47 protein-coding genes and 3 tRNA genes (2 of these 50 only partly in view) are annotated in these 57,671 nt (G+C 72.2%); 6 read left to right on the forward strand and 44 right to left on the reverse strand.

What is annotated here, in order from left to right:
- The 7 genes from ACFYXU_RS10630 to ACFYXU_RS10660 form a co-directional block, all read right to left on the reverse strand.
- Positions 1-747: the start of a ComEC/Rec2 family competence protein gene (locus ACFYXU_RS10630; protein WP_389457327.1), read on the reverse strand. The gene continues 1,785 nt to the left of window position 1, outside the view; the window shows 747 of its 2,532 coding nt (coding positions 1-747); it begins with the start codon at positions 745-747; its stop codon lies beyond the left edge, outside the window.
- Entirely contained in the window at positions 744-1,796 is a 1,053-nt protein-coding gene (locus ACFYXU_RS10635; protein ID WP_389457329.1) for a helix-hairpin-helix domain-containing protein, read from the reverse strand. Before ACFYXU_RS10635 ends, ACFYXU_RS10630 begins: the two co-directional genes overlap by 4 nt.
- 199 nt (positions 1,797-1,995) lie before the next feature.
- Complete coding sequence (locus tag ACFYXU_RS10640) at positions 1,996-2,841, reverse strand: DegV family protein (protein ID WP_329855190.1); 846 nt, start codon at positions 2,839-2,841, stop codon at positions 1,996-1,998.
- 97 nt (positions 2,842-2,938) lie between these two features.
- Positions 2,939-3,691, reverse strand: a complete 753-nt coding sequence (locus ACFYXU_RS10645) for a hypothetical protein (RefSeq protein ID WP_389407217.1) — start codon at positions 3,689-3,691, stop codon at positions 2,939-2,941.
- Positions 3,692-3,822: 131 nt separating this feature from the next.
- The gene (leuS, locus tag ACFYXU_RS10650) at positions 3,823-6,696 is read right to left on the reverse strand and encodes a leucine--tRNA ligase (RefSeq protein WP_389407216.1); all 2,874 of its coding nucleotides are present in this window, start codon (positions 6,694-6,696) and stop codon (positions 3,823-3,825) included.
- 308 nt (positions 6,697-7,004) lie between these two features.
- A tRNA-Ala gene (locus tag ACFYXU_RS10655) sits at positions 7,005-7,077 on the reverse strand.
- Positions 7,078-7,149: 72 nt separating this feature from the next.
- A tRNA-Ala gene (locus ACFYXU_RS10660) sits at positions 7,150-7,222 on the reverse strand.
- Between the two features lie 121 nt (positions 7,223-7,343).
- Here ACFYXU_RS10660 and ACFYXU_RS10665 point away from each other — a divergent pair.
- On the forward strand, positions 7,344-8,759 hold the full coding sequence (locus ACFYXU_RS10665; RefSeq protein ID WP_389457331.1) for a glycosyltransferase 87 family protein: 1,416 nt from the start codon (positions 7,344-7,346) through the stop codon (positions 8,757-8,759).
- Here ACFYXU_RS10665 and ACFYXU_RS10670 read toward each other — a convergent pair.
- A complete protein-coding gene (locus tag ACFYXU_RS10670) occupies positions 8,738-8,971 on the reverse strand; it encodes a hypothetical protein (protein WP_015033559.1) in 234 nt (77 codons plus the stop codon). The genes ACFYXU_RS10665 and ACFYXU_RS10670 overlap by 22 nt on opposite strands.
- A gap of 136 nt (positions 8,972-9,107) precedes the next feature.
- Positions 9,108-10,541, reverse strand: coding sequence for an MFS transporter (locus ACFYXU_RS10675; protein ID WP_389457333.1), 1,434 nt, complete (start codon positions 10,539-10,541; stop codon positions 9,108-9,110).
- Between the two features lie 93 nt (positions 10,542-10,634).
- Between ACFYXU_RS10675 and ACFYXU_RS10680 the strand changes: the two genes are divergently transcribed.
- Positions 10,635-11,537 carry a helix-turn-helix transcriptional regulator gene (locus tag ACFYXU_RS10680; protein WP_389407213.1) on the forward strand — a complete coding sequence of 301 codons (903 nt, stop codon included), beginning with the start codon at positions 10,635-10,637 and terminating at the stop codon, positions 11,535-11,537.
- Between the two features lie 78 nt (positions 11,538-11,615).
- On the opposite strand, the gene ACFYXU_RS10685 is transcribed toward ACFYXU_RS10680, so the two are convergent.
- The 7 genes from ACFYXU_RS10685 to ACFYXU_RS10715 form a co-directional block, all read right to left on the reverse strand.
- Positions 11,616-11,688: transfer RNA gene (locus ACFYXU_RS10685), tRNA-Ala, on the reverse strand.
- A gap of 94 nt (positions 11,689-11,782) precedes the next feature.
- Positions 11,783-12,436, reverse strand: coding sequence for a histidine phosphatase family protein (locus ACFYXU_RS10690; protein WP_389457582.1), 654 nt, complete (start codon positions 12,434-12,436; stop codon positions 11,783-11,785).
- Complete coding sequence (rsfS, locus tag ACFYXU_RS10695) at positions 12,433-12,897, reverse strand: ribosome silencing factor (RefSeq protein ID WP_329855184.1); 465 nt, start codon at positions 12,895-12,897, stop codon at positions 12,433-12,435. Before rsfS ends, ACFYXU_RS10690 begins: the two co-directional genes overlap by 4 nt.
- A gap of 84 nt (positions 12,898-12,981) precedes the next feature.
- Positions 12,982-14,736, reverse strand: coding sequence for an LCP family protein (locus ACFYXU_RS10700; RefSeq protein WP_389457335.1), 1,755 nt, complete (start codon positions 14,734-14,736; stop codon positions 12,982-12,984).
- A 19-nt stretch (positions 14,737-14,755) separates the two neighbouring features.
- Positions 14,756-15,376, reverse strand: a complete 621-nt coding sequence (gene nadD, locus ACFYXU_RS10705) for a nicotinate-nucleotide adenylyltransferase (protein ID WP_376510506.1) — start codon at positions 15,374-15,376, stop codon at positions 14,756-14,758.
- 52 nt (positions 15,377-15,428) lie between these two features.
- Complete coding sequence (locus ACFYXU_RS10710; RefSeq protein WP_329855181.1) at positions 15,429-15,590, reverse strand: hypothetical protein; 162 nt, start codon at positions 15,588-15,590, stop codon at positions 15,429-15,431.
- A gap of 83 nt (positions 15,591-15,673) precedes the next feature.
- A complete protein-coding gene (locus ACFYXU_RS10715; RefSeq protein ID WP_329855180.1) occupies positions 15,674-15,865 on the reverse strand; it encodes a hypothetical protein in 192 nt (63 codons plus the stop codon).
- A 128-nt stretch (positions 15,866-15,993) separates the two neighbouring features.
- Here ACFYXU_RS10715 and ACFYXU_RS10720 point away from each other — a divergent pair, with 128 nt between their 5' ends.
- Positions 15,994-17,160, forward strand: coding sequence for a M48 family metallopeptidase (locus tag ACFYXU_RS10720; protein ID WP_389457337.1), 1,167 nt, complete (start codon positions 15,994-15,996; stop codon positions 17,158-17,160).
- Here ACFYXU_RS10720 and ACFYXU_RS10725 read toward each other — a convergent pair.
- The 7 genes from ACFYXU_RS10725 to ACFYXU_RS10755 form a co-directional block, all read right to left on the reverse strand.
- Positions 17,145-18,230, reverse strand: coding sequence for a hypothetical protein (locus ACFYXU_RS10725; RefSeq protein WP_376510511.1), 1,086 nt, complete (start codon positions 18,228-18,230; stop codon positions 17,145-17,147). The two genes, ACFYXU_RS10720 and ACFYXU_RS10725, sit on opposite strands and share 16 nt — an antisense overlap.
- A 123-nt stretch (positions 18,231-18,353) precedes the next feature.
- Positions 18,354-18,944 carry a hypothetical protein gene (locus ACFYXU_RS10730; RefSeq protein WP_376510513.1) on the reverse strand — a complete coding sequence of 197 codons (591 nt, stop codon included), beginning with the start codon at positions 18,942-18,944 and terminating at the stop codon, positions 18,354-18,356.
- An 86-nt stretch (positions 18,945-19,030) separates the two neighbouring features.
- Positions 19,031-20,314, reverse strand: a complete 1,284-nt coding sequence (locus tag ACFYXU_RS10735; protein ID WP_329855176.1) for a glutamate-5-semialdehyde dehydrogenase — start codon at positions 20,312-20,314, stop codon at positions 19,031-19,033.
- Between the two features lie 85 nt (positions 20,315-20,399).
- Positions 20,400-20,891 (reverse strand): hypothetical protein, encoded by a 492-nt coding sequence (locus ACFYXU_RS10740; protein WP_225799839.1) that lies wholly within the window; start codon positions 20,889-20,891, stop codon positions 20,400-20,402.
- A gap of 151 nt (positions 20,892-21,042) precedes the next feature.
- Positions 21,043-22,146, reverse strand: coding sequence for a glutamate 5-kinase (proB, locus tag ACFYXU_RS10745; RefSeq protein WP_389457584.1), 1,104 nt, complete (start codon positions 22,144-22,146; stop codon positions 21,043-21,045).
- A gap of 109 nt (positions 22,147-22,255) precedes the next feature.
- Entirely contained in the window at positions 22,256-22,732 is a 477-nt protein-coding gene (locus ACFYXU_RS10750) for a GtrA family protein (protein ID WP_389457339.1), read from the reverse strand.
- Entirely contained in the window at positions 22,732-23,727 is a 996-nt protein-coding gene (locus tag ACFYXU_RS10755; protein ID WP_329855174.1) for a glycosyltransferase family 2 protein, read from the reverse strand. Before ACFYXU_RS10755 ends, ACFYXU_RS10750 begins: the two co-directional genes overlap by 1 nt.
- A gap of 299 nt (positions 23,728-24,026) precedes the next feature.
- Between ACFYXU_RS10755 and ACFYXU_RS10760 the strand changes: the two genes are divergently transcribed.
- The 3 genes from ACFYXU_RS10760 to ACFYXU_RS10770 all read left to right on the forward strand — a co-directional run bounded on the left by ACFYXU_RS10760 (position 24,027) and on the right by ACFYXU_RS10770 (position 29,718).
- Positions 24,027-25,556, forward strand: coding sequence for a DUF6056 family protein (locus tag ACFYXU_RS10760; RefSeq protein ID WP_389457341.1), 1,530 nt, complete (start codon positions 24,027-24,029; stop codon positions 25,554-25,556).
- A 92-nt stretch (positions 25,557-25,648) separates the two neighbouring features.
- On the forward strand, positions 25,649-28,519 hold the full coding sequence (locus ACFYXU_RS10765; protein WP_389457344.1) for a CDP-glycerol glycerophosphotransferase family protein: 2,871 nt from the start codon (positions 25,649-25,651) through the stop codon (positions 28,517-28,519).
- A gap of 92 nt (positions 28,520-28,611) precedes the next feature.
- Entirely contained in the window at positions 28,612-29,718 is a 1,107-nt protein-coding gene (locus ACFYXU_RS10770; protein WP_361404648.1) for a glycosyltransferase, read from the forward strand.
- 56 nt (positions 29,719-29,774) lie between these two features.
- On the opposite strand, the gene galE is transcribed toward ACFYXU_RS10770, so the two are convergent.
- The 21 genes from galE to ACFYXU_RS10875 all read right to left on the reverse strand — a co-directional run.
- A complete protein-coding gene (galE, locus tag ACFYXU_RS10775; RefSeq protein ID WP_376510522.1) occupies positions 29,775-30,761 on the reverse strand; it encodes a UDP-glucose 4-epimerase GalE in 987 nt (328 codons plus the stop codon).
- A gap of 125 nt (positions 30,762-30,886) precedes the next feature.
- Positions 30,887-32,041, reverse strand: a complete 1,155-nt coding sequence (locus ACFYXU_RS10780; protein WP_376510524.1) for a glycosyltransferase — start codon at positions 32,039-32,041, stop codon at positions 30,887-30,889.
- Entirely contained in the window at positions 32,034-34,820 is a 2,787-nt protein-coding gene (locus ACFYXU_RS10785) for a CDP-glycerol glycerophosphotransferase family protein (RefSeq protein ID WP_361404409.1), read from the reverse strand. Before ACFYXU_RS10785 ends, ACFYXU_RS10780 begins: the two co-directional genes overlap by 8 nt.
- 208 nt (positions 34,821-35,028) lie before the next feature.
- Positions 35,029-36,666 (reverse strand): glycosyltransferase, encoded by a 1,638-nt coding sequence (locus ACFYXU_RS10790; protein ID WP_376510526.1) that lies wholly within the window; start codon positions 36,664-36,666, stop codon positions 35,029-35,031.
- Between the two features lie 163 nt (positions 36,667-36,829).
- Positions 36,830-38,269 (reverse strand): GTPase ObgE, encoded by a 1,440-nt coding sequence (obgE, locus tag ACFYXU_RS10795; RefSeq protein ID WP_329855167.1) that lies wholly within the window; start codon positions 38,267-38,269, stop codon positions 36,830-36,832.
- 107 nt (positions 38,270-38,376) lie between these two features.
- Positions 38,377-38,631 (reverse strand): 50S ribosomal protein L27, encoded by a 255-nt coding sequence (gene rpmA / locus ACFYXU_RS10800; protein WP_003976205.1) that lies wholly within the window; start codon positions 38,629-38,631, stop codon positions 38,377-38,379.
- Between the two features lie 13 nt (positions 38,632-38,644).
- Positions 38,645-38,965, reverse strand: a complete 321-nt coding sequence (gene rplU, locus ACFYXU_RS10805; protein ID WP_018487143.1) for a 50S ribosomal protein L21 — start codon at positions 38,963-38,965, stop codon at positions 38,645-38,647.
- Positions 38,966-39,210: 245 nt separating this feature from the next.
- The gene (locus ACFYXU_RS10810; RefSeq protein WP_389457347.1) at positions 39,211-43,056 is read right to left on the reverse strand and encodes an Rne/Rng family ribonuclease; all 3,846 of its coding nucleotides are present in this window, start codon (positions 43,054-43,056) and stop codon (positions 39,211-39,213) included.
- Between the two features lie 233 nt (positions 43,057-43,289).
- Positions 43,290-44,081, reverse strand: coding sequence for a TIGR03936 family radical SAM-associated protein (locus ACFYXU_RS10815; RefSeq protein WP_361393587.1), 792 nt, complete (start codon positions 44,079-44,081; stop codon positions 43,290-43,292).
- Between the two features lie 230 nt (positions 44,082-44,311).
- Positions 44,312-44,974, reverse strand: coding sequence for a hypothetical protein (locus tag ACFYXU_RS10820; protein ID WP_389457349.1), 663 nt, complete (start codon positions 44,972-44,974; stop codon positions 44,312-44,314).
- 61 nt (positions 44,975-45,035) lie between these two features.
- Positions 45,036-46,967, reverse strand: a complete 1,932-nt coding sequence (locus tag ACFYXU_RS10825) for a TIGR03960 family B12-binding radical SAM protein (protein WP_329855163.1) — start codon at positions 46,965-46,967, stop codon at positions 45,036-45,038.
- Positions 46,968-47,019: 52 nt separating this feature from the next.
- Positions 47,020-48,534 (reverse strand): CHAD domain-containing protein, encoded by a 1,515-nt coding sequence (locus ACFYXU_RS10830; protein ID WP_389457351.1) that lies wholly within the window; start codon positions 48,532-48,534, stop codon positions 47,020-47,022.
- Between the two features lie 19 nt (positions 48,535-48,553).
- Positions 48,554-49,753 (reverse strand): rod shape-determining protein RodA, encoded by a 1,200-nt coding sequence (gene rodA, locus ACFYXU_RS10835; protein WP_361393584.1) that lies wholly within the window; start codon positions 49,751-49,753, stop codon positions 48,554-48,556.
- Between the two features lie 13 nt (positions 49,754-49,766).
- The gene (mrdA, locus tag ACFYXU_RS10840) at positions 49,767-51,998 is read right to left on the reverse strand and encodes a penicillin-binding protein 2 (protein WP_376508080.1); all 2,232 of its coding nucleotides are present in this window, start codon (positions 51,996-51,998) and stop codon (positions 49,767-49,769) included.
- Between the two features lie 19 nt (positions 51,999-52,017).
- Positions 52,018-52,686: a rod shape-determining protein MreD gene (gene mreD / locus ACFYXU_RS10845; RefSeq protein WP_389457354.1), complete on the reverse strand. Its 669-nt coding sequence runs from the start codon at positions 52,684-52,686 to the stop codon at positions 52,018-52,020.
- Positions 52,683-53,690 carry a rod shape-determining protein MreC gene (gene mreC / locus ACFYXU_RS10850; RefSeq protein ID WP_361393581.1) on the reverse strand — a complete coding sequence of 336 codons (1,008 nt, stop codon included), beginning with the start codon at positions 53,688-53,690 and terminating at the stop codon, positions 52,683-52,685. The genes mreD and mreC overlap by 4 nt, the downstream gene beginning before the upstream one ends.
- A gap of 102 nt (positions 53,691-53,792) precedes the next feature.
- The gene (locus ACFYXU_RS10855) at positions 53,793-54,812 is read right to left on the reverse strand and encodes a rod shape-determining protein (RefSeq protein WP_056640532.1); all 1,020 of its coding nucleotides are present in this window, start codon (positions 54,810-54,812) and stop codon (positions 53,793-53,795) included.
- A 211-nt stretch (positions 54,813-55,023) separates the two neighbouring features.
- Positions 55,024-55,437, reverse strand: coding sequence for a nucleoside-diphosphate kinase (gene ndk, locus ACFYXU_RS10860; RefSeq protein WP_352017594.1), 414 nt, complete (start codon positions 55,435-55,437; stop codon positions 55,024-55,026).
- 66 nt (positions 55,438-55,503) lie between these two features.
- Positions 55,504-55,857 carry a DUF4233 domain-containing protein gene (locus tag ACFYXU_RS10865; RefSeq protein ID WP_329855156.1) on the reverse strand — a complete coding sequence of 118 codons (354 nt, stop codon included), beginning with the start codon at positions 55,855-55,857 and terminating at the stop codon, positions 55,504-55,506.
- Between the two features lie 5 nt (positions 55,858-55,862).
- Positions 55,863-57,365 carry a bifunctional folylpolyglutamate synthase/dihydrofolate synthase gene (locus tag ACFYXU_RS10870; protein WP_389457356.1) on the reverse strand — a complete coding sequence of 501 codons (1,503 nt, stop codon included), beginning with the start codon at positions 57,363-57,365 and terminating at the stop codon, positions 55,863-55,865.
- A gap of 120 nt (positions 57,366-57,485) precedes the next feature.
- Positions 57,486-57,671: the 3' end of a sensor histidine kinase gene (locus tag ACFYXU_RS10875; protein ID WP_376508082.1), read on the reverse strand. Its footprint extends 954 nt past the window's final position; the window shows 186 of its 1,140 coding nt (coding positions 955-1,140); the start codon falls outside the window, past its right edge; the stop codon is at positions 57,486-57,488.

Below are 57,671 nucleotides of genomic sequence, written 5' to 3' on the forward strand. Positions count from 1 at the left end.
TTGTGCCGCGCTCGGCTGTCCCACGATCCGCGGCGGTCCGGCTCCGTCGACCTTGAGCACCGCCGCGAAGGGCTCGCCGGGCCGCAGCGGCGGGGCGAGCCTGCCACCCACCCGTAGCCGGGTGGTGGGCAGGAGCCGCAGCCATACGTCCCGTCCCTCCCCCGAGGGCACGATCAGGAGGACCGGCGTCCGGGTCCGGTGCACCGAACCGTCCGACCGCTCGACCAGGGTCACCTCTCCGTCCAGGAGGATCGCAACCGGCGCGGTCGCGTTCCCCCGGACCTTGGGCCGGGTGAGCCGGGGATCGGAGGTGACCGCGACCTCCAGCCGGGCCCGCGCGTACTCCCGCGCCAGCTCCGGCACCGGCCCGCGCCGGAGATCCGCCGCGTGCAGGCCCGCCGAGGCGGCACCGGCCGCCGCGCAGAGCAGGACCCCGGCCCACGCGGTCGCCCGCAACCGCCACCCGGCCGCGCTCCCCGGCACGATGCCGCCGGGGCCGTCGGCCGGGTCGCCCGGGTCTCCTCGTCCCCGGGCCCGTCCCCGCGCCAACAGGATCAGGGCCGTCCCCACGCACCCTCCGACGCCGGCCGCCGTCCACCACCCGGTGGCGCCCACGGCCCAGGCCGCAGCCGCCCAGGCCGCGGCCGCGAGCGGAACGAGCCGGAGATCGGCCGGCCCCTCCCGCCGGTCCCACGCCTTCGCATCGCTCTCCTCTGGCGTCCCGCCGACGGCCTCCTCGCGCTTCACGGCCGGACCAGCGGTTCGAGATCGGCAAACCTGCGCTCTCCGATGCCGTCGACCTCGCGCAGCTCTCCGACCGACCGAAAGCCTCCGTGCTCCGTCCGGTGGTCGACGATGTGCTGCGCCAGGACGGGGCCGACACCCGGGAGTCCGTCTAGCTGCTCCGCCGTGGCCGTGCTGAGGCTCAGGGGCACCCCTGGCGCACCGCCCCCGGCACCGCCGCCCGCGCCGGAGCCGCCCGGCGCCACTCCCGGCGCCCCGAGCATCCCGACCAGGACCTGCTCGCCGTCGAACAGCACGCGGGCCCTGTTGACCCCGGTGAGGTCCGCGCCCGGCTCCGCCCCGCCCGCCGCACGCAGTGCGTCCGCCACGCGCGAGCCCGCCGGCAGGGTCAGTACCCCGGGCCTGCGCACCTTGCCGCCGATGTCCACGACGACCCTCGCCCCGGAGGAAGCGCCCGCACCCTGCCCTCCCGCCACCACCGAACCGGATCCGGAACGGGACCCGCCGGCGGACTCCGGCACGGGCACGGCGGGCTCGGGAGCCACGGGTGCCGCGGCGCGGACGAGTTCGGGGGCACGCACCGGCTCGGGCCTGCCGGTCAAGAAGTACGCACCCGCGAGGACCGCCGCGACGAGCAGGACCACGGTGAGCGCACCCAAAGTCCTCGGCTCCAGACCGCACCTGGTCTGCACCCACACCGGGGTCCGGTCGCGGAACACCGCAGCCAGCCGCTCCCGCACCCCTGGCCGGGAATCCTGATCCGGCACCTCCAGGACCAACGGCACACGCACCGGGGACGGCTCAAGCAGAGCAGACGCCGCAAGCGGCGACTCCGGACTCCCCGACGGAAACAGTGCCTCCGCCCGTCCCCGCACACCCCCTCCCGACGCCATCACGGCCCCGCCGCCCCGGGCCCGCCCGTGAGGCGAGCCGCGTCCCGCGGGCCGACCGCGCCCGTCCGAACCGGGCGCCCGCCCGGGTCCGCTCGTCGGGCCGCCCGCCGTGCGCGAGGTCCTGTGGGTGGTCGATGCGATGCGTGTACGAAGAGTCATGTCCGTGACGTTATGAGTCACGCAAGGCCCGTGCGGAGCTCAGCCGTCATCCGTGGACGGACCCGGCCCTGTGGAAAACTCCCTCACCCCCAAGAGGGACGGCCCACGGCATGCCCGACCCTCAGCCAGGACGGCCCAGGGCCTGCGCCAGGATGTCCGGGACCTCCAGGACCTCCGGGACCTCCAGGACCGCGCGCCCTCAGTGCGGCGACACGACGACCGCGAGCAGCCCCGGCCCCGTATGGGCACCGATGACCGCCCCCACCTCGCTGACCTGGAGCTGCTCGACTCCCGGCAGACGCTCGCGGAGCCGGTCGGCGAGCGCGGCGGCCCGCTCCGGGGCGGAGAGGTGGTGCACGGCGATGTCGACGGAACCGGAGCCGACGCGCTCCACGGCGATCTCCTCCAGGCGCGCGATCGCCTTCGAGGCCGTCCGTACCTTCTCCCGCAGTTCGATCCGCCCGCCGTCGAGTTCGAGGAGCGGCTTGACCGCCAGCGCGGAGCCGAGCAGCGCCTGGGCCGCGCCGATGCGTCCGCCCCTGCGCAGGTAGTCGAGGGTGTCGACGTAGAAGTAGGCGGAGGTGCCCGAGGCCCGCTTCTCGGCCGCGGCGACCGCCTCGTCGAGTGAACCGTCCGCCTCGGCGACCTGGGCCGCGGCGAGCGCGCAGAAGCCCAGCGCCATGCCGACCATGCGGGTGTCCACCACGCGGACCGGCACGGGGGCGTCCTTCGCCGCGAGCACGGCGGCGTCGTAGGTCCCGGAGACCTCGGCGGACAGGTGCAGCGAGACGACGCCCCGCGCTCCGGCGGCGGCGGCCTCGCGGTAGGCCTCGGCGAAGACCTCGGGGCTCGGCCGGGAGGTGGTGACGGGCCGGCGCTTCTGCAGGGCCTCGGCCAGGGCCTTCGCCGAGATCTCGGTGCCCTCTTCGAGGGCGCGGTCGCCGATGACGACGGTCAGCGGGACCGTGGTGATCGCGTGCCGCTCCCTCGTCTGGCGTGGCAGATAGGCCGTGGAATCGGTGACGATCGCGACATGCCGGGACATGAGCGGGAGGTTACCCGTCGAGGCCTTCGCACGGCAGCCCGGCCCCCCACCGGACGCGCCTTCGAGCGGTACCACGCCGACGCGTGGGGCGGCCGGGTCAGGTGGTGGTCTCGGGGCGGGCCGACTTCTCCCAGGGGTACGCGGTGCGGCGCGGGTCGGGCGCGGTGATGGCGGACGGCTCTCCCCCGCCTCCCGGACGGGCCTGGCCAGTGGGCCGGGCGGGCTGTCCCCAGCCCTCGGCGGTCGCCGGGTCCGGCGCCCCGGCACCGGCCGTGCGGGTCGCCGCCCCCGGCGTGCCCTCCGGTTCCGTCCAGTGGCGCAGGGCGCCCGCCTCGACGTCGATCTGGGCGCTGAGCGCGGACAGGTCGTCCTCGGCGAACCTCAGTGCCCGGTCGCGGGCGGCGCGGCGCAGCGCGTCGGCCGAGCCGGTGATCCGCGCGGTCCGCGCGGCGAGTTCGGGCAGCTGTCCGGACACCCACGCCCGGTCGGGCTCGCGCTCCAGGCGCTTGAGGTCCGCGTCGAGCTCGAGGCCATGGGCGCTGAGCCGGTGGAACAGGTCGAGGGACTCCTTGAGTGAGGCGTCCTCGCCGACGCCCGCCTGGAGCGCCTCCTGCGTGGCGCGCATCGAGGTGCGCAGCGAGAGCCGCAGCCGGGCCAGCTCTCCTGCGGCTCCGACCTGGCCGACGCTCTTGGCCCGCAGCGTGGTGTCCTCGACCGTGCGCCGAGCCTGGTCGAGGGTGCGGTCGACCCCGCGCTTGGCGGCCTTCGCGACCTTCACGGTGACGAACACCCCGAGGGCCACGAAGGACAAGAAGAGCAGGGCCATGATCGTGATAATCGTGGCTTCCATGTGTGCCCCTCCGGCCTCGACTGTTGTTCCTCCACGGTAAACGGAAGGGGCAGGCCGACGGTTCCCTTCGAACCCTCAACCTGCCCCCAGCCTTCCCCTAGGGGAAGGCGCGGACCGTCGTCGTCCCGGTGTCAGCCGGCGACGATGTTGACCAGCTTCGGCGCGCGCACGATCACCTTGCGGATCTGCGCGTCGCCCAGCGCCGCGACCACGTGCGGGTCGGCCAGCGCCAGCGTCTCCAGCTCGGCGTCCGTGATCGACGGCGAGACCTCCAGGCGGGCCTTGACCTTGCCCTTGATCTGCACGACGCAGGTCACGGTCTCGTCGACGACGTACGCCGGGTCGGCGACCGGGAAGTCCTGGTGGACGACCGACTCGGTGTGGCCCAGGCGGCGCCACAGCTCCTCGGCGATGTGCGGGGCCAGCGGGGCGACCAGCAGCACCAGCTGCTCGGCGACCGGCCGGGAGATCGCGCCACCGGACTTGGTCAGGTGGTTGTTCAGCTCGGTGATCTTGGCGATGGCGGTGTTGAAGCGCATCGCCGCCATGTCCTGGGAGACGCCGTCGATCGCCTTGTGCAGGGCGCGCAGCGTGTCGTCGTCGGCCGCCGTGTCGACGACCGTGACCTCGCCGGTCGCCTCGTCGACGATGTTGCGCCACAGGCGCTGGAGCAGGCGGTACTGGCCGACCACCGCGCGCGTGTCCCAGGGGCGCGAGACGTCCAGCGGGCCCATCGCCATCTCGTACAGGCGCAGGGTGTCGGCGCCGTACTCGGAGCAGATCTCGTCGGGCGTGACCGCGTTCTTCAGCGACTTGCCCATCTTGCCCAGGACGCGGCTGACCTTCTCGCCCTGGTACCAGAAGCCGCCGTCCCGCTCCTCGACCTCGGCGGCCGGGACGGCGATGCCGCGCGCGTCCCGGTAGACGAAGGCCTGGATCATGCCCTGGTTGTACAGCTTGTGGAACGGCTCGGCCGAGGAGATGTGGCCCAGGTCGAACAGCATCTTCGACCAGAAGCGCGCGTACAGCAGGTGCAGCACGGCGTGCTCGGCGCCGCCGACGTACAGGTCGACACCGCCGGTCGGCATGCCCTCGCGGGGGCCCATCCAGTACTGCTCGACGGCCGGGTCGACCAGCTTCTCGGCGTTGTGCGGGTCCAGGTAGCGCAGCTCGTACCAGCAGGAGCCGGCCCAGTTGGGCATGGTGTTGGTCTCGCGCCGGTAGCGGCGCGGGCCGGAGCCGTCGCCCAGGTCCAGGGTGACGTTGACCCAGTCCTCGTTGCGGGACAGCGGGGTCTCCGGCTGGGTGTCCGCGTCGTCGGGGTCGAAGGTGCGCGGCGAGTAGTCCTCGACCTCCGGCAGCTCCAGGGGCAGCATCGACTCGGGCAGCGAGTGGGCGACGCCGTCCTCGTCGTAGACGATCGGGAAGGGCTCGCCCCAGTACCGCTGGCGGCTGAACAGCCAGTCGCGCAGACGGAAGTTGACGGTGCCCTCGCCGATGCCCCGGTCGGACAGCCAGGCGGTGATCTTCGCCTTGGCTTCGACGACGCCCAGGCCGTCCAGGGAGATCTCGTCGTTCGCCGAGCCGACCAGCTTCGCCTCGTAGGAGGAGAAGGCGTCGTCCCAGGTCGACGGGTCGGTGCCGCGGTCGTCGCTGGGCTGGACGACGCAGCGCATCGGCAGCTCGAAGGCGCGCGCGAAGGCGAAGTCGCGGCTGTCATGCGCCGGGACGGCCATGATCGCGCCGGTGCCGTAGCCCATCAGGACGTAGTCGGCGATGAAGACGGGGACCCGCGCGCCGCTGACCGGGTTGGTCGCGTACGCGCCGGTGAAGACGCCGGTCTTGTCCTTGGCCTCGGCCTGGCGCTCGACGTCGGACTTGGAGGCGGCCTGCTTGCGGTAGGCGTCGACGGCCTCGGAGGGGGTGGCGTGACCGCCGGTCCACACCTCGTGGGTGCCCTCGGGCCAGGCGGCCGGGACGATCTTCTCGACGAGGTCGTGCTCGGGCGCCAGGACCATGTAGGTGGCGCCGAACAGCGTGTCCTGCCGGGTGGTGAAGACGGTGATGGCTCCGGTGTCGCCGACCTGGAAGTCGACGCGGGCGCCCTCGGAGCGGCCGATCCAGTTCCGCTGCTGCAGCTTGATGGCCTCGGGCCAGTCCAGCGCGTCCAGGTCGTCCAGCAGGCGGTCCGCGTAGGCGGTGATGCGCATGTTCCACTGGCGCAGCTTGGCCTTGAAGACGGGGAAGTTGCCGCGCTCGGAGCGGCCGTCGGCGGTGACCTCCTCGTTGGCCAGGACGGTGCCCAGGCCGGGGCACCAGTTGACGGGCGCGTCGGAGGCGTACGCCAGGCGGTACTCGCCCAGGACGTCGGAGCGCTCGGCGGCGCTCAGCTCGCTCCACGCGCGCGTGCCGGGGACCTCACGCGTGCCGTTCTCGAACTGCTCGATCAGCTCGGCGATCGGCTTGGCCTTGGCGGCCTCGTCGTCGTACCAGGAGTTGAAGATCTGCAGGAAGATCCACTGGGTCCACTTGTAGTAGTCCGGGTCGATCGTGGCGAACGACCGGCGCTTGTCGTGGCCCAGGCCCAGCCGGCGCAGCTGGACCTTCATGTTCTCCATGTTGGCCTCGGTGGACACGCGGGGGTGCGTGCCCGTCTGCACGGCGTACTGCTCGGCCGGCAGGCCGAAGGCGTCGAAGCCCAGGGTGTGCAGCACGTTGTGGCCGGTCATGCGCGCGTGGCGGGCGAAGACGTCCGTGGCGATGTAGCCGAGCGGGTGGCCGACGTGCAGGCCCGCACCCGAGGGGTACGGGAACATGTCCATGATGAACTTCTTGGGCAGGGCGGCGACCGCGGGGTCGCCCGCCAGGTCACCGGTGGGGTTCGGCGCCTCGTAGGTGCCCTCGGCGTCCCAGAAGTCCTGCCAGCGTGCCTCGATGTCGGCGGCCATGGCCGACGTGTAGCGATGAGGGGCCGCCGTCTCGGCGGCCGTCGTGATCTCGGTCATGGTCCTTGATGCTCCATCGATCGTCTCTGCCCACTGCCACGAACTGCCCGAAATGAAAAATCCCCTCGCACAGGAGGGGATGCCGCGCCGACTCCGACGGGATGTCTGTCATCCGTCGGGACTGGTCAGCGCGGCTCGGTAAGCAGGAGGCGTACGGCACGCATGGCGCCAGGGTACCGCAGGGCCCGAGCGGGCCGCACCGGCGTTCCACGGAGCGGAAACGGAGCGGAAGCGGTGTCGGAGGTGGCGGGGGCGACCGGTGAAACGACGAATCCCGCCCCCACCAGGGGGACGGGATTCGGTGATTGTGGAGCTAAGGAGAATTGAACTCCTGACCTCCTGCATGCCATGCAGGCGCTCTACCAACTGAGCTATAGCCCCGTACGCGGGAATGTTCTGATTTCCGCAGAACCGGCGCGAGCCATCCGATTCGGATGGCTCAGTTCCGTTCTGTGGAGCTAAGGAGAATTGAACTCCTGACCTCCTGCATGCCATGCAGGCGCTCTACCAACTGAGCTATAGCCCCTCGAGTGTCGTCCCGGCTTCGATCTCGCTCGCGGCGACGGACAGAACAGTAACGGCCCGCGCGCCGGATCGCCAAATCGGTTTCCCCGCCCCGCGCGGGCCCCCGGGTAGGGTCGCCGACTGTGTCCGTCTCCGTGCTCTCCAAAACCCGCGCCCGGCCGTGGCCCCTGGCCACCGCCGCGGCGGTCTGTCTGCTGTCGTTCGCGGCCTTCTGGGTGGCGCAACGCCTCGCCCACGTGAACATGCTCGACGTGATGGTCTACCGGGCCGAGGGCGAGACGGTCCGGGCGGGCGGCGATCTGTACGCGATGCGCGCGACCTCGGCGAACCTCGGGATGACCTACCCGCCGTTCGCGGCCCTGCTGTTCGTCCCGCTGACCCTGGTCGGCGTCCCCCTGATGCGCACCCTCACCACCGCGGGGAACCTGCTCCTGGTGGTCGCGCTGGTGCAGCTGTCGCTCCAGCTGGTCCGCCCCTCGCTGTCCCGTACGGACCTGTGGCGCACGACGCTCTGGGTCGCCGCCGTCGTGGTCTGGTGCGAGCCGGTGTGGACGACCCTGCGGTACGGCCAGATCAACCTGCTCATCGCGGTCGCGGTGCTCTGGGACCTCACCCGGCGCGAGGGGAGCCGCTGGGCCGGTCTCGGCATCGGCCTGGCGACCGCGGTGAAGCTCACACCCGGACTCTTCGTCGTCCTGCTGCTCGCCGCGGGTCTGCTGCTGTGGCGCCGGGACCGGGCGATGAACCAGTGGCTGCGCACGGCGCTGACGGCGACCGGGGTGTTCCTCGCGACGACGCTGGCCGTGGCGGTCGCACTGCCGGCGGACTCGAAGCGGTTCTGGACGGAGACCCTGTTCGAGACCGGCCGGGTCGGCTTCGCCGAGGAGACCGCCAACCAGTCGATCCGCGGGGTGCTGGCCCGGCTGATGCACACGGACGACCCGGGCATGTGGTGGGCGGTGGCGGCCGCCGTCCTGGGCGGCGCCGCGATGGTGCTCGCGATACGGGCGGCGGTGCGCGGCGACAAGGCGGTGGCCGTGATCGTCTGCGCGGTCACGGCCCTGATGATCAGCCCGATCTCGTGGTCTCACCACTGGGTCTGGTGCGTGCCGCTGCTGATCCTTCTCGCGGACCGCTCCACGCGCGCGTGGCCGGTGACGGGAGCCGTGGCACTGGCCTTCGCCTCGTTCGCGCTGTGGTGGGTCCCGCACGACCCGGGCCGCCCCGAACTGGACCAGAACGCGGGGCAGATGCTGCTCTCGGCGATCTACCCGCTGACGGCGACGGCGCTGCTCGTGGGCTACGCGCTGACGCTGCGGAACACCGGCCGCCCGAAGGGCCCCGGCCAGAACGAGGCAAGCGGGTCCACGGCACCGGAGCTCGGACCGGACGAGGCACACGGGTCCACCGCACCCGAGCCCGGACCGGACGAGGCACACGGGGCCACGACCCGGGAGCCCGGACGGGACGAAGCGCGCCCGGTCGTGGCGCGGGGCGCCGGACCGGGCGAGACGCGTCAGGCCGTGGCGAAGGAGTAGAACCGCTTGAGGGTGCAGTGCTCGTCGAGGAGCCGGCCGTAGATCGGCTCCCCCTCGAGCTCGCGGTACGTCTCGATGGGATCGCCTTTTATGATCAGCGCCCGCGCGCACTCCTCGCACCAGTACTGGAACCCGGGGTTGACGGGATCCATGTCGCGCACGATGGGCGTGCCGCTGCCGCACCAGTCGCACTTCCGCCTGTGTGCACCCATCAATCAGCTCCAGCTGTGGCCGCAGGCCGTGCACCCATAGGACACCCTGCCGTGGTCGCCGAGCACTTGGGTCACCCTCCCGTCCGGATCCTGTCCCCCTCCGGCCGTCCGATTCTGCCATGGCCTCGCAAGAGGGTCAGCGCGATCGTCGCGGCAGTCCCGCCGACGCGCCCACGACGGAGGCCGCGGCCAGGGCCAGCATCGTCACCCACAGCGCGTCGGCGGAGCCCTGAGCTCCGGAACCCGCGGCCCTGCCGAGGAAGAGCGTCCCGAACGAGGCGACGCCGACGAGCTGACCGAGCTGGGTGACGGTGGCGAGCAGCCCGCTGGCATCGGCGGCGTCCTCGGGCCGTACGGTCGCCAGCGCGCCGGTCAGGGCCGGGCTGAAGGCCAGTGAGATCCCCGCCCCGAGCACCCCCAGGGCCGGGTAGAGCCATCCTCCGCCGGACCCGCCGTCCGCAAGCGCCGCTCCGACGGCGAGCGCCCCGGCCGCCGCGAGCAGGAAGCCGGCCGGGACCAGGCCGCGGTGCAGCCGGACCGGCAGGCGCCGCCAGGTCAGGCCGACGGCGCCGAAGACGACCGCGGCGGGCCCGAAGGTCAGTCCCGCGCGCAGGGCGCTGTGTCCGAGCCCGCCCTGGAGGTGCAGGGTGAGGGTGAACAGGAATCCGGCGTTGACGCCCATCGCCACGGCGATCGAGAGGACGGCCCGCCCCATCCCGGGCACGCGCAGCACCCGCGGGGCGATCAGCGGGGCGCCGCCGCGCCGGGCGAGCCGGGACTCGTACGCGCCGAAGAGGGCGGCGAGCACCAACGAGCCGCCGAGGGAGAGCCAGGACCACAGCGGCCAGTCCTCCTCCTGGCCGAGCACGAGGGGGACGGTCAGCAGGGACACCGCGGCGGCGAGCAGGAGCAGACCCGGCAGGTCGAGAGCACGCGCACGCGTGGACCCGGCGTGGACGTCACGGGGCAGCACCCGGGCGCCGACGGCGAGCAGGGCGATGCCGAGGGGGACGTTGACCAGGAAGACCGGCCGCCAGCCGGCGCCGAAGAGGTCGGCGCTCACCAGGACGCCGCCCACGACCTGGCCGGCGGCCGCGCCGGTGGCGAGCACCGCGGCGTAGGCGCTGAAGGCGCGCACCCGGCCCTCGCCCGTGAAGTTGCGCTGGATGAGGCTGAGCACCTGGGGGATCATCAGGGCCGAGCCCGCGCCCTGCGCCAGCCGGAAGGCGATCAACTGGGGCGCGTCGGCGGCGAGTCCGCACGCGAGGGAGGCCGCGGTGAACAGCGCGAGCCCGCCGAGGTAGGCCCTGCGGTGGCCGAACAGATCCCCGAGACGGGCTCCGGTGATCAGCAACACGGCGTAGCTGATGGTGTATCCGGCGATGACGAGCTGGAGCGCGCCGCCGGAAGCGCCGAGTTCGGTCCGGATGGTGGGGGCGGCGACGTTGACGATGAAGACGTCGAGGAGTGCCATGAACTGGGCGGCCAGCACGACTCCGAGGAGCAGGCCGGGGCGGTTGTCGGTGGCACGGTCTTTACTGAGGGTGGGACGTGTCGCGGTCGAGGTCATGCGCCGAGCGTGACGCCGATCGGATACGGGTAACGAGAGCCCGCCGATGCTGGTACTGACACCACCTGGCAGCGGCGGCACGGGGACTCGACCATGGGGGGCGTGACGATTGTGGCAGCACCACCGACCCAGCGGCGGCGACGACCGGAGCTGGCCGCCTTCCTGCGCAGCCGCCGCGCGCGGGTGACTCCGGAGGACGTGGGCATGGCACCGGGGCTCCGACGCCGGACCCCGGGGCTGCGGCGCGAGGAGGTCGCCCAGCTCTCGGGCGTCGGGGTCACCTGGTACACCTGGCTGGAGCAGGGACGGCCGATCAACGCCTCCGCGCAGGTCCTCGACGCGGTCGCCCGCACCCTCCGGCTGGACCGGCCGGAGCGCGAGCACCTCTACCACCTCGCCGAGGTGCCGTACGCCCCGGACCGGTCGGCCGCCGACGTCCCCGAGGTCAGCCCGGAGATCCAGGGCGTCCTCGACGCGCTGGACCCGCTCCCGGCGGTGCTCTACAACGCGCGGTACGACGTGCTCGCGACCAACTCCCTGTACGAGCGGCTGCTGATGCAGGACGGACCGGGCCTGGACACCGGCCCGTTCGGCGTGCGCAACGTGCTGTGGGCGCTCTTCAGCGTCCCGGGGCCCAAGTGCCCGATCGTCGACCGGAAGCGGGAGCTGCCGCTGATGGTGGCCCAGCTGCGGGGCTCGTACGGCCATCACGTGGGCGAGCCCGAGTGGGAGGAGTTCGTACGACGTCTCGCGGAGAACAGCGCGGAGTTCGCCCGGCTGTGGCGCAGCGGCGACGTGGTCCCTCCGGGGACGCGGGTGAAGGTCTTCCGGCACGACCTGGTGGGCGAGGTCAGGCTGACCTCGGTCTCCCTCTCGGTCAACGGGATGCCGGAGTGCCGGATCGTGACGTACACGCCGTCCGACGAGGAGAGCCGCGCGGGCATAGAGACCCTGCGCAAAGCACCGTTACCGGCACCGGCACCGGCACCGAGGTGAGGAGTCAAGGGGGTGACGGGACGAGGAGGCGTGAAACGACGAATCCCGCCCCCTGCTGGGGACGGGATTTGGTGACTGTGGAGCTAAGGAGAATTGAACTCCTGACCTCCTGCATGCCATGCAGGCGCTCTACCAACTGAGCTATAGCCCCTCGTGTTCTTCGCGCTCCGCGCTGCGAACAAGAAGAACTTTAGCCTGTGACCTGCCGGAAAGTGAAATCCGGCTCCGGCAGGCCGGTCGGGGGCTCAGTCGTCGTCGCCGAGGACCGGCTCGGGCAGCGTGCCCGCGTTGTGCTCCAGCAGACGCCAGCCGCGGGCGCCCTCGCCGAGCACCGACCAGCAGCAGTTGGAGAGCCCGCCCAGGCTCTCCCAGTGCTGGGCCTCCAGGCCCAGGAGCCGGCCGATCGTGGTGCGGATGGTGCCGCCGTGGCTGACCACGACGAGCGTGCCGTCCTCGGGAAGCTTGTCGGCGTGCTCCAGGACCACCGGGGCGGCCCGGTCGGCCACCTCGGTCTCGAGCTCGCCGCCGCCCCGGCGCACGGGCTCGCCGCGCTTCCAGGCGGCGTACTGCTCGCCGTACCGCGCGACGATCTCCTCGTGGGTCAGCCCCTGCCACTCCCCCGCGTACGTCTCGCGCAGGGCGGAGTCGTGCGCGACGGTGTGCCCGGTGAGGGCGGCGAGCTCGGCGGCGGTGGCCGCCGCCCGCTTCAGGTCGGAGGCCACGATGGCGTCCGGCTGGAGCGCGGCGAGCAGCCGTGCGGCCCGGCGCGCCTGGGTGACGCCGGTCTCCGTCAGCTCGATGTCGGTCGAGCCCTGGAAGCGGCGCTCCAGGTTCCACGAGGTCTGGCCGTGGCGCCAGAGAACGATGCGGCGGCCGCTGCCGCCCTTGGTGGCGCTCAGCTCAGCTCACCGTCCGGTCCCTCGGGAAGGCCGGAGCCGGCCTCGATGTCGGCGCCGGTCAGCTCGGCGTGCTCGGCGGCCTTGCCGCGCGTGTTCACGGCGTCCTCGGGCAGGTCGAGCTCGGGGCAGTCCTTCCACAGCCGCTCCAGGGCGTAGAAGACCCGCTCCTCGCTGTGCTGGACGTGGACGACGATGTCGACGTAGTCCAGGAGGATCCAGCGCGCGTCGCGGTCGCCCTCACGGCGGACCGGCTTGGCGCCGAGCTCCTTCTGAAGCCGCTCCTCGATCTCGTCGACGATCGACTTGACCTGGCGGTCGTTGGGCGCGGAGGCGAGCAGGAAGGCGTCGGTGATCGACAGCACGTCGCTGACGTCGTACGCGATGATGTCGTGCGCGAGCCGGTCGGCGGCCGCCTGGGCGGCGGTCTTGACGAGCTCGATGGAACGGTCCGTGGCGGTCACAAGCAGGCTTTCGTCGGCGGTCCAGTACCCCTCCAGGGTCTCACGGACCGCCGACGGCCCCGTCGGTGTTTTCCGGTGCGCCCCTCACCGGGCTCCCGGCGCCTTGTAGTCCCGGCCCAGGACCACGGTCACGGCGATCGTTCCGGAGGGCTTGCCCTTCGCCACCGAGCCGGCCGGAAGGCCCAGCGTCTTGGCCACCTCGGTCGCCGTCGCCTTCTGGGCGTCGTCGCCGTAGAGGACCTGCGACGCGTCCCTGGAGGGCGCGTCGGCGCCGCCCACGAAGGCGAAGCCGCCGTTGATCAGGGCGATCCGGGCGGCCTCGGCCGCCTTCTTGCCGGATCCGTCCCGGACCGAGACCCGCGGCACCTCGCCCGCGTCGGGAGCGGTGACCTTGCCGCCCAGGATGTCCTTGACCACGCTGTCGCTCGCGTCCTCGGTCAGGGCGCCGTCCTGGCCCACGGGGAGCAGCGCCGTCTTGTAGTCGCCGAGCTTGGCGTGCTCCGCGAGCTTGGCGAGGGAGGCGGCGAGGTCCTTCTCGGGGAGCGAGGGGTCGAGGATCTGCTGGAGGGTCTCGATGGTGAGCGTGGCCGACGCGGGGTCGCTGGAGAACTTGCGCAGCACCCCGTACATGACCTGTCCGAAGCGCTGGAGCTGTGCGGCCTCGGCCTCGCCGGGCGCCCGGTAGGTGGCGTAGGCGACGGCGGCGCGGCCGTTCAGCGTCTGCTTCTCGCCCTTCCGGACGAGCGGGTCCGCGCCCTTCTTGGTGTCGGGGACATCCGTGTCGGTGTCGATCTCGATGCCGCTGACGGACTCGACGAGGTTCTCCAGGTAGGGGCTGTCCAGCCGCCAGGTGCCCGCGATCTTCGTCCCGAGCAGGTTCCCGATCGCCTCCCGGGTGCCGCTGGAGCCGTCCTCGTCGACGGACTTCCCGAGGGGGGTCCCGGAGCCCTCCGCGTCGGCGACGACGACCGCGTTGGGGAGGAGGATCGTGGTGCCCTGGCGGGTGGTCGTGTTGTCCACGAGCAGGGCGGTGGAGGTGGTGCCGTTCTTGAGGTCGTGGAGGTGGACGACGATCGTGTCGCGCTGCTGCGGTCCCGTCGCCGCGGCCCCGCCCTTCGCCTCCGGGTCGGACGAGCCGGGGAGCAGGCCCGCGGACCAGAGGTAGCCGACGCCTCCGGCGACGGCGAGCACGAGGACGACGACGAGCGCGACGATCCGGTTGCGGCCGCGCCGCCTGGCCTCCTCGCGCCGCTCCGAACGGCTCTCGGTGAACGCGAGCCAGTCGATGACGTCCTCGGAGTCCTCGTCGGGCTCCTCGATGAACGAGAACTGCTCGGTGCGGTACGCGCGGTCGTCCTCGTCCTGGCGCGGCGCGGCGGACCGCTCGGGGGCGGGGCGCTGGCCGGGGACTCCGGCGGGAGCCGCGACCGGCGACGCGGGGGCCGGGGCCGGGGCCTCGGCCTGTACGGGAGCCTGCGCGGGCGGCTGGGTGGGCGGCTGGACCGGGGCGGGCGGGGGCTCGGCCTGGGCGGCCCACTGGCCGCCGGGGTCGTAGCCCGGGTAGGTGTAGCCCTGCTGCCCGTAGGGGTCGTACGGCGCCTGCTGTGCGGGGTCCTGGGCGGCCGGCTGCTGGGCGTACGGGTCGTAGCCGTACGCCTGCTGCTGATGCGGCTGGTGTGGCTGCTCCTGCTGCTGGTGCTGCCCGTACGGGTCGTAGTGCTGCGCCGGCGCCTGCTGCTGCGCCTGTGGCTGCTGGTACACCGGCTGCCCGTACGCGTCGTAGCCGATGATCTGCGGCTGCGGGTAGTACGGGTCGTACGGGTGCTGCTGGTCGTTCACGGGTGGCCCTCCCCGAAGCTCACTCGCCGCGGTACAGCTGGCGCTTGTCGATGTAGCGCACGACGCCGTCCGGGACCAGGTACCAGACGGGATCGCCCTGCGCGACCCTCATCCGGCAGTCGGTCGACGAGATGGCGAGCGCGGGGATCTCGACGAGCGAGACGCCGCCCTTGGGCAGCCCGTCGTCGGTGAGGTCGTGGCCCGGCCGGGTGACGCCGATGAAGTGGGCGAGCGAGAAGAGCTCCTCGGCGTCGCGCCAGGTGAGGATCTGCGACAGCGCGTCGGCCCCGGTGATGAAGAACAGGTCCGAGTCGCTGTTGCGGGACGCCAGGTCCCGCAGGGTGTCGATGGTGTACGTCGCGCCGCCGCGGTCGATGTCGCTCCGGCTCACGGAGAACTGCGGGTTGGACGCCGTGGCGATGACCGTCATCAGATAGCGGTCCTCGGCCGCGGAGACGGCCTTGTGGCTCTTCTGCCACGGTTCCCCGGTCGGTACGAACACCACCTCGTCGAGGTGGAACAGGGCGGCGACCTCGCTGGCCGCCACCAGGTGTCCGTGGTGGATCGGGTCGAAGGTTCCGCCCATCACGCCGAGTCGGCGCTTGCCGCGCCCGCCAGTAGGCACTTCCTGCTCTCCCATGCGTGCAGAGCCTACTGGCACGGCGACGGACGCCCGATCAGCGGTATCGGGTTCAGCGGTCGCGGTTGAAGCGGGTGGTGATCCACAGCAGCAGGAGCAGGACGCCGAAGGCGCCGAAGCCGGTGAGGTAGGGGCTGAGGCTTTCGTGGTTGCCGCCGTGCTCGGCCCCCTCGGCGAGGGTGACCAGGTTGGCGGCGGTGCTGTGGAGGCTCATCTTCGACAGACCTATCGATCGGGGATGGGAGCGGAGACTTCGCGCACATCGTATGCGGGCGGTCGCGGCGCGCTCACGCCGACTCAGGCGTTGGCGTCACGGCCCGCGTCGCCGTCGCCGCCGTCGCGGTCGTCCGCGCGGTAACCGCGGAGCAGGAACCAGGCGAGCAGGGCCCCGCCCACGATCGAGGCGAGCAGCAGGATCCGGAGCGTGTCGCCGAGTCCCTGCTGTTCGGCGGCGGCGAGCAGTTCGGTGGTGACGGCGGTGTCCGGCATGTCGGTCGTGCCCTTCGTTCGTCCTCGGTGCCCCAGTTATCCACAGGCTCCGCCACACGGTAGCGCCAGCCCCTAGGCTGGGTGCAGTCAGGGGGACGAGCACCGACTCGTACGAACAGGGGGCATCCATGACCGAGAACGACCAGGGGAGCGTGCCGAGCAGGCAGCGGAAGCGGTTCCCGGGCATCTCCTCGCGGGCCTATGAGCATCCGGCCGACCGCTCGGCCCTGGTGGCCCTGCGGAAGCTCAGCGGCTTCGACACGGCCTTCAAGGCGCTCAGCGGGCTGCTGCCGGAGCGCAGTCTTCGGCTCCTCTACCTCTCGGACTCCGTCCGGGTGAGCGACGCGCAGTTCAGCCATCTCAACGACATGCTGCGGGACGCCTGTTACATCCTGGACCTGGAGAAGGTCCCGCCGATGTACGTCGTCCAGGACCCGAAGCCCAACGCGATGTGCATCGGTCTGGACGAGCCGATCATCGTGGTCACCACCGGTCTGGTGGAGCTCCTCGACGAGGAGGAGATGCGGGCGGTCGTCGGCCACGAGGTCGGGCACGCGCTCTCCGGGCACGCGGTGTACCGGACGGTCCTGCTGTTCCTCACCAACCTCGCGCTCAAGGTCGCCTGGATCCCGCTGGGGACGGTCGCGATCACGGCGATCGTGACGGCGCTGCGCGAGTGGTTCCGGAAGTCGGAGCTCTCCGCCGACCGGGCCGGGCTCCTCGTCGGCCAGGACGTGCGGGCCTCGATGCGCGGCCTGATGAAGATCGCCGGCGGCAACCACCTCCACGAGATGAACGTGGACGCGTTCCTCGCCCAGGCCGACGAGTACGAGAAGGCCGGTGACCTGCGGGACTCCGTCCTGAAGATCCTGAACGTGCTGCCGCGCTCGCACCCCTTCACCACCGTCCGCGCGGCCGAGCTGAAGAAGTGGTCGGAGAGCCGCGACTACCAGCGGATCATGGACGGGCACTACCCGAAGCGGTCGGAGGACAAGGACACCTCGGTGACGGACTCCTTCCGCGAGTCGGCGGGGCACTACGCCGACACGGTGCGGACCAGCAAGGATCCGCTGCTGAAGCTGGTCGGGGACATAGCCGGCGGCGCCGGTGACCTGGCGGGTGACCTGGGCGGCCGACTGCGCAACCGCTTCGGCGGCCAAGGCGGCCAGGGCGGTCAGACCGGTCCGGGCGGCCAGAAGACGGACGGCTCCCCCGGCGGCGACGCCCGGGCCGACGGCGGCGACGGCAAGGCCGACGGCGGCGGCAAGGCCGGGGACGGTCAGAGCGAGGGCTGAGCGCTCGTCGCCAGCACGCCGCACAGCGCGGGGGCGGCGGGCCGGGCGGTGGCGTACGGGTCGGTGGCCGCCGGGCCGTCGCTGACGTCAGCGGCCCGCGTCCCCGCGAGGAGCGGCTTCAGGGAGCCCGTGGTGTCGGCGCCGCAGGCCTGCGGTCCGGCCTCGGCCGTGCTGGTCAGGAGCTCGGCGCGGTGCATGCGCAGGTCCTCGCGGTCGAAGCGGAAGTGCACCACGCGGTGGACCGTGAAGAGGGACGCCGAGGCGACCGGCCCGCTGCCCCGGACGGCCGGGCGGAGCGCGTACGTGTACGTGTGGTCCGCGGTGACGTCCAGGGTGTCGGGGCTGGTCTCCTCGTAGCGGAGGGTCCCCTGCACCCGGGCCACGGGCTCCGCGAGGGCCACCTGCCGGGGGTCGAAGCGGACCAGCCAGGCCGCGAGGGCGTGCCGGCCGTCGTCGGCGGGGGCCTCGACGCTCCGGTCGAACTGTTCCAGCTGGTCCGGGTCGAGGAGCAGCCGCGCGGGCCGGACGGTCGCCCCGGACAGGACGTCGGGCTCCAGGGAGGAGGCCACCAGATAGTCCTTGGCGATGCCGAGGCCGGTGACGACCTGGCTCTCGGCGAAGTGGGAGGTCCGTCCGGCGACGGGCAGGTTGATGCCGGCGGCGCCCGAGCGGTACTCGGCGGCCGGGCTGTGGGCGAGGAGCTGGGCGGGCGTGCCGCCGGGGACGGTGCCCCCGGGGGCGAGCGGGACGACGGTGGTCCGCAGGGGCTCGGCCCGCAGGTCCTCGGGGGGCTGGTACGGATTGCGTACGCCCAGGTAGATGGCGGTGCCGAAGGCCAGGAGGATCAGCAGCACCAGCAGGACCGCCTGGCGGGAGCCGGTCCGGTTCTCCCAGGAGGGGCGGCTGCGGACAGCGCGGGCGTGATCGCCCATCCGCTCCTGCGCCGAGAACTCCTGGAGATGGGCAGCGCGGATGAACGCCTCGTCGAAGACGACGGATCGGTACTCGTCCTCACCACCGCCGGGGAACCCCTCGGGTGTCCCCTCAGGCGGGTCGCCACGCCCTGCCATACCTTCAGGGTAGGTCGGGGAGGCCTTCGGTAAACGCCCAGGTACACGACAAGTTCGGAAGAATTCCGCCGTCAGGGTGTACCGCGGAGCCGGATGCCGCCGTCGGCTCTCCCGCGGGGGCGCCTATCGGGGTGACGCCGCCCCGGCGGGGTATCCGGCGGGGACGCCGGCCGAGGGGGCGGGGGCCTGGGCGGCCGGCGGGGCGGGGTTCGGGTTCGGCGCGTCGACGCCCGTGGTGGCCGGGGGCGGGACCTGGTCCTCGTGGTTGGCGGACGCGCCCCGGTAGACGGCGCTGAAGGCGAGGGCGACCATGCCGACGCCCATGACGAGGGCGAGGACCCAGGCGACGGGCCGGAGCCAGCGGGCCCGGCCCCGGTAGGGGCGCAGGGCCCCGCCGTGGCGGCCGTAGGGGCTGGCGTCGTCACCGACGTCGTCGGGCTCGTAGGTGAGCCCGAGGGGGTCGTGGCCGTCCTCGTACGGGTCGTCCTCGACCGATCCGCCGCCGGCGCGGGCGCGGGCGGCCTCGGCCTCCGCGCGGGCCTGGGCGGCGGCGAGGAGCCGCTCGACCGCGGTGGGCTCGTGGATGGTGGCGGCCCTGACGAAGGCCTCGTCGAAGACCACGTCGGCGTGGACCTCGTCGGCGCCTCCGCGGTCGACAGAGTCCTCGGGGTCCCCGCCGTCCTGGAACGGCTTGCCCCCCACGTCGTCCGGCACGGATTCAGAGTAGACCCGGAAGGTGGTTTTGGGCAGGGAGAGTGGGAAGCCTCCCCGCCCGTACCGCCCCGTACCGAAAGGAGGGGTTACCGGACGTGACCGTCGCCGGTGACGATGTACTTGGTCGAGGTGAGCTCGGGAAGGCCCATGGGGCCCCGGGCGTGCAGCTTCTGGGTGGAGATGCCGATCTCGGCGCCGAAGCCGAACTGTCCGCCGTCCGTGAAGCGGGTGGAGGCGTTCACGGTGACCGTGGTGGAGTCGACCAGCTGGGTGAAGCGGCGGGCGGCGGCCTGCGAGGTGGTGACGATCACCTCGGTGTGACCGGAGGACCACGTCCGGATGTGCTCCACGGCCCTGTCGAGGGAGTCGACGACCGCGGCGGCGATGTCGTACGACAGGTACTCGGTCTCCCAGTCCTCGGGCGTGGCCGGGACGACCGTGGCCTTGGAGCCCTCGGCGAGGGCCAGGACCCGCTCGTCGGCGTGGACGGTGACGCCGGCCTCGGCGAGGGCGTCGAGGGCCTTGGGGAGGAAGGCCTCGGCGACGTCCCGGTGGACGAGGAGGGTCTCGGCGGCGTTGCAGACGCTGACCCGCTGGGCCTTGGAGTTGATCAGGATGTCGACGGCCATGTCGAGGTCGGTCCGGGCGTCGACGTAGACGTGGCAGTTGCCGGTGCCGGTCTCGATGACCGGGACAGTGGACTCCTCGACGACCGTCCTGATCAGGGAGGCGCCGCCGCGCGGGATGAGGACGTCGACGAGGCCGCGGGCGCGCATCAGCTCGCGGACCGACTCGCGGGACTCGCCGGGGACGAGCTGGATCGCGTCGGCGGGCAGTCCGGCGCCGCCGACGGCGTCGCGCAGGACGGTCACCAGGGCGGTGTTGGAGGCATAGGCGGAGGACGAGCCGCGGAGCAGGACGGCGTTGCCGGACTTGAGGCAGAGGGCGGCGGCGTCGACGGTGACGTTGGGGCGGGCCTCGTAGATGATGCCGACGACTCCGAGGGGCACGCGGACCTGGCGCAGGTCGATGCCGTTGGGGAGGGTCGAGCCCCGGACGACCTCGCCGACGGGGTCGGGCAGCGCGGCGACGTCGCGGACGTCGGCGGCGATGGCCCGGACGCGCTCCGGGGTGAGGGTCAGCCGGTCGATGATGGCCTCGCTGGTCCCGGCTTCGCGGGCCTTGGCGATGTCCACGGCGTTGGCCTCGACGATCTCGGCCGTCCGGACTTCGAGGGCGTCCGCGATCGCGAGGAGCGCGTCGTCCTTGGCCGCGCGCGGGAGTGGCGCGATTTCGGCGGCGGCGCCCCGGGCCCGGTAGGCGGCCCGGGTGACCGGGGAGAGGTTGTCGAGGGGCGTGAGCGAGGTCATGCCCGCAGGGTACTGGCACCCCTGCGGACATCCCTCACGTATCCCGCACTCCGAGACGTACCCCCGCCGGGCGGGGCGGGTGCCGTCAGTAGGGGTGGACGCCGACGGGTGCGGCCGGTGGCGGGCCGTAGCCCTCCGCGATCCGCTGGTGGTAGGTCTCGCGGTCGATGACCTCCAGGCCCACGATCTCCCAGGGCGGCAGCTTGGCGGTCTGCCGGTGCTCGCCCCACAGGCGCAGGGCGACGGCCGCCGCGTCGTGCAGGTCGCGGGCCTCCTCCCAGTACCGGATCTCGGCGTGGTCGTTGGCATAACGGCTGGTCAGCAGGAAGGGGTGGTCGTGGGCGAGCTGTTCGAGCCCGCGCCGCACCTCCTTCAGCGGTGACTCCACGCCCGACACGCTGAGGGTGATGTGCCAGAGCTTGGACACCGGCCGTTCCTCGCGTGTCTCGGTGGTGGTCTCGGTCTTCCTGTCCGTGGACCTGTCCCGTGCCTCGTCGAAGTCGGCTCCGGCCTCGACACTGGTCAGGGCGCGTTCGGCGGTCCCGCGGGGCGGTGCCCCTGGGCGCGCTCGTCTCACCGGCGGCCTCCTGTGTGATGCGTGTGGTGCTGTACCCCGCCCTGTCTTACCCCCGAGACAAAGTTGACCAGTCCGCGGCGGTACATGGGGCGGTTTTGGTAAACGTCCCTTCCGGATGGCCGGACTTTCAGCCGTTTCGGCGTCCGCCGTCTCAGCGGATGACGACCAGGTCGTCGCGGTGGACGACCTCGCGCTCGTACTCGGGTCCGAGGGCCTTGGCGAGTTCGTGGGTGGAGCGGCCGAGCATCCGGGGCAGCTCCTTGGCGTCGAAGTTGACCAGGCCGCGGGCCACGGCCCGGCCGGAGGCGTCGCGGAGTTCGACGGGGTCGCCGGCCACGAAGTCGCCCTCGACGGCCGCGACACCGGCCGCGAGCAGCGACTTCTTGCCCTCGACGACGGCCTGGACGGCTCCATCGTCGAGGCTGAGGGAGCCCTGCGGGGTGGAGGCGTGGGCCAGCCAGAGCAGCCGGTCGGCGGAGCGGCGGCCGGTGCGGTGGAAGTACGTGCCGGTGTCCCGGCCGCCGAGGGCGTCGGCGGCGCGGCTCGCGGAGGTGAGGACGACGGGGATGCCGGCGGCGGCGGCGATCCGGGCCGCCTCGACCTTGGTGACCATGCCGCCGGTGCCGACGCCCGCCTTGCCGGCCGTGCCGATCTCGACGTGCGCGATGTCGGCCGGGCCGGTGACCTGGGCGATCCTCGACGTGCCGGGCTTGGCGGGGTCCCCGTCGTAGAGGCCGTCGACGTCGGAGAGCAGGACGAGCAGGTCGGCGCGGACGAGGTGGGCGACGAGGGCGGCGAGCCGGTCGTTGTCGCCGAAGCGGATCTCGTCGGTGGCGACGGTGTCGTTCTCGTTGACGACGGGCAGCGCGCCCATGGCGAGGAGCTGGTCCAGGGTCCGGTACGCGTTGCGGTAGTGGGCGCGGCGGCTGGTGTCGTCGGTGGTGAGGAGGACCTGGCCGACGCGGACGCCGTAGCGGGCGAAGGAGGCGGTGTAGCGGGCGACGAGGAGTCCCTGGCCGACGCTGGCGGCGGCCTGCTGGCGGGCGAGGTCCTTGGGGCGCCGGGCGAGGCCGAGCGGGGCGAGGCCCGCGGCGATGGCGCCGGAGGAGACGAGGACGATCTCCTTCTCGCCGCCGCTGCGGACCTTGGCGAGGACGTCGACGAGGGCGTCGACGCGGTCGGCGTCGAGGCCTCCGGAGGCGGTGGTGAGCGAGGAGGAGCCGACCTTGACGACGATCCTGCGGGCCTCCGTCACGTACTGCCTTGCCACGTCCGTCTCTCCGGTCACCTGCGTCGCCACCTGCGTCGTCCTCACTCGGCTGTCCCACGCGCCGGGCGGGCCCCCGCCGCGGCTGCCAGGCAATCTACGCGAGGTGGGAGGGCTGCCGCTCGTCCGTTTCGCTCCCTGGACCCGCGGCGGAGGAGGACCCGGCGGAGCCGCGGGGCACCAGGATCCGCTGGGAGATGAGGTAGGTGAACGGGATCGCGACGACGGCCGCGACGAGTGGCGCGATCCGGTCGTCCATTCCGGCCCAGGTGACGAGCGCGTAGAGACCGACGCTCTGCACCAGGTAGTTGGTGACGTTGGTGAGCGGGAAGAGGGCGAACTTCTTCCAGGTGGGCCGGGTGCGGTAGGTGAAGTACGTGTTGAGGAAGAAGGAGCCGACCATGCTGAGGAGGAAGGCGAGGGAGTACGCGGCGAAGTACGGCATCCACGGGTGGAGGAGCAGGTAACAGCCGAAGAAGGTGCCGGTGTTGACCCCGCCGACCAGGGCGAACCGAAAGATCTCGGCCAGTCGCGCCCGGCGCGCGGTGGCGCCCGTCGCCGGTTCCTTCGCCATCAGCGCTCCCGCTCGGCGGTGGGGACGCGGATGCGCTCGGCGGTGGCGCGCTCGGCGGCGGAGCGGCCGAAGGAGCGGTGGGTCTCCTTGACGAGGAAGTGCGGCCGCCGCTTGGTCTCGTAGTAGATGCGGCCGATGTACTCGCCGATCAGGCCGAGCATCACCATCTGGACTCCCCCGAGGCCCACGACGATCGCGACGAGCGTGACGTAGCCGGGGGCGGTGACGCCCTGGGTGATCGCGGCGACGGCCACCCAGACCGCGTAGAGGGCGGCGAGGCCGGAGAGCGTCATGCCGAGCCAGAGGGCGATGCGCAGGGGGCGGTTGTTGAAGGAGATCAGCCCGTCCATGCCGTAGTTGAGCAGGGAGCTGAACTTCCACTTCGTCTCACCGCCCTCGCGCGCGGCGTTCTGGTAGTCGAAGGTGACGGTGTCGAAGCCGATCCAGGAGAAGAGGCCCTTGGAGAAGCGGTTGTACTCGGGGAGGGACAGCAGGGCGTCGACGGCGGGCCGGGAGAGCAGCCGGAAGTCGCCGACGCCGTCGGTGAGTTCGACGTCGACCCAGCGGTTGACGGCCCGGTAGTACACACGGCTGAGGGCCGTACGGACCTTCTTGTCGCCCTCGCGGGTGCGCCGTGCCATCACCTGGTCGTGGCCCTGGTGGTGGAGGTCGAGCATGCGCGCGATCAGTTCGGGCGGGTGCTGGAGGTCGGCGTCCATGATCACCACGGCGTCGCCGGTGGATTTGCGCAGGCCGGCGAGCATGGCGGCCTCCTTGCCGAAGTTGCGGCTGAAGGAGGCGTACTGGGTCTGCTGCGGGTGCCGGGCGGCGATCTCGCGGAGCCGGCCCAGGGTTCCGTCGGAGCTTCCGTCGTCGACGTAACAGATCTCGTATCCGACCGGGAGTGCGTCGAGCACCTGTCGCATCCGCGCGTCGAACCGCTCGATGACGTCTTCCTCGTTGTAACAGGGGACGACGACGGAAAGCCTGGTCATGGAACGGTCACTCCAGAGGGATGGGCGAGAGGACGTCCCGAGGGACTGGAAGGACCGCCACCGGACTCTCCTTCGAGCTGCGCGGCCACGGTACGGCGGAGCGGTGGCCGCCCGGCGTCGTCCGAGTGGCCGCCCCTGGTCGGCATGTCGTCCATGGAGCAAAGCATGCGGGGAAGATAGTGATGTACGGGGGTTTTTCACCCATTTGTCACCCGTAGGGGCGACACGCCACGGACCTTGGCCAGCTGGAGCGATGACCGTTGAGCAGGACGACCGTCTCGGAGCACGGTGACGCGCACATGCCGAACGATGGAGAGGGCGGGAGGGGGGAGGACGACTCCCCCGGCGCCGCGGACGCACGGGACCCGGGCGGGCGCCGGGAGGGAGCCCCGCGGCGGCTGCTGCCGTGGATCGCCCTGGTCGTCGCCGCCGGAGCCGGGGCGCTGCTCTCGGTCGGCGCCTTCCTCGGGGTCTACGTGCGCCCCACGTCGGACGACTGGTGCGCCCTCTGGAAGGCCCGCGACCTGGGCCCCCTCGGCATCACCTCGGACTTCTACCGCACCCAGAACGGGCGCGTCACCAACGCCTTCCTCACCGGCCTGCTCTACTCCGACGGGATGCGGGGGCCGAAGCTGCTGCCCGCCTTCCTGATCGTCGCGCTGGGCGCGGGCCTGTTCCTCCTGGCCCGGGAGGTGCTGCGGGCGCTGCGCCTGCCGTTCCCGGTGGTGGCGACCGCGACGGCCGTCCTGGTGACCGAGGCGCTGCTGTTCCTCGGAGGGACCCGGTCCTACCAGGTGCTGCTGTGGGCCCCGGCCACGATCTCCCACACGCTTCCCGGCGTCATCGGCGTCTGGGCGGTCCTGTCCGGGGTGTGGGCGGCCCGCAGCCGCCGGCCCTGGGCCCGATCGGTCGCCGTCGGTTCGGCGATCGTGCTCGGCGCGGCGGCCGGCACCCTGAGCGAGCCGTTCGTCGCGATGTCGGGGCTGATCGCCGCCACGGCCGCCGTGCTGTGCCTCCCCCGGCTGCGCGTCGCCCCCGACCGCTTCGCCTCGACGTGGTGCGCCGCCTGGTGCGTGGGCCTGGTGGTCGGAACGGTGGTGCTGTACACCTCCCCGGGCGCCCGCTGGCGGCGCGCGCAGCAGCCGAGCCGCCCGCTGTCCCTGGAGGAGCTCGGGGGGACGCTCCAGGACTGGCTCCGGATCTGGGAGACGATCGGCGGCCAGTGGGCCTACGCGGGCGCGGGCGCCGCGGGGGTGCTCCTCGGCCTGGCGGTCGCGCTCGCCGGGCGGCGGCCCGCCCCCCGGTCCGCGGGCGGCCCCTCGCGCGGCACGGTGCTCGTGATCGCGGTCCTGCCGGTGCCGCTGCTCGCGCTGGGCAGCCTGGTGACCGCGTACGGGCTGCGCGGGGGTTACGGGGCGGGCGGCTGGACGTACGCGCGCGCGTGGACCAGCTTCCTGGTGCCGTTCCTGATCGCGCTCTGCGGTTACGGCGCCTGGCTCGGCCACCGGATCGGGCGGCGCGCGGGAGGCCGGCCCGTCCTCGCGGCAGCGGCCGCGGGGATCGCGGGCGTCGTCGCCGTGGCGGCCACGGCCGCCCTGGTGGCGCCGACGCGGACGCTGACCACGACGACCGTGGCCCGCAGCCTGGCCTGGGACCCGCAGGACGCGGCCATCCGCGCGGGGGCGGCGGCCGGGCAACGGGTGGCGCCGTACCGCCCGCTGCACATCGGCGGGCTCGCGGAGCCCTTCTTCACGCGGACGTACACGCGGGACTGGGTCGCGCAGTGCGCCGCCCGGTACTACGGGGTGGAAAGGCTGCGCCGACCGTGACTCGCACACGCCTGCGAAGAGTGACAGACCGTAACGGATCATGAACGCGAGGTAGTTTGACGTGCGGGTGCAGCAACGACAAGTGAATCGAGGTGCACGTGCCTGACGTCTCCGTGGTCGTCATCGCCTACAACGACGCAGAGCGTCTGCCGACGGCCGTACGGTCGGTCCTGGAGCAGACCCTGCACGGCGTCGACGTCGTGATCGTCGACGACTGCAGCAAGGACGACACGTTCGCGGTCGCCCAAGCTCTCGCCGCCGCCCACCCGGACCGCGTCAGGGCGTTCCAGCTGCCGCGGAACAGCGGCGGCTGCGGCGCGCCGCGCAACTTCGGCATCCGGCAGGCCACCGGCACGTACGTCATGTTCCTGGACAGCGACGACGTCCTGGAACGCAACGCCTGCCGCAACATGCTCGCCGCCGCCGAGAGCACCGGCGCCGACCTGGTCTCCGGCCTCTGCGTCCGCGTCCACCTGGACAGCCGCCACCGCAAGACGACCGAGTGGTACCCCTGGCTCTACTCCGGGACCCGGACGATCGAGTCGATCACCGAACTGTCCGACCTGCTCGTCTTCGACACGCTGTCGACGAACAAGTGCTACCGGCGCGCGTTCCTCCTGGAGCAGGGCCTGGAGTTCCCCGTCGGCATCCACTACGAGGACCTGCTCTTCTCGGCCCAGGCCTATGTCGCCGCGAGCCGCATCACCCTCATCCCGAACCACGTCTACTACTGGAACGTGCAGGAGAGCGCCGCCGCCAAGTCCATCAGCAACCGGCGCCACGAGATCGCCAACTTCGTCCACCGCATGGAGATCCACCGGCGCGTGGACGCGCTCCTGGAGAGCCGGGGCTACGAGGAGCTCAAGTACCGCAAGGACATCAAGTTCCTCAAGCACGACCTCGTCCTGCACCTGCGCGACCTGCCGCTGCTCGGCGACGACTACCGGCGCGAGTTCGCCGCGGTGGCGAACGGCTACCTCGCCGAGATCGACCCCCGGGCGTACGAGGAGGTGCAGCCCCTGCACGCCATCTGCGCCTACCTGCTGAGCAAGGAGGACTGGACCCACCTCATCCCGGCCACCGACGCGCTCACCAACCCGGGGCGCCTCACCGTCCCGCTCGCCGAGCGCGACGGGCGGGTCTACTGGTGCGCCGAGCACCTGGACACCGAGCAGGGCCGCCGCATCCTGGACGTCACCGACGCCGGCTACGACACCCGTCCGCTCAGCGCGCTCGCCCTCGGCAACCGGCTGACCTCGTACACGGGTTCCGACGGCGTCGTCGAGCTCGCCGGACGGGTCGTCAACCCGCTGGGCCGGATCTCACCCGAGGCGGAGCTCGGCGCCGTCCTGGAGATCTCCGCCCGGCGCAGCGTCAGCGGGAAGCCCGCGCACGTCCCGGTCACCTCGGTCCGCCACGCCGGGGACTGGATCGAGTGGGAGGCCCGGGTGGACCTCGCCCGGAGCGTCCGCCCGCTCGGCGTCATCGACGCCGTCTGGGACGTCCGGCTGAACCTCACCGTCGGCGGCGGCAGGGTCAGGACCCGGGTCTCCGTCGGCGGCACCCCCATCGACCGGGCCGCCCCCGTCCGGATCCGTCCCCGGCTGACCCAGCTGGTCTCCGACCGCTTCGTCCCCGAGGTCACCCGGAAGGGCAACCTGTCGTACGTCCTCGCGGCGGAGGGCCGTGCGGCCGTGCGCACTTCGGCGGCGATCGAGGGCGCCATGCACGGCCGCACGGCCCGCCTCGCGAAGACCGGGCTGAAGCGCCTGCTGCACGCGAAGCGCAACCTGGGGTCGGGCGAGACCAAGGTCCGCCTCTACCACCGGCTCTACAGCCGGCTGCCGATCCGCAAGGGGCTCGTCGTCTTCGAGAGCCACCTCGGCAAGCAGTACAGCGACAGCCCCCGGGCCATCTACGAGGAGATGCGCCGCCAGGGCGTCGCCTTCCAGGGCGTCTGGTCCTACGCCGGGGCCCGGCCGACCGGCTTCCCCGAGGACGCCGTGCTCGTCAAGCGCTGGAGCGCGCAGTACCTGCGGGCGCTGGCCCAGGCGGAGTTCTGGATCGACAACCAGGGCTTCCCGCTGCGCCTCACCAAGCGCCCCGGCACCACCTACATCCAGACCTGGCACGGCACCGCGCTCAAACGCATGGGCTTCGACGAGCCGCACACCAAGTCCCGTGCCCTGGGCACCCAGCAGACCTTCCAGAAGGCGCTGGACCGCTTCGACCACTTCCTGATCCGCGGCGAGCACGACCGGCGCACCCTGGCCCGGGCCTTCCGGCTCCGCGAGGAGGTGCTGCTGCCGGTGGGCTACCCGCGCAACGACGAGCTCGTCGCGACGCACCGGCGGGAGGCGGCGACCGGCCGCCGGGAGCGCGGCCCGCTCGCGGCGGAGCTGGGCATCGACCCGGAGAAGACCGTGCTGCTGTACGCGCCGACCTTCCGTGCCGCGCCCGGCGGCAAGGTCCGCGCCTTCCGGCCCCCGCTGGACGTCGAGGAGTTCGCGGAGCGGTTCGGCGACACCCACACGCTGCTGATCAGGACGCACTACCTGAACAGCGTGTCACTGCCACCGTCGGTCCGCGGCCGGGTCGTGGACGTCTCGCGCCAGCACGACGTGACCCCGCTCCTCGCCCTCGCGGACGGGCTGATCACCGACTACTCCTCCGTGATGTTCGACTACGGGCTCCTGGACCGCCCGATGGTCTTCTTCACCTATGACTACGAGGAGTACGCCACGGAGAACCGCGGCACCTACTTCGACCTGAAGGAGCGTGCCCCCGGGCCCGTGGTGGCCACGGAGGAGGAGCTCTTCGGCGTGATCTCCAACCTCCGGGACGAGGCCGACGTCAAGTACGCGGCGGCCCGCCAGAGGTTCAACGCGGAATTCAGCGAGTACGACCGGGGCGACGCGGCCCGCCGGATCGTCGCCACGTTCTTCACGGGGGGCGCGAAGTGACCGAGCTGCTTCAGGAGGAGCGGGACGTGACCGAGCAGACCGTCGTGCCCGGCGGCCGTGACATCTTCATCGTCTCCAACAGCGTGGACGAGATGGGCGGCGTGACCACCTGGACGCACCAGATGGCCCGGGAGTTCACCGACCGGGGCCATCGCGTCCACGTCATCGGGATCACCCCCGCCCCCGCGGGGCGCGAGCACGAGTTCCCCGACGCCCTGCCGTACGCCACGACCACCCTGTACGAGACGCATCCGCCGCAGCTGCGGCCGCTGCGCGGCCTCCGGGGACGGCTCAACGCCGCCGAGCGCCGGCGGCACGCGGCACGCGCCGCCGGGATGCGCAGGCGGGCCGACCGGATGACGGCGCTGTTCGCCGCCGCGCGGCCCGGCGCCGTCCTGATCGTGACCCAGGTGTGGGCGATGGAGTGGGTGTCGCTGGCCGACACCGCGGGCCTGCTGGTCATCGGCATGAGCCACGAGTCGTACGCCGCCAGTGCCGCCACCACCCGGCTCTCCCGGGTGAAGCGGCACTACAAGGACGTCGACCGGCTCCTCATCCTGACGCCGGGCGACGCGGACCGCTGGATCCGGGCCGGGATGGACAACGTCGGCCACATGCCCAACGCCCTGCCCTTCATGCCCGCCGTCCCGGCGCCCCGCGCCGAGAAGGTCGTCGTCTCCATCGGCCGTCTCTCGCACGAGAAGGGCGTCGACATACTGCTCGACAGCTGGTCCGAGATCGCCGGCCGCCACCCCGCGTGGAAGCTGCGGATCTACGGCACCGGGGACGAGGAGCGGCGGCTGCGCACCCGGACCACCGAGCTCGGCCTGGACGGCTCCGTGGAGTGGAAGGGCCGGACCAACGACGTCCTCGGGGTGCTCTCCGAGGCCTCGGTCTTCGCCCAGGCGTCCCGCGCCGAGGGCTTCCCGATCACCCTGCTGGAAGCGATGGCGACGGGGCTGCCCTGCGCCGCGTTCGACTGCGCGCCCGGGGTGCGGGAGATCATCCGGGACGGTGAGGACGGACTGCTCGCGCGGCTCGGCAACACCGTGGAGCTCGGCGCGCACATCAGCGCCCTGATCACGGACCGGGAGCTGCGGGACCGGATGGGCGACGCCGCGTTCGAGAACGTGAGGCGGTACGCGGCCGACGAGATCACCGACCGCTGGGAGGCGCTCTTCGCCTTCCTGGAGCGCTGACGGACCACGCGAAAGGGCCGGGGAGCCCATGCTCCCCGGCCCTTGTCGTACGGGTCCTAGACGGTCGCGCCGCGGCGCGCGACCCAGCCGGTCCAGGCCGACTCGATCATGTCGCGCACGTCGTGACGGGCCTTCCAGCCCAGCTCCGACTCGATGCGGTCGGCGGCGGCGACGACCCGGGCGGGGTCGCCGGGCCGGCGCGGGGTGACCAGGGGCTCGGTGGTGTGGTCGGTGATCTCGTTGATCAGCCGGACCATCTCCGTGACGGACACGCCCTCGCCGCGGCCGATGTTGACCGTCAGGTCGCGCGGCTCGCCCGCGACGGACCAGTCGGCGAGCTTCCGGGCGGCCACCAGGTGCGCGTCGGCCAGGTCCTCGACGTGGATGTAGTCGCGGATGCAGGTGCCGTCCGGCGTCGGGTAGTCGTCGCCGAAGACGCGCGGGGACTCACCCGCGTCGAGGCGCTCGAAGACCATCGGCACCAGGTTGAAGACGCCGGTGTCGGCGAGCTCCGGGGCCGCCGCGCCCGCCACGTTGAAGTAGCGCAGGCAGGCCGTGGACAGGCCGTGGGCCTTGCCGACGGCGCGGACCATCCACTCGCCGACGAGCTTCGTCTCGCCGTACGGGCTGAGCGGCAGGCACGGGGTGTCCTCGGTGACGAGGTCCACGTCGGGCATGCCGTAGACGGAGGCGGAGGAGGAGAAGAGGAAGCTCTCGACGCCGGCGGAGACCGCCGCGTCGAGGATCGTCCGCAGACCCGTCACGTTCTCGTGGTAGTAGAACAGCGGCTTCTCGACCGACTCGCCGACCTGCTTCTTGCCGGCCAGGTGGACGATGCCCTTGACCTGGTGCTCGCTCAGCACCCGGTCGAGGAACGCGCGGTCGAGGACCGTGCCCCGCTCCAGGACGATGCCCTCGGGGACGCGCGCCGGGTCGCCGGTGCTGAGGTCGTCGACCACGACGACGCGCTCGCCGCCCTCGGTCATTGCTTTGACGACGTGGGAACCGATGTAACCGGCGCCGCCGGTGATGAGCCAGGTCATTCCGACAGTGTAGTCACAGCCCCCGTGCCCTCCCGGGGTGCGCGGAAGTGGCCCCGGACACGGCGCGGCCCCGCCCGGACGTGTGCTCGGGCGGGGCCGGGGAGTGGCCGTACGGGGCCGTGGGACTAGCGCTCGGCCTCGGCGAACGCCGCTTCCCACTGGTCGAGGACGTGCGGCAGCGCCAGGTGCGCGACGTGCTCGCGGCCGGCCCTGCCGTACCGCCGGCGCATCGCGTCGTCGTCCATCAGCTCGCCGAGCGCGGCGGCGAGTCCCGGCACGTCGGCCGGCGGGACCAGGGTGCCCGAGACGCCGTCCGCGACGAGTTCCCGGACTCCGCCGGAGACGTCGAAGCTGACGCACGGCACGCCGCAGGCGGCGGCCTCGGCCAGCGCCATCGGCCGTCCCTCGCGCTCACTGCTGATCGCGACGACGGACAGCTCGCGGTAGGCGGCGGCCATGTCCTGGGCCGTGCCGCGGAAGACGACCTGGTCGGCGACGCCGAGGTCCTCGGCCCGCATCCGGAGCTCGTTCTCCAGCGGGCCCTCGCCGAAGAGGTGCAGCTCCCAGCCGTCGCGGCCCTGGTGGGCCTGCGCGAAGGCCTCGATCATGCGGTCGTAGCGCTTGATCGGGTCGAGCCGGCCGACCGCACCGATCTTGCGGGTGTCGAGCGGCGCCAGCTCGTCCGGGAAGAACGGCAGCGGGTTCGGCATGACGCGCACGTTCGGCACGCGCTGGTTGACGAACTCGACCGCGTCGCCCTCGGAGAGCACCAGGGTCTGCTCGAGCGCCGGGTAGTGGCGCCGGATGAGGCCCAGGTTGGCGCTGCGCTTCGCCTGCGCGAAGGACTCGTGGTACTGCCCGATGCCCTTGAGGTGACGCCACTTCAGCGGCATGACCCAGTCGACCGCCCACGGCGAGCCGAAGACGATGTAGCCGTCCTCGACCTCGGCGAGCTTGCGCTCGAACTCCGCGCGGGCGTTGTCGCGGTCGGACCGGGCGCGGCGGGCCTCGGCCCGGCGCGCCAGGCTGATCCGGTCGCCGACCGTACGCACCGGCGGCTTGGGCTCGGAGGGGGCCGGGTAGAGCGTCGAATGTCCGTACGCGCGCGTCGCGTTGTACGGGAAGGGCTCCGGGCTCGGCCGGATGCCGATCAGCTCGACGCGGTGACCGCGCTCCCCCATGCCCTGGGCGAGGGTGTGCAGCACCCGCTGGGATCCACCCATCGAGTCGACGTCGATGCCGACGAAGAACACGTTGCGGACAGGGGAGGCCTCAGTCATGGGTGCCGCCTTCGAAAAAAGCATCGACCACCATCTTGCTGGCGTGGCCGGTCTCGTACGAGCAGAACATTTCCTGGAAGCGCGCGTACCGCTCGGCGTGCCGCTGCTGGGTGCCCTCCAGGTCCCGCACGGCGGCGGCGAGGTCCTCGGTGGTCTGCACCATCGGGCCGGGCGCGATCTCCTCGAGGTCGTAGTACGTGCCCCGGTCGCCGCCCTTGTACGCCTCGTAGTCGTCCGTGTAGAGCAGGATCGGACGGCCGGTGTTGGCGTAGTCGAACATCAGGGACGAGTAGTCCGTGAGGACCGCGTCGGAGGCCAGCATCACGTCGTTGATGTCGGCGTAGGAGGAGCCGTCGCGCAGGAAGTGACCCAGCTCCGGAGCGATCTTGAACCGGTCGTACGGGTGCGTCCGCACGACGATGATCCACTCGTCGGAGAGGTGCGGGGCCAGCGCCTCCAGGTCCACCCGCACCGACTGTCCGGTGCGGCGGGCCGCGTCACGGAACGTCGGGGCGTAGAGCAGGACCTTCTTGTCGGCCGGGATGTCCAGCGCCTCGCGGACGGACGCCGCCCTGGCCTGCTGCTCGGGCTCGGCCCAGCGCACCAGCACGTCGTTGCGCGGGTAGCCGGACCGGATCAGGTCGGCCGACACCTCGAAGGCGGGGACGAAGGTCCGCTCGAACTCGGCGCTGGGGCAGACGAGGGCGTCCCAGCGGCCGACGGCGGCGCGGAAGCGCCCCTTCTCGATCTCCGAGGCGCCGCGCAGCGAGGGCACGTCGAAGCCCATCGCCTTGAAGGTCTGACCGTGCCAGGTCTGGAGGTACCGGGTGCCCTTCGGCTTCGGGTACAGGTAGGGCAGGTTGTGCGAGTCGACCCAGTGGGTGGCACGGGCCAGCGCGCGTCCGTAGGCGAAGCTCCCGCGCCTGACGAGGGTGACGTCCTCCGGGAAGGACGAGCGGTCGCCGGAGTAGGCCCAGACCACGTCGATCGGGAGGTTGCGGCGCTTGAGCTCCTCGTAGATGTAGCGAGGGCTGTCCGCGTAGCCGCGGCCCTCCATCGCCTCGAAGACGGCGAGGCCGCGCTTGCGCCGGGGAAGCCGGGCCACGGCGTCGTACGTGGTGGCCTTGCCCTCGTTGCCGATCAGGATCTTCCTGACCTTGCCGACCTTGCCCTTGGCCTTGCGGGCGACGGGGCCGAGGGGTTCGAGGGACTTCAGGACGCCGGACCGCTGCCAGGTGACCTCCAGGCGTCCGGCACCCTTCTGCTCCGCCCTGACGCGGAGGTGGTGGATGCCGAACCGGTGGTACGTGACGGTGGCGCGGAACTCCGGCTGGTCGTGCTCGGCGAGCAGGATGTCCGTGCGGCGGGCTCCGTCGCGCTCCAGGGAGACGACCGGGTGGCGGCGGGTGGCGACGCCGACCTTGCCGACGGGGACCTTGCGGAAGTCGACCTCGGCCTCGGAGACGTACTCCCCCTCGCCCTGCGGGCGGAGGGTCAGCGGCACCGTGAGCGGGGCCTTGTGGGCGGCGAGCTTGACCGAGGCGACGGTGTTCTCGGTGATCAGGCCGGCCGGGTCGTACGTGTGGATCTGGAGGCGGAGGACCGGGCCCCGCATCGACACGGAGGTCAGCTCGTGCCGTATTCGGCCGGTGGCGAGCACCTGCTCGCGCATGTACCACTCGCTGATGTCCAGCGCGTCGCGGCTCGCGTCGTCGGCGGGGGCGACGGCACCCCAGTAGGTGGTCCCGCCGTCCTCCGTCACGAAGCGCGGGGCCAGCTGCGGCCGGCCGAGCTGACGGGCGGCGATCTGGAGGTCGGCCAGGCGGCCGGTGCGCAGCAGGTGGATGCAGACGCGCTCCTCGCGGGAGAGCCGGGCGTAGGTGTCGTCGGATATCTCGTCGAGGTACGGGTTCACCACCTCGGCGAACTCGGCGGTCCACTCCAGGTCCCGGAACGGCAGGTCGCCCAGGTACAGACGGAAGTCGTGGCGGAGGAACTTGTAGTCCTTCTCCGCGCGCAGTCCGCCGTGGCCGTTCTCCTCGAACCAGGTGTCGATGAGCCGGGCCACGCCGATGCGGTCCGCGACGTTCTGGATCTTGTGACGGCTGGAGGAGATGGAGACGCTCTCCGGCGCGAGGCGCCAGGTGTAGACCGACCACGGGACGACGGCGAAGGACTCCGCGAGCGAGAACGCCTGCGCGGAGAACAGCTGGTCCTCGTAGTGGATGCCCTCGGGGAAGGTGAGGGCGTTGTCGCGGATGAAGGCGGTCCGGTAGAGCTTGTTCGTCGACAGGTGGTCGAAGAAGTACTCCGGCGCCTCGGCGATGCCGTTCACGACCCGCTTCTCGGTGAAGAGGTGCGGGTACCAGAGGCCGGTGGTGTTCGTCTCCTCGAAGAGACGGGTCACCTCACCGGTGACGAAGTCGACGCCGGTCTCCTCGGCGACGAGGAGCAGGCTCTTGCAGGCGTGGCGGGGCAGCTCGTCGTCGCTGTCCAGGAACATGACGTGCGGGGCGCGCGCGACGGCTATGCCGCGGTTTCGGGGCGCGCTGCAACCGCCGCTGTTCTGCTCCAGACGCACGTAGCGCACGCGCGGGTCCGAGGCCTCCAGGGCGCGCGCGACGCGCTCGGTGCCATCGGTCGAACAGTCGTCGGCGATGATCACTTCGAGGTTGTTCAGGGTCTGGTCGAGCACGGACCGGACCGCTCGGGGGAGCCGTTCCTCATCGTTGTACACGATGATGACGACGCTCACATCAGGGACGTCGCTAGTCGGCATCCAAGTCCTCTCACAAGTGCGTGCGGCGGCGACCGGCACACGTTCCGAACCACGCACGGCGCTTCCCGCGCCGCGGTCAACGGCGTCGCTGCCTTCGGTGGTGAAAGGTGCCGCCCCCCTCGTTCCGACGAGCGCCACCCGGCGACCGGAAAGACTACCCGGCAGGAGGAATTGTTCCATACCTGCTCTCCCCGGCATTCGGTGATGTTCACCGCATGGCAAACAGCCTCTTGAAGCGTCCGGAGACCACCTGACGCGCGCCCAGGCCGCCTCCCGCGAGGCGCAGGATCAGCCCGCGCCGCGCCGAGGCCACGACCTGCACGAGCAGCACCCGGCCCAGTCGGCCGAGGACCATCCCGCGCCGTCCCACGAATCCCCGCGGGGCCCTGACCTCGGCGCTTCCGGTCGAACCGTCGGCGTACCGCAGCTCGGCACCGAGCGACCAGGCGGCGAGCCGGCCCGCGCGGACCAGCTGCGAGGTCGGCACCGACACGGTGGCCGTCCAGCCCTCCCCGGCGGGGACCAGCGGCGCGTCCGCCGACACCTCGTCCGCCGAGACCCGCTCCGTGAGGACGACGCGGACGGCGCCGGGGCGCAGTGCGGCCACTCGGCCGTAGAGGTCGTGGACGGTCAGGGTCAGCCGGGTGGACGCGCCGACGGTCACGGCGCCGTCCACGGCCACGGGCAGTTCCCCGGGCGCGAGCTCGGCGAGACCTTCCAGGGGTACGTCGGCGGGCGCGGCGGACAGCACCGGGGCGCCGTCCTCGGCGCGCGGGTAGGGCGGCACGAGCCGGGGGCGGGGCGCGGCCAGCTCGACGAACCGGGTGAGCTCAGGCCCGCCGGGGACGGCGGGGAGCGCGACGAGTCCGGCGTGCAGCCAGCGGGACGGGACCCGGGCCGCGGCGACCGCGGCGGCCTCGAAGCCCGTCAGGTGGGCGCGGGTGGCCGTCCACCAGCCGGCCCGGTAGTCGGCGGTCCGCTGCGGCAGTTCGCGCAGGTACATGGGGAGGTCGTAGTCGAGGAACTTCGTCTGGGCGGCGCGGGCGAGCGCGGACCGGCCCGCCGCGCGGAACACCTCGACGACCGCGGCGTGCGCGGCGATCCGGTGCTCCCAGTTGGCCGGCGAGGCGCGGCGCAGCGAGATCGACAGGGTCGCGGCCTGCCGCCGGACGTGCCACACGTACACGGGGACGTCGGTGACGGCGAGCCGGGGGGTGGCGGCCTGCACCCGGGCGCTGAAGACGAAGTCCTCGTAGTGGAAGGCGCCGTCGGGGAAGCGGATGGCGTGCCGGTCGAGGAAGTCCCGCCGGTAGAGCTTGTTGACGGAGAGGGTGTCGAGGACGAACTCCGGGTGGCCCTCGACGCCGTCGAGGACGGTGCCGGGGAGGGTGGCGCCCTGGGACACGTCGTACAGCGAGGGCGCCCAGACCGTCTCGCGGCCCTCGGGGAGTTCACGCCGCACGCAGATGCCGGCGACGACGTCGGCGTCCCGCGCGGTGGCGACGGCGAGCAGTCCGTCGACGGCCCCCGGCAGCAGCAGGTCGTCGCTGTCGAGGAACAGCACGTACGGATGGACGGCGGCGTCGATGCCGTCGTTGCGGGGGGTGCCGCAGCCTCCGCTGTTCTCCCGGCGGATCACCGGGCGCACCCGCGGTTCGTCGGCGAACGAGGCGAGGACCTCGGGGGTGGTGTCGCCGGAGGCGTCGTCGACGACCACGACCTCGCCGACCGCCTCGCCCTGCGCGAGCGCGGAGCGGACGGCGTCGCCGACGTGGGCCGCGTCGTTGTACGCGATGACGACGACACTGACACGCGCGGTGGCCTGCGGCCGGGGGGTCTCACTCACCCGTGAATCCTACGTGTCCCCCGGATGGACGAGGGGCGCCCGGACGCCGGGAGCGGACCGGCCGGGCACCCCGTGGGTGCCCGGCCGGTCGGCGCCGTCGGCGCCGGGGGGAGAGCCGGTCGGCGGGGGCGTGCGTGCCCCCGTCCGGTCCGGTTCCCGCCCGTTAGAACGGGTCGAACTCGTCGTACTCGCGCTGCGCGTCGTCGCGCGCCGCGTCGCGGTCGCGGCGGCGCTGGGCGGCGGGACGCGGGGCTTCCAGGCGGTGGTCCTCACCGCGGCGGCCGAGCATCTCGGCGCCCGCCATCATGGTCGGCTCCCAGTCGAAGACGACCGCGTTGTCCTCGGCGCCGATCGCGACGCCGTCGCCCGCGCGGGCACCGGCCTTCATGAGCTGGTCCTCGACGCCGAGGCGGTTGAGGCGGTCGGCCAGGTAGCCCACGGCCTCGTCGTTGTTGAAGTCGGTCTGGCGGACCCAGCGCTCCGGCTTCTCGCCGCGCACCCGGTAGACCTCGTCCTGCTCGTCGTACGTGACGGTGAAGCCCGCGTCGTCGACGGCCTTGGGGCGGATGACGATCCGGGTCGCCTCCTCCTGCGGCTTGGCCGCGCGCGCCTCGGCGACGATGCCGGCGAGCGCGAAGGAGAGCTCCTTGAGACCCGTGCGGGCCACGGCGGAGACCTCGAACACCTGGTAGCCGCGCTCCTCCAGGTCCGGGCGGATCATGTCCGCGAGGTCCTGGCCGTCCGGGATGTCGATCTTGTTGAGGACGACGATGCGGGGCCGGTCCTCCAGGCCGCCGTACTGCTTGAGCTCCTCCTCGATGACGTCCAGGTCGGTGACCGGGTCGCGCTCGGACTCCAGCGTCGCCGTGTCGAGGACGTGCACGAGCACCGAGCAGCGCTCGACGTGACGCAGGAACTCCAGACCGAGGCCGCGGCCCTGGCTGGCGCCCGGGATCAGACCCGGGACGTCCGCGATCGTGTAGACGGTCGAACCGGCCGTGACCACACCCAGGTTCGGGACGAGCGTGGTGAACGGGTAGTCCGCGATCTTCGGCTTGGCGGCCGACAGGACGGAGATGAGCGAGGACTTGCCGGCGCTCGGGTAGCCCACGAGCGCCACGTCGGCGACGGTCTTGAGCTCCAGGACGATGTCCCGCGACTCACCGGGCTCGCCGAGGAGCGCGAACCCGGGGGCCTTGCGGCGGGCCGAGGCCAGCGCGGCGTTGCCGAGGCCGCCGCGGCCGCCCTGCCCGGCGACGAAGGTGGTGCCCTGGCCGACGAGGTCGGCGAGCACGTTGCCCTTCTTGTCCAGGACGACGGTGCCGTCGGGCACGGTCAGGACGAGGTCCTGGCCGTCCTTGCCGGAGCGGTTGTCGCCGGCGCCGGGCTGACCGTTGGTCGCCTTGCGGTGCGGGGAGTGGTGGTACTCGAGGAGCGTGGTGACGGACTGGTCGACGACCAGGGTCACATCACCGCCCCGGCCGCCGTTTCCGCCGTCGGGTCCGCCGAGCGGCTTGAACTTCTCCCGGTGGACGGAGGCGCAGCCGTGGCCTCCGTTACCCGCGGCGACGTGCAGCTCGACGCGGTCCACGAAGGTGGTCATGGGTGTGCCTCCAGAGAATTACGTGCGGAATGTCTATCTAGTAACACGCGAAAGGCGGACCCGCTTCCCGTACGGGAAGTGAGGTCCGCCTCCGCAAAGAGTTCCGATCAGGCGACCGGAACGATGTTCACGACCTTGCGGCCACGGTGGGTGCCGAACTGCACCGCGCCGGCCTGCAGGGCGAACAGCGTGTCGTCGCCACCGCGACCGACACCCGCGCCGGGGTGGAAGTGGGTGCCGCGCTGGCGGACCAGGATCTCACCCGCGTTGACGGCCTGACCGCCGAAGCGCTTCACGCCGAGCCGCTGGGCATTCGAGTCGCGCCCGTTCCGGGTGGACGATGCGCCCTTCTTGTGTGCCATGTCTCAGTCCCTCTTACTTCGCAGCCGCGGGGATACCGGTGACCTTGATCGCCGTGTACTGCTGGCGGTGACCCTGGCGACGGCGGTAGCCGGTCTTGTTCTTGTAGCGCAGGATGTCGATCTTGGCGCCCTTGTGGTGGTCCACGACCTCGGCCGTGACCTTGATGCCGTCCAGGACCCACGGGTCGCTGGTCACGGCGTCGCCGTCGACAACGAGCAGGGTCGAGAGCTCGACCGTGTCGCCAACCTTGGCAGTGGAAATCTTGTCAACCTCAACGATGTCGCCGACAGCAACCTTGTGCTGGCGACCACCGCTGCGCACGATGGCGTACACGCGGATCTCTCTCTCACTCGGGATCGAAACCTCTGAAGCCAGCCGCTCACACGGACCCGAGGGCCCGCGGCGTTCCGGAATCGGACGAGCGGCCTCTCCCGACGAGCGGGAGGGAGGTGCTCAGAGGCGCGGCATGTCGATCAGACACGCCGACGGTCTAGGTTACGGGCGGCTGCCACAGGGGGTCAAATTCGCCCGGGCGGGTGCGGGCCGTCCCGGGGAGGGACGGCCCGCACCCGAGGGGGTCAGTCCTGGGCCGGGGCGGCGGTCTTCTCCGCCGCCTTCTTGGCCGGGGCCTTCTTGGCGGTGGTCTTCTTCGCCGCCGTCTTCTTGGTCGCCGCCGTCTTCTTGGTGGCGGCCTTCTTGGCCGTGGTCTTCTTCGCCGCGGTCTTGCGCGCCGCCGTCTTCTTGACGGGGGCGGGCTCGGCCTCGGCGGCCTCGGCGGCCTCGGCCGGCGCCTCGGTGGCCGCGGCGGGGGCCGAGGTCACCACGACGACGGCCGCCTCCTCGGCGCCCGAGGGCGAACCGGCGGGAGCGGTGGCCTTGCGGACCACCCGGCGGCGGGCGCGCGGCGGGGCGGCCACGGGGGCCTCCTCGACGACGGGCTCGGGCTCCGCGACGGGCTGCGCCTCGACGACCGGCTCCGGCTCCGGGGCGGTCTCGACGACCGGCTCGGCGACGACCTCGGCGGGCGCCTCCGTGGTGGAGACGACCGGGGAGGTCACCCGGCGGGTGGCACGACGACGTCCGCGCGGGGCCGGAGCGGCGGTCTCCTCGACCACCGGCTCGGGCGCGGCCACCGGCTCGGGCTCCGCGACGGGACGGGCCTCGGCCACCGGCTCGGCGACGGGCGCCGGCTCGGGGGCGACGGTCTCGGTCTCCACGACCGGGGCGACCGGCGTCGAGACCACCGGGGCGGACACCCGGCGGGTGGCGCGACGGCGGCCACGACCGCGCGTGGCGGCGGCCTCGGCCTCGGCGACGGAGCCGTACAGCTCCTCGTCCGGGGCGATCGGCACCGGCACGGCCACCGGGGCGGCCAGCTCCGCGGCCACCTCGGCCTCGGTCTCGGTCTCGCTCTCGGCCGTCTCCGCGGTCTCGGCGTGCTCGTGCTCGTGGACGTGCTCGGCGCCGCCGCGGCCGCGCTTCTTCGAGCGCTTGCCGCCGCCCCCGCCACCGGCGGTGGTCGGCTGCTCCATGTGCACGATGACACCGCGGCCGTTGCAGTGGACACAGGTCTCGGAGAAGGACTCCAGCAGACCCTGGCCGACCCGCTTGCGGGTCATCTGCACCAGGCCGAGCGAGGTGACCTCGGCCACCTGGTGCTTGGTCCGGTCCCGGCCCAGGCACTCCAGGAGGCGGCGCAGCACCAGGTCGCGGTTGGACTCCAGGACCATGTCGATGAAGTCGATGACGACGATGCCGCCCAGGTCGCGCAGCCGGAGCTGGCGCACGATCTCCTCGGCCGCTTCGAGGTTGTTCCTCGTCACGGTCTCCTCGAGGTTGCCGCCCTGGCCGGTGAACTTGCCGGTGTTGACGTCGACGACGATCATCGCCTCGGTCTTGTCGATCACCAGCGAGCCGCCGGAGGGCAGCCAGACCTTGCGGTCGAGCGCCTTCATCAGCTGCTCGTCGATCCGGTACGTCGCGAAGACGTCGACCTCGCTCGTCCACTTGGACAGGCGGTCGGTCAGGTCCGGGGCGACGTGGTGGACGTAGCCGTGGATGGTCTCCCACGCGTCGTCGCCGCTGACGATGACCTTGGAGAAGTCCTCGTTGAAGATGTCGCGGACGACCCGGACGGTCATGTCCGGCTCGCCGTACAGCAGGGTCGGGGCGTTGCCGCTCTTCGCCTTCTTCTGGATGTCCTCCCACTGCGCCTGGAGCCGCTCGACGTCGCGGCGCAGCTCGTCCTCGCTCGCGCCCTCGGCGGCGGTGCGCACGATGACGCCCGCGTCCTCGGGGACGATCTTCTTGAGGATGGTCTTCAGGCGGGCGCGCTCGGTGTCCGGGAGCTTGCGGCTGATGCCGGTCATCGAGCCCTCGGGGACGTACACGAGGTAGCGGCCCGGCAGGGAGACCTGGCTGGTCAGGCGGGCGCCCTTGTGGCCGATCGGGTCCTTGGTGACCTGCACGAGGACCGACTGGCCGGACTTGAGGGCGGACTCGATGCGGCGGGGGCCGTGGCCCATGCCGAGCGCCTCGAAGTTGACCTCACCGGCGTACAGGACCGCGTTGCGGCCCTTGCCGATGTCGACGAAGGCGGCCTCCATGGACGGCAGCACGTTCTGGACCTTGCCCAGGTAGACGTTGCCGACGTACGAGGTGGCCTGCTCCTTGTTGACGTAGTGCTCGACGAGCACGTTGTCCTCGAGGACGCCGATCTGGGTGCGCTCGCCGTTCTGGCGGACGACCATGACGCGCTCGACGGCCTCGCGGCGGGCCAGGAACTCGGCCTCGGTGATGATCGGGACGCGGCGGCGGCCCTGCTCGCGGCCCTCGCGGCGGCGCTGCTTCTTGGCCTCCAGGCGGGTCGAGCCCTTGATGGACTGGACCTCGTCCGACGGCTCGGCCTTCTCGCGGGCCGGGCGGGGCTCGCGGACCTTGACGACCGTACGGACGCCGTCCTCGTCGCCGGCCTCGGTGTCGGCGGATGCGTCCCCGCTGCGACGGCGGCGACGGCGACGACGGCGGGAGCTGCTGGAGCCGCCGGCGTAGGCCTCGGCGTCGTCCTGCTCCTCCTCGGAGTCCTCGGAATCCTCGGACTCGTCCTCGGCGTGCGGCTCCTCGCCCTCCTCGGACTCCTCGGCCTCGGCGAGCTCACCGCGACGGCGGCGGCGGCCGCCGCGACGGCGACGGCGCGAGGGACGGTCCTCGTACTCGTCCGTCTCCTCGGCCTCCTCGTTCTCCTCGGCCTCGTCGGCGGAGGCCTCGACCTCGGGCTCGTCGGCGACGGTGGCCGGGACGGGCTCGACGGCGACGGGCTCGCCACGACGGCGGCGACGACGGCGGGAGCCGCCCTCGGCGCGCTCGGCGGCCTCGGGCTCGGCGGCCTCCACGACCTCGGCCTCGACGGTCTCGACGGTCGCGGCGGTGTCTTCGTCCTCCGGCTCCTCGACCCCGGCGGCGGCGGCCGCGGCGGCGGTCTCGGGCGTCTGGAACATCGGCTCGGCGAAGACCGGCGCCTGGAAGACGGCGACGGAGGGACGCGCGGAGCGGCGCGGCTCGCGGGCCGGGGCCGGCTCGGAGGTGAACTGCGGCGAGGTGACGCGGCGACGGCCTCGGCCACGGGTGGCGGCGGTCTCGGCGGCGGCGACCTCGGCCTCGTCGGCGGCGATCTGCTCCACGGCGGCGCGCGGCAGCGTCTCACCGGTGGGGGCGGCCTCGGCGGTCACCTCGGGCGAGGTGGCCTTGCGGGTGGCGCGGCGACGGGTACGGGCCGGCGGGGCGGCCTCCTCGACGGCCTCGGCGACGGCCGGCTCGGCGGCGGCGACCAGCGCGGCGGCCGGGGCCTCGGTCTCGGCGGCGGCCTCGGCGGGCGCTCCGGCCGGAGCGGTGGCCTTGCGGGTGGCGCGACGGCGGGTCCGGGCCGGCGGGGCGGCCTCGGTCTCGGCCGGTGCGGCCTCCGCGGCGGGGGCCTCGGGGGCGACCGGCTCGGCGGCGACGGCCGACTCGGGTGCGGCGGTCTCCTCGGCGGCGGCCGGGGAGGTCACCGGCGAGGTGGCCTTGCGGGTGGCGCGGCGGCGCGGGCGGGCCGGGGCGGCCTCGGTCTCGGTCTCGGCCGGTGCGGCCTCCGCGACCGGCGCGGCGGCCTCGGCGACCGGCTCCACGACCGGCTCGGCCGCGGTCTCCACGGCGGGCGCCGTGGCCTTGCGGGTGGCGCGGCGGCGGGCCCGGGGCGCCGGGGCGGCCTCGGTCTCGGCCGGAGCGGCCTCCGCGGCGGGGGCCTCGGCGGCCGGGGCCTCCACGGCGGTGGTCTCGGCGGTGGTGCCCGTCACCGGCGGACCGGCGGGGCGGGAAGCGGCGCGGCGCCTGCGGCGCGGCGGCAGCTTGTCACCGGGGGCATTGGTGTCTTCGTTGGACTCGAGCATGCGGGGTTCTCCCGTCACGCTCCCGGGCGCCGCGTCTGGTTCCGGTCCGGCGGCACGGTCGCGCCTGTGGCGCGGTGCCGCCGTCCGGGGCGCGGGCGCCGCACGGGAGCTCTGTGTCTGGCTCGCCGGTTCCGTACGCCCTGTGCGGACGGCCTGGCGAAAGTCTCCTGGTCAGTGCGCTGCCCGACCCAGGTGGCTCCCGAGTACCAGGGCGGCGCTACGACGACCGCTCCCTACGCGGTACCGGTACCCGGCGCCGTCGCCGGGGCGGTCGCGGCGGCCGTGGGTGAAGCGGCCGTGACTGCCTCGCGGTCGGGCGCGAGCGGGTCGGTCACCGTGCCGGACTCCTCGTCGAAGAGCCCCTGCGCCAGCCTGGTCACCGCTGCGGGGACCGGCGGCGCCAGGTCGGCCACAGCTCGGAGACCGGACAGGACGTCGTCGGGTCGCACGGCAGGTGTCACGTGCCGAACAACCAGCCGCAGTATCGCACAAGCGCTGTCCAGCGGCCTATCACCCTGGGGATCACCCTGGGGACGGACCGCCGTCAGCTCGCTGACGGCGGAGCGGGCGTCGAAGGTGCGGACGCCGTTCTTGGTCTTGCGCTGTACTTCCACCGTCTCGGCGGCGAGAAACGCGTCGACCGCCTTCTCGGCGTCCTCGGCGCCGACGCCCTCCAGGCGCAGCTCCCACACGGAGGCGGTGAGCCGGTCGGCGAGACCCGAGGTCCGGGCCTCGACGGCGTCGGTGATGTCGAGGCCGTCCGGGAGGGACTCGTCGAGCAGGACCCGCAGGGTCTCGGGGTCGCGGGCCTCGGTGAGCGCGATCTCCAGGTACTCGGCCTCGGAGCCGGTGCCCGTCGGGGCGGCGTTGGCGTACGACACCTTGGGGTGCGGGGTGAAGCCCGCCGAGTACGCCATGGGCACCTCGGCACGGCGCAGCGCACGCTCGAAGGCGCGCTGGAAGTCACGGTGGCTGGTGAACCGGAGGCGGCCGCGCTTGGTGTAGCGCAGTCGGATGCGCTGCACCGCCGGTGCGGGCGGCGGGCCTTCGGGCTGTCGCTTGCCCAGTGGTTCTTCTCCTCGGTGCGGGGCGACGCGGGTGCGCGCCGTCCACGAGATGTACGGGTCGCCCCGGGGGTCCCGCCCGGTTCACCCCCGCTTCCGCGGGGAGATCTCGGGGGCGGGCGCCGCGCCGGGTACGTTCGTTGTACTACCCAGAGTACGCGCCCGGGCCACCTCCGGTTCCCCGGGCCGGGTCAGCGCGGTGCGCCGAAGAGGGCGGTGCGCACCTCGCGGGCGGCGGCGCGCACGGCCCGGGCCGCGGCGGCGGCCGGGCGCCACACCCAGGTGCGCAGCACGTGGCCGATCGGGGTGAGGATCACCCGGTACGCCCAGACGAGGGGCCGGCCGACCGCGTGCCACAGCACCAGGCCGATCAGGCGGCCGAGGGCCGCCGAGATCCGTCCCGCCACGCGCCAGGCCCGGGCGAGCACGGCGCCGACCGCCCGGCCGACGGGTGCCAGCACGTACTGCCACAGCCACCGCAGCGGTGTGACGACCAGCAGGTCGACCACCCACCACAGCGCCTTGAGGACGGGGAGCAGCACCCGGGGCCCGAGCCACCTCAGCGGGGTGACGACGAGCAGGTCGACCACCCACCACAGGGCCCGGCCGAGGGGCACGACGACCCACTCCCACAGGAACCGCAGCGGGATGAGGAGCAGGTGGTGGATGAGCCATCCGAGGGCGCGGCCGACGGGGGCGAGGACCCAGCGCCAGAGCCGCTCCAGGCAGAAGACCAGGGCGTCCCACAGCAGCCGGAGGGGCAGGACCACCACGAGGGCGATCGCGCGCGCCACTCCGGTGAGACAGCCCACGGGCTCGTGCTGTGGCTGTGGCCTGGTGTTCTCCGTGTTCATGCCGGAAATGACGCGACGGCCCGGCGAGGGGTTTCCCCTTCGCCGGGCCGTCACTCAAGTGTTACTGGTTGACGACCGTCAGCGGCAGCAGCTTCTTGCCGGTGGGGCCGATCTGGATGTGCGTGTCCATCTGCGGGCAGACGCCGCAGTCGAAGCACGGGGTCCAGCGGCAGTCCTCGACCTCGGTCTCGTCGAGGGCGTCCTGCCAGTCCTCCCAGAGCCAGTCCTTGTCGAGGCCCGAGTCCAGGTGGTCCCAGGGCAGGACCTCCTCGTAGGTGCGCTCGCGGGTGGTGTACCAGGCGACGTCGACGCCGGTCCCGGGGAGGGTCTTGTCGGCGCAGGCCATCCAGCGGTCGTACGAGAAGTGCTCGCGCCAGCCGTCGAAGCGGCCGCCGTCCTCGTACACCGCGCGGATGACCGCGCCGAGGCGGCGGTCGCCGCGGGAGAGGAGGCCCTCGACGATGCCGGGCTTGCCGTCGTGGTAGCGGAAGCCGATCGAGCGGCCGTACTTCTTGTCGCCGCGGATCTTGTCCCGCAGCTTGCGCAGGCGCTCGTCCGTCTCCTCGGCCGACAGCTGCGGGGCCCACTGGAAGGGGGTGTGCGGCTTGGGGACGAAGCCGCCGATGGAGACGGTGCAACGGATGTCGTTCTGGCCGGAGACCTTGCGGCCCTCGGCGATCACGTTCATCGCCATGTCGGCGATCTGGAGGACGTCCTCGTCGGTCTCCGTCGGCAGGCCGCACATGAAGTACAGCTTCACCTGGCGCCAGCCGTTGCCGTAGGCCGTCGAGACCGTACGGATGAGGTCCTCCTCCGAGACCATCTTGTTGATGACCTTGCGCATGCGCTCGGAGCCGCCCTCGGGGGCGAAGGTGAGGCCGGAGCGGCGGCCGTTCCTCGTGAGCTCGTTCGCCAGGTCGACGTTGAACGCGTCGACGCGGGTCGAGGGGAGGGACAGGCCGACCTTGTCGTCGGTGTAGCGGTCCGCGAGGCCCTTCGCGATCTCACCGATCTCGGTGTGGTCGGCGGAGGACAGGGAGAGGAGGCCGACCTCCTCGAAGCCCGTCGCCTTGAGGCCCTTCTCGACCATCTCGCCGATGCCGGTGATGCTTCGCTCCCGCACGGGGCGCGTGATCATGCCGGCCTGGCAGAAGCGGCAGCCGCGGGTGCAGCCGCGGAAGATCTCGACGGACATGCGCTCGTGGACGGTCTCCGCGAGCGGGACGAGGGGCTGCTTGGGGTAGGGCCACTCGTCGAGGTCCATGACGGTGTGCTTGGACACGCGCCACGGGACGCCCGACTTGTTCGGGACGACACGGCCGATGCGGCCGTCCGGCAGGTACTCGACGTCGTAGAACGCCGGGATGTACACCGCGCCGGTCCGCGCGAGCCGGAAGAGGACCTCCTCGCGCCCGCCCGGGCGGCCCTCGGCCTTCCAGGCGCGGATGATCTCGGTCATGTCGAGGACGGCCTGCTCGCCGTCGCCGATGATCGCCGCGTCGATGAAGTCCGCGATCGGCTCGGGGTTGAAGGCGGCGTGGCCGCCGGCGAGCACGATCGGGTGGTCGACCGTCCGGTCCTTCGCCTCCAGCGGGATGCCCGCCAGGTCGAGTGCCGTGAGCATGTTGGTGTAGCCGAGCTCGGTGGAGAAGCTCAGGCCGAAGACGTCGAACGCGCCGACGGGGCGGTGGCTGTCGACCGTGAACTGGGGCACCTTGTGCTCGCGCATCAGCTCTTCGAGGTCCGGCCACACGCTGTAGGTGCGCTCGGCGAGGACGCCCTCGCGCTCGTTCAGCACCTCGTAGAGGATCATGACGCCCTGGTTGGGCAGACCGACCTCGTACGCGTCCGGGTACATCAGCGCCCAGCGGACGTCGGCGGACTCCCACGGCTTGACCGTGGAGTTCAGCTCTCCACCGACGTACTGAATCGGCTTCTGCACGTGCGGGAGCAGAGCTTCGAGCTGCGGGAAGACAGACTCGGCAGCAGACATCTCGAACCTTCGTGAGCTGGCAGGGGGGCGACTCTCAAGCGTACCCCGGTGCTCAGCGGCTCAGAGCCGCACGGAGACCCGGGGCCGAGGCCCGGGTCCAGACCCGGGGCAGCTCGCGCTCGGCCGCGGCGGCCACCGCCTCCTCGCGGCCGTACAGAAGTCCCCAGGTGAAGGCCGATTCGCCGACTCCGTGGGCCATGATCCCGAAGTCGCGGAGGGCGGCGCGGGCCACGACGGAGTCCTGGTGCTCGCCGAGGAGCGACTGGACGGCCTTCACTCGTTTCGCGAGCTTCCCGGCGGGCTTGCCGAGGACCGGGCGGGCCGCGTCGGCGGCGTAGCGGGTGCGCTTGGCGGCCTTGCGGGCGGCGTGCAGGGCGAGGTCGCGCTCGTGGCCGGGCGGAAGGGCGAGGGCGCGGTGGATCCGGCCGCCGAGGCGGTCGTGGTCGTCGCGCACGGCGCGGGCGAGGACCGCGTCGGCGTCGCGGCGGGCGGCCTTGCGCAGCGGCGGGTCGGCGAGGAGCGCGGCGAGGGCGTCGAGGAGGGTGAGGTACCGGTCGGAGTCGAGGGCGGCGAGGGCCTGGTGCCGGGCGTTCGCGGCGAGGGCGGCGTCGCGCCGGCGCAGCCGGGCCTTGACGGGGCCGAGGGTGAGGTCGGGCGGGAGCTCCTCGACGCGGGCGGTCAGCCGGGCGTCGAGCACCTCCTGGTCGCGGGCGACGCCGAGTTCGGCGGCGAGCCACTTCAGCTCGTCGCCGAGGGGGTCGGTGACGTCCCGGTCGAGGACCCTGCGGTAGCTCTTGAAGGCGCCGCGCGCCCTGCGGCACGCGACCCGGAGCTGGTGGACGGCGTCCGGCAGGTCGCGCCGGACGGCGGGGTCGAGCGCGACGATCGCCTCGGCCTGTTCGCGTACGTAGGCGAGGACGGCGGCGCCGGCGGTGCCGGGCTCGACCGGGGCGGGGGTGGCGGGCGGCTCGGCTCCGGTCTCCGCGAGGGCGCGGGCGAGCTTGGACGGCGCCGCGGAGGGGCGGATGCCGGCCTTGCCGAGGCGTTTTCCGACGGCGTCGAGGAGGGCGGGGTCGACGCCGTCGTCGAGTTCGACCTCGATCTCGGTCCAGGCGGCCGCCGCGCCGGCGGGCAGGCGTTCGGCGTGGACGGTGTCGACGGAGAGTTCGGCGAGGAGGGTGCCGTCGGCGGCGAGCAGGTGGCGGACGTCGCGGGCGGAGCGGAGCCGGACGACGGGGACGACCTCGGCGTGCCGGACCCGGGAGCGCAGCAGTTCCGCGAGCTCGCCGGGCAGGGTGTCGGCGATCGGGGCCCTGACCTCGTCGCGGACTCCGGCGGCGACGGGGAACTTCACGTGCCAGCCGGCGTCGCTCCCACCGGTGCGGCGGCGGAGGGTGACGCCGCCGGCGGCGAGCCGGAGGTCGGGGGTGTCGTAGTAGACGGCGTCGAGTTCCATGACGCCCCGGTCCACGACCTCCGAGACCCCGGAGACCCGGGTGAGGTCGGGCACCGGGGTGTCCTCGGTGGCTTCGTACTTCCGCTCGATCTCGCGCTTCGTCTCGGCCATGTGTCGAATCTAGCCGTCGTCAGGCGGTCATCGGGCGTTGTACGCGGATCGACTGGAGGAGTCCGATGGCCACCCACACGGCGAACATCGAGGAGCCTCCGTAGGAGACGAAGGGGAGCGGCAGTCCGGCGACGGGCATGATGCCGAGCGTCATGCCGATGTTCTCGAAGGCCTGGAAGGCGAACCAGGCGATGATGCCGGCGGCGACGATGGTGCCGTAGAGCTCGGTGGTCTCGCGGGCGATGCGGCAGGCGCGCCAGAGGATGACGCCGAGCAGGACGAGGATGAGTCCGGCGCCGACGAAGCCGAGCTCCTCGCCGGCGACCGTGAAGACGAAGTCGGTCTGCTGTTCGGGGACGAACTGGCCGGTCGTCTGGGAGCCCTTGAAGAGACCGGCGCCGAGGAGGCCGCCGGAGCCGATCGCGATGCGGGCCTGGTTGGTGTTGTAGCCGACGCCGGCGGGGTCGAGGTCGGGGTTGGCGAAGGCGGCGAAGCGGTTGATCTGGTACTCGTCGAGCATGCCGAGCGCGGTGACGAGGACCGCGCCGAGGACGCCCGCGCCGATGAGGCCGAGGACCCAGCGGTTGGAGGCGCCGGAGGCGAGGAGCACGCCGAGCACGATCACGGCCATGACCATGACGGAGCCGAGGTCGGGCATCAGCATGACGATGCCCATGGGGAGGGCGGCCAGGGTGAGGGCCTTGGCGACGGTGCGGTGGTCGGGGTGGAGCTGGTCGCCGGCGTCGACCTTGGCGGCGAGCAGCATCGCCATGATCAGGATGATCGTGATCTTGACGAACTCGCTGGGCTGGAGGGAGAAGCCGCCGCCGACGACGATCCACGCGTGGGCGCCGTTGATGGTGGCGCCGAGCGGGGTGAGGACGGCGAGGATCAGCACGATCGACAGGCCGTAGAGGATCGGCACCGCGCCGCGCAGGGTGCGGTGGCCGAGCCAGATCGTGCCGACCATCAGGGCGAGGCCGATGCCGGTGTTGAGGACGTGCCGGAAGAGGAAGTAGTACGGGTCGCCCTGGTTGAGCTCGGTGCGGCCGCGGGTGGCGGACCAGACGAGCAGGGAGCCGATCCCGGAGAGCGCGAGCGCCGAGAGCAGGATGGGCCAGTCGAGCCGGCGGAGCACCGAGTCGCGGGCGGCCAGCTTGGCGAGGGTGCCGCGCTCGGGTGCGTACCGGGAGACGGAGAAGCCGTGGGGTGCGGTCATGGGTCCCCTCCCCTTAATCGCGGTGGGCGGGCGGGCCCGCGAGGGTCGGGTCGTCGTCCGGCTTCTTCGCGGGGTCCGGGTCCGGCTGGGCCGGGTCGGCCGCTTCGACGGGCGCGTTCGGGTCGATCTTGCCGACCTCCGGGTCGTACGGCTTGATCTTCGGCGCGTCGATGGAGCCGTCGGCCTGGATCTTCGGGAGGGCCTTCTGCGGCTGCGGCAGCAGGGCCCGCTTGAGGTCCTGCTTGCCGGCGTCGTCGAGTCCGTAGAGCGCGTCGTAGATGTTGCGCACGGCGGGGCCGGAGGCGCCGGAGCCGGTACCACCCTGGGAGATCGTCATGACGATCGCGTAGTCCTTGGTGTACGTGGCGAACCAGGAGGTCGTCTGCTTGCCGTAGACCTCGGCGGTACCCGTCTTGGCGTGCATCGGGATCTTGTCCTGCGGCCAGCCGCCGAATCGCCAGGCGGCGGTGCCGCGGGTCGCGACTCCCGCGAGGGCCTCCTCTATCAACGAACGGGTCTGGGTCGTCATCGGGAGCTTGCCGTGGGACTCGGGCTTGATCTCGGTGACCTTCTTGCCGTCGGGGCTGATGATCGCCTTGCCGACGGTGGGGTTCCACAGGGTGCCGCCGTTGGCGATGGCGGCGTAGATGGTGGCCATCTGGATCGGGGTGACGAGGGTGTCGCCCTGCCCGATGGAGTAGTTGACGGAGTCACCGGCGCGCATCAGGTTGCCTTCGAGGCAGTTCTCGTAGGAGAGCTGCTGGACGTAGGTGCCGCCGCGCTTGCCGATCTTGCACCAGTAGTCCTTGTTGGCCGCCCAGAAGTCCTGCTTCCACTTGCGGTCCGGGACGCGGCCGGTGACCTCGTTGGGGAGGTCGATGCCGGTCTCGGCGCCGAGGCCGAACTGGTGGGCCGTCTTGTAGAACCAGTCCTTGGCGTCCTTCTTCGGCTTCATGCCCCCGTCCTTCAGCCACTGCTGGTGGGACAGGCCGTAGTAGACGGTGTCGCAGGAGACTTCCAGGGCCTGGCCGAGGGTGATGGAGCCGTGGCCCTGGGACTCGAAGTTCTTGAAGACCTGGCCGCCGATGGAGTACGACGCGGGGCACGGGTAGCGGCCGTTGAAGTCGTATCCGGCGTTGACGGCGGCGGTGGTCGGGATGACCTTGAAGATCGAGCCGGGGGCCGCCTGGCCCTGGATGGCCCGGTTGAGGAGCGGGAAGTTGGAGTCCTTGCCGGTCAGGGCGGCGTAGTCCTTGGCGGAGATGCCGCCGACCCAGGCGTTGGGGTCGTAGTCGGGCTGCGAGGCCATGGCGACGATGCGGCCGGTCTTGTTCTCCATGACGACGACGGCGCCGGCGTCGGCCTTGTAGTTCTCGCTGGTGTTCTTGTCGAAGGTCTTGCGGGCCTCGACCATCGCGTTGTGCAGCTCCCACTCGGCGACCGCCTGCACGCGGGCGTCGATGGAGGTGACGACGTTGGCGCCGGGCACGGCCGGGTCGCTCTTGGCCTGGCCGATGACGCGGCCGAGGTTGTCGACCTCGTAGCGGGTCACACCGGCCTTGCCGCGCAGTTCCTTGTCGTACGTGCGCTCGAGGCCGGAGCGGCCGACCTGGTCGGAGCGGAGGAACGGCGAGTCGGTGTCCTTGGCCTTCTCGATCTCGGCGTCGGTGACCGGCGAGAGGTAGCCGAGGACCTGCGAGGTGCGGGACTTGCCGGGGGCCGGGTAGCGGCGGACGGCCGTGGGCTCGGCGGTGACGCCCGGGAAGTCCTCGGCGCGCTCGCGGATCTGGAGGGCCTGCTGGGTGGTGGCCTCGTCGGTGACGGGGATCGGCTGGTAGGGCGAACCGTTCCAGCAGGGCTTGGGCGTCTTGGAGTCGCAGAGCCGGATCTTGTTGATGACGTCGTCGGGCTTCATGTCCAGGACGTCGGCGAGCCGGGTCAGGACGGCCCGGCCCCGGTCCTTCATCTTCATCAGCTCGGTGCGGGACGCGGAGACCACGAGCCGGGTCTCGTTGTCGGCGAGCGGGACGCCGCGGGCGTCGAGCAGCGAGCCGCGGACGGCGGGCTGCACGACCTGCTGGACGTGGTTGTTCTTCGCCTCGTCCGTGTACTCCTTGCCGTTGCGGATCTGGAGGTACCAGAGCCGTCCCCCCAGGGTGAGGAGCAGGGAGAAGACGAGGATCTGGATGACGACGAGCCGGATCTGGACCCGCGGGGTCCGCCCTGTCTCGGGAATGTTGCTCATGCTGCCGGTGCCCCCTCGGTCACAGTCGCTTGACTCCCTTGATGCGTCCGGCCCGTGAGGCGCGGCTCCGCGCGGCCTTCACGCGCAGGCCGCCGCGCTGGGCACCGATCCTGAGTCCGGTGCCGGAGGACAGCCAGCCGGAGGCCACGTCGACGCCGTTGCCGCCGCCGGCGTCGGCGACCGGGTCGTTCTCGGCGCGGCGGGCCAGCGCCATGATGAGCGGCACCGTGAACGGCGCGAGGAGCAGGTCGTACAGGGCCGCGGTGAACAGCAGGAAGCCGAGGCCGACATGGCGGGCGGCGGTGTCGCCGACCAGGGCGCCGACTCCCGCGTAGAGGAGCGTGGAGCCGACGGCCGCGGCGACGACGACGGCCATGGGCCCGGTCGCCGAGGTCAGCCGGCCGTTCTCGGGCCGCGCGAGCCCGACGAGGTAGCCGATGACGCAGAGCACGAGGGCGTAGCGGCCGGCGGCGTGGTCGGCGGGCGGGGCGAGGTCGGCGAGGAGGCCGGCGCTGAAGCCGACGAGGGCGCCGCTGACGGGTCCGTGGACGAGGGCGAGGCCCACCACGGTGAGGAGGACCAGGTCGGGGACGGCGCCGGGGAGCTGGAGGCGGGCGAGGACGGAGACCTGGACGACCAGGGCCACCACGATCAGTGTGGCGGAGAGGAGAATGCGGTTGAACTTCACGGTGTCACGCCCCCCTGCTGGTCCTGCTGCTGGTCCTGGCCCTGTGTCGTCCGGTCCTGATTCTGGCCCTGGTTCGTCGCGTTCGCCTGCTGTCCGTCCGGTGGCGGCGGTGTGACCGTGACGGTGACGGTCGGCGCCGGCTTGGGCTTCTGCGGGAGGACCGCGTCGCGGGGGTCGGAGCGGGGGGCCTGGACGACGACGCCGACGATGTCGAGCTTGGTGAAGCCGACGTACGGGCGGACGTAGATGTTGCGGGTCAGGCCGCCGCCCGAGGGGTCGACGCGGACGACCTCGCCGACGGGGACGCCGGGCACGAAGGGCTTGTCGGCGCGCGAGCCGAAGGTGACGAGCCGGTCGCCGGGCTTGACCTTGGCCTTGCCGTTGAGGAGCTGGACGAGGAGCGGGCTGTCACCCTGGCCCGTGGCGAAGCCCAGCTCGTCGCTCTTCTCCATCCGGGTGCCGACGGTGAAGTCGGGGTCGTTGGCGAGGAGGACCGTGGAGGTGGAGGGGCCGACGGTGGTGACGCGGCCGACGAGACCGGAGCCGTTGAGCACGGTCATGTCCCGCTTGATGCCGTCGCGGACGCCGACGTCGATGGTGACGGTCCAGGAGAAGCCCTGGGCCGCTCCTATGGCGATGACCTGGGCGCCCTTGATGCCGTACTGTCCGGCGCCGGCGGTCTTGAGCATGGTGTCGAGCTCGCGCAGCCGGTTGCGGTTGCGGTCGTCGCTGCCGAGCTTCGCCTTGAGCTCGGCGTTCTCCTTCTCCAGGGCGGCGATGCGGGTGTGCCGCTCGCCGGAGTCCCGTACCGCGCCTATGGCGTTGCCGACGGGGTCGACGGCGGCCGCGACACCGTTCTCGACCGGCCCGAAGACCGCGGCTGCGGCTTGCCGGGCACCGTCGACGGGTGACTCCTGGCCGCCGCGGATGTCCACCGTGATCAGTGCGAACGCGATGGCGATCAGCAGCACCAGGAGCAGCCGGCTCTCTCGTGTGTCCCTCACGTGCGGCGGCCGTGCCTTTCCTCGTGGTTCGGTTGTTCGGCTGTTCGGTTGAACGAGCGTCGCCGGGTCCGGTGGTTCGGCCGTTCGGCCGAACCCTCGTCGCTAGCGGCGCGGCTGGGCGTCCAGGACCTGCTGGAGCGCCTCGAACTCCTCCACGCACTTGCCGGAGCCGAGCGCCACCGAGTCCAGCGGGTCCTCGGCGATGTGGATCGGCATGCCGGTCTCGCGGCGGAGGCGCTCGTCGAGGCCGCGGAGCAGGGCGCCGCCACCCGTGAGAACGATGCCGCGGTCCATGACGTCACCGGAGAGCTCCGGCGGGCACTTGTCGAGGGTGGTCTTCACCGCGTCGACGATGGCGTTGACGGGCTCCTCGATGGCCTTGCGGACCTCGGCGGCGGAGATGACCACGGTCTTGGGCAGGCCCGAGACGAGGTCACGGCCGCGGATCTCGGTGTGCTCGTCGTTGTCGAGGTCGTACGCGGAGCCGATGGTGATCTTGATCTGCTCGGCGGTGCGCTCACCGAGGAGGAGCGAGTACTCCTTCTTGATGTGCTGGATGATCGCGTTGTCGAGCTCGTCGCCGGCCACCCGGATGGACTGTGCCGTGACGATTCCGCCGAGGGAGATGACCGCGACCTCGGTGGTGCCGCCGCCGATGTCGACGACCATGTTGCCGGTGGCCTCGTGGACGGGGAGGCCCGAGCCGATGGCCGCCGCCATGGGCTCCTCGATGATGTGCACCTGGCGGGCGCCGGCCTGGGTGGACGCCTCGATCACGGCGCGGCGCTCCACTCCGGTGATGCCGGAGGGCACGCAGACGACGACGCGGGGGCGGGCCAGGTAGCGGCGCTTGTGGATCTTGAGGATGAAGTAGCGGAGCATGCGCTCGGTGATCTCGAAGTCGGCGATCACGCCGTCCTTCAGCGGACGCACGGCGACGATGTTGCCGGGGGTCCGGCCGATCATCTTCTTCGCCTCGGCGCCGACCGCGAGGATGCCCCCGGTGTTGGTGTTGATGGCGACGACTGACGGCTCGTTCAGAACGATGCCTCGACCCCTGACGTACACCAGCGTGTTGGCGGTCCCGAGGTCGACAGCCATGTCACGGCCGATGAACGACATTGAGTTCCCCTTGATTTCCCATGGCTGAGAGTGGTGCGGCGTGGAGTTTTCCATCGTAGTGCCGCCCGCGCGAATGGCGCGCGCTGGTCCACCTCAGTACTGGTGACGGCAGGACGCGGCGATCCGTTCCCGGGATTGTCGTTCATATGCCTGGGGGCGACCGAATTCCTTCGGTCGCCCCATCAGGGTGCTGCGTTTGGCTGACGTCGCGTCAGACCAGACCCGGGAAGAAGATCTTCAGCTCACGGGCCGCGGACTCCTCCGAGTCGGAGGCGTGGATCAGGTTCTCCCGGACGATGGTGCCGAAGTCGCCCCGGATGGAGCCGGGCGCGGCGGCGATCGGGTCGGTCGGGCCGGCGAGCGTCCGCAGGCCCTCGATGACCCGCTCGCCGTCGACGACGAGGGCGACGACCGGACCGGACTGCATGAAGCCCATGAGCGGCTCGTAGAAGGGCTTGCCCTTGTGCTCGCCGTAGTGCTGCTCCAGGGTGTCCTGGTCCAGCTCGCGCAGCTCCAGGGCCGCGATGGTCCAGCCGGCCTTGCGCTCGATGCGGCCGATGATCTCGCCGATCAGACCACGGCGGACGGCGTCGGGCTTGAGCAGGACGAGCGATCGCTGGCTCACGGGGGAACTCCTTCGGAAAAACGGTGTGCGGGACCTCCGAGGCTACAGGGCCCGCACCCCCGTCGATTACGCAGCGTCAGGCCCTGCCGAGGCCTGTGCGGCCCAGCGCGCCTTCACCTCGTCGATGCGCCGTCCGTAGTGCACGGAGGCCCACCACAGGCCCGCGAAGACCGCGCCGAGGAAGAACATGGTGGGGACGAAGAAGCCGCTGAGGATCAGCCCGACCTGAAGGGCCCAGCCCAGCTGCACCCCGCCGGGCCGGGAGATCATCCCGCACAGCAGCACCGAGACGACCATGGCCACGCCGCACACCCACCACACGGTGGACGAGCTGAGGCTGTCGTCCTTCATGGCGACGAGCCCGGCGAAGCCGATCACGAAGAACTCGCCGATGAGGGTCGAGGAACAGAGCACACGCATCGGATTCAGCCCCTCCGCAGCAGCAGCCGGGCGTCGCCGACCGTGAAGATCGAACCGGTCACGAGGACCCCCGCGCCGCCGTACTCGGCCTCTTCCTCCGCGAGGGTGATGGCCGCCTCGATGGCGTCGGGCAGCCGCGGCTCGACGACCACCCGGTCCTCGCCGAAGACCTCGACCGCGAGCGCGGCGAGCGCGTCCACGTCGGTGGCCCGCGGGTTGGAGTTCGCGGTGATCACGACCTCCGCGAAGATCGGCTCGAAGGCCTCCAGGAGACCCTTGGCGTCCTTGTCCCCGCTCGTGGAGACCACGCCGATGAGACGGGAGAAGCCGAAGGCCTCGCTGACGCCCTCCGCCGTCGCCCGCGCGCCGTGCGGATTGTGCGCGGCGTCGAGGATGACCGTCGGCGACGAGCGGACGATCTCCAGCCGGCCCGGTGAGGCCACCTGGGCGAAGGCCCGGCGGACGGTGTCGAGGTCCAGGGTCCTGGCGTGCTCGGCGCCGATCCCGAAGAAGGCCTCGACCGCGGCGAGCGCCACCGCCGCGTTGTGCGCCTGGTAGGCGCCGTGCAGCGGCAGGAAGACGTTCTCGTACTCGCCGCCGAGGCCGCGCAGGGTGAGGAGCTGGCCGCCGACGGCGACCTCGCGGGCGGTGACACCGAACTCCATGCCCTCGCGAGCCACGGTCGCGTCCTTCTCGACCGCCTTCTTCAGCAGGACCTGGGCCGCGTCGACCGGCTGCTGGGCCAGGATGACGGTCGCGCCCTGCTTGATGATCCCGGACTTCTCGGTCGCGATCTCGCCGGTCGTCCCGCCGAGCCGGTCCGTGTGGTCGAGGTCGATGGGGGTGACGACGGCGACGGAGCCGTCGATGACGTTCGTCGCGTCCCAGGTGCCGCCCATGCCGACCTCGACGACGGCCGCGTCGACCGGGGCGTCCGCGAAGGCCGCGTACGCCATCCCGGTGAGGACCTCGAAGAAGGAGAGCCGGTACTCCTCCCGGGCGTCGACCATCTCCACGTACGGCTTGATGTCCTGGTACGTCTCGATGAACCGCTCGGCGGAGATCGGGGCGCCGTCCAGGCTGATCCGCTCGGTGATGGTCTGGACGTGCGGCGAGGTGTAGCGCCCGGTGCGCAGCTCGAAGGCGCCGAGCAGGGCCTCGATCATGCGTGCGGTCGACGTCTTGCCGTTGGTGCCGGTGATGTGGATCGAGGGGTACGCGCGCTGCGGCTCGCCGAGCACGTCCATCAGGGCCGCGATCCGGGTGACGGACGGCTCCAGCTTGGTCTCGCCCCACCGGGTGGACAGCTCGGTCTCGACCTCGCGCAGCGCCTTGTCCAGCTCGGGGTCCTCGGGGCGGCTGGGCACGGGGTCGCCCGGGGGCGGCCCGCCCTGCGTGCGCAGGGTACGGCTGCCTGCCTCGATCACCGCGAGGTCGGGGTCACGCTGGGTCTCGGTGTCGACGATGTCGTCGAACTGGTCGTCGCTCTGGTCGCTCGGCTCGCTCACGGGCCCAGTCTACGGAGCGGTGCCGACCGGGCAGGGGACCCACCCCTTTCGGGACGTCCGGCCCACCGTCCGCACCGGCGGCCCGACAAACGCGGCGATCATGGACAGGGGCCCGACCGCTCAGCGCTCCAGGCCCGTCGGGAGGAGGGCCGTCACCCGGTAGGCGCCGCCCTCCCGGCGGGCCCTCAGCGTGCCGCCCATGCTGGTGACCCGCTCCTCCATGGAGAACAGACCGGTGCCGGACGAGACGGGTGCCGGGTCGGGCGGGCTCCCGGGCAGCGGGTTGCCCACCTCGATCCGCAGGTC

The sequence above is a fragment of the Streptomyces sp. NPDC002232 genome, assembly GCF_042890295.1.
Lineage (GTDB): Bacteria > Actinomycetota > Actinomycetes > Streptomycetales > Streptomycetaceae > Streptomyces.

Coding starts and splice junctions, on each gene's coding strand:
- ACFYXU_RS10635 (WP_389457329.1), bottom strand. CDS start 1,796: ATGACTCTTCGTACACGCATCGCATCGACCACCCACAGGACCTCGCGC.
- ACFYXU_RS10640 (WP_329855190.1), bottom strand. CDS start 2,841: ATGTCCCGGCATGTCGCGATCGTCACCGATTCCACGGCCTATCTGCCA.
- ACFYXU_RS10645 (WP_389407217.1), bottom strand. CDS start 3,691: ATGGAAGCCACGATTATCACGATCATGGCCCTGCTCTTCTTGTCCTTC.
- leuS (WP_389407216.1), bottom strand. CDS start 6,696: ATGACCGAGATCACGACGGCCGCCGAGACGGCGGCCCCTCATCGCTAC.
- ACFYXU_RS10670 (WP_015033559.1), bottom strand. CDS start 8,971: ATGGGTGCACACAGGCGGAAGTGCGACTGGTGCGGCAGCGGCACGCCC.
- ACFYXU_RS10675 (WP_389457333.1), bottom strand. CDS start 10,541: ATGACCTCGACCGCGACACGTCCCACCCTCAGTAAAGACCGTGCCACC.
- ACFYXU_RS10680 (WP_389407213.1), top strand. CDS start 10,635: ATGGGGGGCGTGACGATTGTGGCAGCACCACCGACCCAGCGGCGGCGA.
- nadD (WP_376510506.1), bottom strand. CDS start 15,376: ATGGGAGAGCAGGAAGTGCCTACTGGCGGGCGCGGCAAGCGCCGACTC.
- ACFYXU_RS10710 (WP_329855181.1), bottom strand. CDS start 15,590: ATGAGCCTCCACAGCACCGCCGCCAACCTGGTCACCCTCGCCGAGGGG.
- ACFYXU_RS10715 (WP_329855180.1), bottom strand. CDS start 15,865: ATGCCGGACACCGCCGTCACCACCGAACTGCTCGCCGCCGCCGAACAG.
- ACFYXU_RS10720 (WP_389457337.1), top strand. CDS start 15,994: ATGACCGAGAACGACCAGGGGAGCGTGCCGAGCAGGCAGCGGAAGCGG.
- ACFYXU_RS10725 (WP_376510511.1), bottom strand. CDS start 18,230: ATGGCAGGGCGTGGCGACCCGCCTGAGGGGACACCCGAGGGGTTCCCC.
- ACFYXU_RS10735 (WP_329855176.1), bottom strand. CDS start 20,314: ATGACCTCGCTCACGCCCCTCGACAACCTCTCCCCGGTCACCCGGGCC.
- ACFYXU_RS10750 (WP_389457339.1), bottom strand. CDS start 22,732: ATGGCGAAGGAACCGGCGACGGGCGCCACCGCGCGCCGGGCGCGACTG.
- ACFYXU_RS10755 (WP_329855174.1), bottom strand. CDS start 23,727: ATGACCAGGCTTTCCGTCGTCGTCCCCTGTTACAACGAGGAAGACGTC.
- ACFYXU_RS10760 (WP_389457341.1), top strand. CDS start 24,027: ATGCCGAACGATGGAGAGGGCGGGAGGGGGGAGGACGACTCCCCCGGC.
- ACFYXU_RS10770 (WP_361404648.1), top strand. CDS start 28,612: ATGGGCGGCGTGACCACCTGGACGCACCAGATGGCCCGGGAGTTCACC.
- galE (WP_376510522.1), bottom strand. CDS start 30,761: ATGACCTGGCTCATCACCGGCGGCGCCGGTTACATCGGTTCCCACGTC.
- ACFYXU_RS10780 (WP_376510524.1), bottom strand. CDS start 32,041: ATGACTGAGGCCTCCCCTGTCCGCAACGTGTTCTTCGTCGGCATCGAC.
- ACFYXU_RS10785 (WP_361404409.1), bottom strand. CDS start 34,820: ATGCCGACTAGCGACGTCCCTGATGTGAGCGTCGTCATCATCGTGTAC.
- obgE (WP_329855167.1), bottom strand. CDS start 38,269: ATGACCACCTTCGTGGACCGCGTCGAGCTGCACGTCGCCGCGGGTAAC.
- rpmA (WP_003976205.1), bottom strand. CDS start 38,631: ATGGCACACAAGAAGGGCGCATCGTCCACCCGGAACGGGCGCGACTCG.
- ACFYXU_RS10810 (WP_389457347.1), bottom strand. CDS start 43,056: ATGCTCGAGTCCAACGAAGACACCAATGCCCCCGGTGACAAGCTGCCG.
- ACFYXU_RS10820 (WP_389457349.1), bottom strand. CDS start 44,974: ATGAACACGGAGAACACCAGGCCACAGCCACAGCACGAGCCCGTGGGC.
- ACFYXU_RS10825 (WP_329855163.1), bottom strand. CDS start 46,967: ATGTCTGCTGCCGAGTCTGTCTTCCCGCAGCTCGAAGCTCTGCTCCCG.
- ACFYXU_RS10830 (WP_389457351.1), bottom strand. CDS start 48,534: ATGGCCGAGACGAAGCGCGAGATCGAGCGGAAGTACGAAGCCACCGAG.
- rodA (WP_361393584.1), bottom strand. CDS start 49,753: ATGACCGCACCCCACGGCTTCTCCGTCTCCCGGTACGCACCCGAGCGC.
- mrdA (WP_376508080.1), bottom strand. CDS start 51,998: ATGAGCAACATTCCCGAGACAGGGCGGACCCCGCGGGTCCAGATCCGG.
- ACFYXU_RS10855 (WP_056640532.1), bottom strand. CDS start 54,812: ATGTCGTTCATCGGCCGTGACATGGCTGTCGACCTCGGGACCGCCAAC.
- ACFYXU_RS10865 (WP_329855156.1), bottom strand. CDS start 55,857: ATGCGTGTGCTCTGTTCCTCGACCCTCATCGGCGAGTTCTTCGTGATC.